39 protein-coding genes and 3 pseudogenes (1 of these 42 running past the window's edge) are annotated in these 57,671 nt (G+C 41.4%); 8 read left to right on the forward strand and 34 right to left on the reverse strand.

Annotated elements, in window-relative coordinates; genetic code table 11:
- Positions 1 to 213 precede the first annotated feature (213 nt).
- From gntK to AX762_RS11150, 19 genes and pseudogenes are all read right to left on the reverse strand, one after another.
- A complete protein-coding gene (gntK, locus tag AX762_RS11060) occupies positions 214 to 1,752 on the reverse strand; it encodes a gluconokinase (RefSeq protein ID WP_177244097.1) in 1,539 nt (512 codons plus the stop codon).
- 259 nt (positions 1,753 to 2,011) lie between these two features.
- Positions 2,012 to 2,755 (reverse strand): amino acid ABC transporter ATP-binding protein, encoded by a 744-nt coding sequence (locus tag AX762_RS11065; protein WP_071849192.1) that lies wholly within the window; start codon positions 2,753 to 2,755, stop codon positions 2,012 to 2,014.
- 12 nt (positions 2,756 to 2,767) lie between these two features.
- Complete coding sequence (locus AX762_RS11070; protein ID WP_071849193.1) at positions 2,768 to 3,466, reverse strand: amino acid ABC transporter permease; 699 nt, start codon at positions 3,464 to 3,466, stop codon at positions 2,768 to 2,770.
- An 83-nt stretch (positions 3,467 to 3,549) separates the two neighbouring features.
- Positions 3,550 to 4,443, reverse strand: coding sequence for a transporter substrate-binding domain-containing protein (locus AX762_RS11075; RefSeq protein ID WP_218162509.1), 894 nt, complete (start codon positions 4,441 to 4,443; stop codon positions 3,550 to 3,552).
- A 140-nt stretch (positions 4,444 to 4,583) separates the two neighbouring features.
- Complete coding sequence (locus AX762_RS11080; protein WP_071849195.1) at positions 4,584 to 5,423, reverse strand: endonuclease/exonuclease/phosphatase family protein; 840 nt, start codon at positions 5,421 to 5,423, stop codon at positions 4,584 to 4,586.
- Between the two features lie 22 nt (positions 5,424 to 5,445).
- Positions 5,446 to 7,623 carry a PTS transporter subunit IIBC gene (locus tag AX762_RS11085; protein ID WP_071849196.1) on the reverse strand — a complete coding sequence of 726 codons (2,178 nt, stop codon included), beginning with the start codon at positions 7,621 to 7,623 and terminating at the stop codon, positions 5,446 to 5,448.
- A gap of 28 nt (positions 7,624 to 7,651) precedes the next feature.
- Positions 7,652 to 9,355, reverse strand: coding sequence for an alpha-glucosidase (locus AX762_RS11090; RefSeq protein ID WP_071849197.1), 1,704 nt, complete (start codon positions 9,353 to 9,355; stop codon positions 7,652 to 7,654).
- Between the two features lie 584 nt (positions 9,356 to 9,939).
- Positions 9,940 to 12,348: a pullulanase gene (locus tag AX762_RS11095; RefSeq protein ID WP_083432947.1), complete on the reverse strand. Its 2,409-nt coding sequence runs from the start codon at positions 12,346 to 12,348 to the stop codon at positions 9,940 to 9,942.
- A gap of 348 nt (positions 12,349 to 12,696) precedes the next feature.
- On the reverse strand, positions 12,697 to 18,732 hold the full coding sequence (locus tag AX762_RS11100; protein ID WP_071849199.1) for a pullulanase: 6,036 nt from the start codon (positions 18,730 to 18,732) through the stop codon (positions 12,697 to 12,699).
- A gap of 100 nt (positions 18,733 to 18,832) precedes the next feature.
- Positions 18,833 to 19,711, reverse strand: a complete 879-nt coding sequence (locus AX762_RS11105; RefSeq protein ID WP_071849200.1) for a sugar ABC transporter permease — start codon at positions 19,709 to 19,711, stop codon at positions 18,833 to 18,835.
- A complete protein-coding gene (locus tag AX762_RS11110) occupies positions 19,711 to 21,027 on the reverse strand; it encodes a sugar ABC transporter permease (protein WP_071849201.1) in 1,317 nt (438 codons plus the stop codon). Before AX762_RS11110 ends, AX762_RS11105 begins: the two co-directional genes overlap by 1 nt.
- A gap of 160 nt (positions 21,028 to 21,187) precedes the next feature.
- The gene (locus tag AX762_RS11115; protein ID WP_071849202.1) at positions 21,188 to 22,504 is read right to left on the reverse strand and encodes an extracellular solute-binding protein; all 1,317 of its coding nucleotides are present in this window, start codon (positions 22,502 to 22,504) and stop codon (positions 21,188 to 21,190) included.
- Between the two features lie 206 nt (positions 22,505 to 22,710).
- Entirely contained in the window at positions 22,711 to 24,336 is a 1,626-nt protein-coding gene (locus AX762_RS11120) for an alpha-glucosidase (RefSeq protein ID WP_071849203.1), read from the reverse strand.
- A gap of 28 nt (positions 24,337 to 24,364) precedes the next feature.
- On the reverse strand, positions 24,365 to 25,024 hold the full coding sequence (gene pgmB / locus AX762_RS11125) for a beta-phosphoglucomutase (RefSeq protein WP_071849204.1): 660 nt from the start codon (positions 25,022 to 25,024) through the stop codon (positions 24,365 to 24,367).
- Between the two features lie 299 nt (positions 25,025 to 25,323).
- Positions 25,324 to 27,594: a glycoside hydrolase family 65 protein gene (locus AX762_RS11130; RefSeq protein WP_071849205.1), complete on the reverse strand. Its 2,271-nt coding sequence runs from the start codon at positions 27,592 to 27,594 to the stop codon at positions 25,324 to 25,326.
- Between the two features lie 33 nt (positions 27,595 to 27,627).
- A complete protein-coding gene (locus tag AX762_RS11135) occupies positions 27,628 to 29,505 on the reverse strand; it encodes a glycoside hydrolase family 13 protein (RefSeq protein WP_071849206.1) in 1,878 nt (625 codons plus the stop codon).
- Positions 29,506 to 30,097: 592 nt separating this feature from the next.
- Positions 30,098 to 31,045, reverse strand: coding sequence for a LacI family DNA-binding transcriptional regulator (locus AX762_RS11140; protein ID WP_071849207.1), 948 nt, complete (start codon positions 31,043 to 31,045; stop codon positions 30,098 to 30,100).
- 88 nt (positions 31,046 to 31,133) lie between these two features.
- Positions 31,134 to 33,195 (reverse strand): annotated as a pseudogene (locus AX762_RS11145) (beta-galactosidase); the annotation flags it as partial.
- A gap of 44 nt (positions 33,196 to 33,239) precedes the next feature.
- Positions 33,240 to 34,211, reverse strand: coding sequence for a TIGR02679 domain-containing protein (locus tag AX762_RS11150; protein ID WP_071849208.1), 972 nt, complete (start codon positions 34,209 to 34,211; stop codon positions 33,240 to 33,242).
- A 272-nt stretch (positions 34,212 to 34,483) separates the two neighbouring features.
- Here AX762_RS11150 and AX762_RS11155 point away from each other — a divergent pair, with 272 nt between their 5' ends.
- Positions 34,484 to 36,751, forward strand: a complete 2,268-nt coding sequence (locus AX762_RS11155) for a S8 family peptidase (protein WP_071849209.1) — start codon at positions 34,484 to 34,486, stop codon at positions 36,749 to 36,751.
- Positions 36,752 to 36,896: 145 nt separating this feature from the next.
- Here AX762_RS11155 and AX762_RS13475 read toward each other — a convergent pair.
- The 8 genes and pseudogenes from AX762_RS13475 to AX762_RS11180 all read right to left on the reverse strand — a co-directional run.
- A pseudogene (locus tag AX762_RS13475) lies at positions 36,897 to 36,989 on the reverse strand (hypothetical protein); the annotation flags it as partial.
- Positions 36,990 to 37,250: 261 nt separating this feature from the next.
- Positions 37,251 to 37,577 (reverse strand): hypothetical protein, encoded by a 327-nt coding sequence (locus AX762_RS11160; RefSeq protein WP_071849210.1) that lies wholly within the window; start codon positions 37,575 to 37,577, stop codon positions 37,251 to 37,253.
- 93 nt (positions 37,578 to 37,670) lie between these two features.
- Positions 37,671 to 38,366: a hypothetical protein gene (locus AX762_RS11165; protein WP_071849211.1), complete on the reverse strand. Its 696-nt coding sequence runs from the start codon at positions 38,364 to 38,366 to the stop codon at positions 37,671 to 37,673.
- Positions 38,367 to 38,376: 10 nt separating this feature from the next.
- Positions 38,377 to 38,529, reverse strand: coding sequence for a hypothetical protein (locus tag AX762_RS12860; protein WP_177244099.1), 153 nt, complete (start codon positions 38,527 to 38,529; stop codon positions 38,377 to 38,379).
- A gap of 305 nt (positions 38,530 to 38,834) precedes the next feature.
- Positions 38,835 to 40,374: pseudogene (locus AX762_RS11170) on the reverse strand (ArsA-related P-loop ATPase).
- Between the two features lie 20 nt (positions 40,375 to 40,394).
- The gene (gene arsD, locus AX762_RS11175) at positions 40,395 to 40,787 is read right to left on the reverse strand and encodes an arsenite efflux transporter metallochaperone ArsD (RefSeq protein WP_071849212.1); all 393 of its coding nucleotides are present in this window, start codon (positions 40,785 to 40,787) and stop codon (positions 40,395 to 40,397) included.
- 132 nt (positions 40,788 to 40,919) lie between these two features.
- Positions 40,920 to 41,090: a hypothetical protein gene (locus AX762_RS12865; RefSeq protein WP_177244100.1), complete on the reverse strand. Its 171-nt coding sequence runs from the start codon at positions 41,088 to 41,090 to the stop codon at positions 40,920 to 40,922.
- 130 nt (positions 41,091 to 41,220) lie between these two features.
- Positions 41,221 to 41,694, reverse strand: coding sequence for a GNAT family N-acetyltransferase (locus tag AX762_RS11180; protein WP_071849213.1), 474 nt, complete (start codon positions 41,692 to 41,694; stop codon positions 41,221 to 41,223).
- 135 nt (positions 41,695 to 41,829) lie between these two features.
- Here AX762_RS11180 and AX762_RS11185 point away from each other — a divergent pair, with 135 nt between their 5' ends.
- The 4 genes from AX762_RS11185 (at position 41,830) to guaA (ending at position 48,135) form a co-directional block, all read left to right on the forward strand.
- Positions 41,830 to 42,795, forward strand: a complete 966-nt coding sequence (locus AX762_RS11185) for an ABC transporter ATP-binding protein (protein WP_071849214.1) — start codon at positions 41,830 to 41,832, stop codon at positions 42,793 to 42,795.
- Entirely contained in the window at positions 42,792 to 44,312 is a 1,521-nt protein-coding gene (locus AX762_RS11190; protein ID WP_071849215.1) for an ABC transporter permease/substrate-binding protein, read from the forward strand. The genes AX762_RS11185 and AX762_RS11190 overlap by 4 nt, the downstream gene beginning before the upstream one ends.
- A gap of 750 nt (positions 44,313 to 45,062) precedes the next feature.
- A complete protein-coding gene (gene guaB / locus AX762_RS11195; protein WP_071849216.1) occupies positions 45,063 to 46,544 on the forward strand; it encodes an IMP dehydrogenase in 1,482 nt (493 codons plus the stop codon).
- 34 nt (positions 46,545 to 46,578) lie between these two features.
- On the forward strand, positions 46,579 to 48,135 hold the full coding sequence (gene guaA / locus AX762_RS11200; protein WP_071849217.1) for a glutamine-hydrolyzing GMP synthase: 1,557 nt from the start codon (positions 46,579 to 46,581) through the stop codon (positions 48,133 to 48,135).
- A 346-nt stretch (positions 48,136 to 48,481) separates the two neighbouring features.
- Here guaA and AX762_RS11205 read toward each other — a convergent pair whose 3' ends face one another.
- The 4 genes from AX762_RS11205 to AX762_RS11220 all read right to left on the reverse strand — a co-directional run bounded on the left by AX762_RS11205 (position 48,482) and on the right by AX762_RS11220 (position 52,646).
- Positions 48,482 to 49,435, reverse strand: a complete 954-nt coding sequence (locus tag AX762_RS11205) for a DNA/RNA non-specific endonuclease (protein WP_071849218.1) — start codon at positions 49,433 to 49,435, stop codon at positions 48,482 to 48,484.
- A 327-nt stretch (positions 49,436 to 49,762) separates the two neighbouring features.
- Positions 49,763 to 50,041, reverse strand: coding sequence for a cupin domain-containing protein (locus AX762_RS11210; protein WP_218162510.1), 279 nt, complete (start codon positions 50,039 to 50,041; stop codon positions 49,763 to 49,765).
- Positions 50,042 to 50,312: 271 nt separating this feature from the next.
- Positions 50,313 to 51,014, reverse strand: a complete 702-nt coding sequence (locus tag AX762_RS11215; protein WP_177244101.1) for a glycerophosphodiester phosphodiesterase family protein — start codon at positions 51,012 to 51,014, stop codon at positions 50,313 to 50,315.
- Between the two features lie 168 nt (positions 51,015 to 51,182).
- Positions 51,183 to 52,646, reverse strand: coding sequence for a catalase (locus tag AX762_RS11220; protein WP_071849221.1), 1,464 nt, complete (start codon positions 52,644 to 52,646; stop codon positions 51,183 to 51,185).
- A gap of 189 nt (positions 52,647 to 52,835) precedes the next feature.
- Between AX762_RS11220 and AX762_RS11225 the strand changes: the two genes are divergently transcribed.
- Positions 52,836 to 53,399, forward strand: a complete 564-nt coding sequence (locus tag AX762_RS11225) for a hypothetical protein (RefSeq protein ID WP_071849222.1) — start codon at positions 52,836 to 52,838, stop codon at positions 53,397 to 53,399.
- A gap of 98 nt (positions 53,400 to 53,497) precedes the next feature.
- On the opposite strand, the gene AX762_RS11230 is transcribed toward AX762_RS11225, so the two are convergent.
- On the reverse strand, positions 53,498 to 53,989 hold the full coding sequence (locus tag AX762_RS11230; RefSeq protein WP_071849223.1) for a GyrI-like domain-containing protein: 492 nt from the start codon (positions 53,987 to 53,989) through the stop codon (positions 53,498 to 53,500).
- 263 nt (positions 53,990 to 54,252) lie between these two features.
- Here AX762_RS11230 and AX762_RS12870 point away from each other — a divergent pair, with 263 nt between their 5' ends.
- Positions 54,253 to 54,429 carry a hypothetical protein gene (locus AX762_RS12870; RefSeq protein ID WP_177244102.1) on the forward strand — a complete coding sequence of 59 codons (177 nt, stop codon included), beginning with the start codon at positions 54,253 to 54,255 and terminating at the stop codon, positions 54,427 to 54,429.
- A gap of 92 nt (positions 54,430 to 54,521) precedes the next feature.
- Here the strand turns inward: AX762_RS12870 and AX762_RS11235 are convergent, their stop codons facing one another.
- Positions 54,522 to 54,950, reverse strand: coding sequence for a GNAT family N-acetyltransferase (locus AX762_RS11235; RefSeq protein ID WP_071849224.1), 429 nt, complete (start codon positions 54,948 to 54,950; stop codon positions 54,522 to 54,524).
- 282 nt (positions 54,951 to 55,232) lie between these two features.
- Here AX762_RS11235 and truA point away from each other — a divergent pair, with 282 nt between their 5' ends.
- Positions 55,233 to 55,973, forward strand: a complete 741-nt coding sequence (gene truA, locus AX762_RS11240) for a tRNA pseudouridine(38-40) synthase TruA (protein ID WP_071849225.1) — start codon at positions 55,233 to 55,235, stop codon at positions 55,971 to 55,973.
- A gap of 902 nt (positions 55,974 to 56,875) precedes the next feature.
- Here the strand turns inward: truA and AX762_RS11250 are convergent.
- Positions 56,876 to 57,671, reverse strand: the 3' portion of a protein-coding gene (locus AX762_RS11250; protein WP_071849227.1) for a flotillin family protein. The gene runs 677 nt beyond the window's last position; the window shows 796 of its 1,473 coding nt (coding positions 678–1,473); its start codon lies beyond the right edge, outside the window; its stop codon occupies positions 56,876 to 56,878.

Below are 57,671 nucleotides of genomic sequence, written 5' to 3' on the forward strand. Positions count from 1 at the left end.
GTATATTTAAGAACAATCATTCAAAAACGCGAAAGAGGCTGGGACTTAAGTCCCAGCCTCTTTCCACATATAATAGTTCGCTTCAGTATCTTGCCAACCTTAAAATAATAAGTCAAGCAGTCGCCTTTTAGCTCATAAATGTTCTGTCCATTTGCTTACTTTTTTCTTCAGCATCCTAGTCGAAGGATTCATTCCTTATTCTCTGCTTTTCGCTCATTTATATTTTTTCTGAAAAGCAATGAGACTGTCATATTCTTTTTCAAACAGGTGACTTAACCGATGACATATTGGCATGAGTTCTTTGTAGATGGTCACGACATCCGGATTCGGTTCAGTGATTTCTTTCATTTCCACCATGTTTTTCACTTCACTTAAATCGTCGATATCTCCCAGGGCAAAGCGTCCCAGGACAACAGCGCCCAAGCAGGCACTTTCTCCGGTTTGCGGAATATGTATTTCCTGATCAAAGACATCGGCCAACATCTGGACCCAAACTTCTGATCTCACAAAGCCGCCGGTGGCATGTACTTTCTTTGGTCGTCCGATCAGTTCTTCCAAGGCTGAGAATACGGTACACAGATTCATATTTATACCTTCCAACACGGCCCGCATCATGTGGGCTTTTTTGTGATGCATCGCTAAGCCGTAAAAAGAACCTCGAGCGTTGGCATTCCAGGAAGGCGCACGTTCACCTGATAAATACGGATGGAATATGAGCCCGTTCGATCCCGCTTGAACGGTCGCCATTTTTTCCGTCATGACGTCATACGGTTCCATGCCGCGCACTTTTGCTTCTTTTATTTCTTCCTGGCATAACTCATCTCTCAACCAGCACAATATCATGCCGCCACTGTTGACAGGTCCGCCTATGACCCAGTGATCTTCAGTTAACGCGTAACAGAAGATTCTGCCTTTTGCATCCGTCACCGGTTTATCCGTCACTGTTCGAATCGCACCGCTGGTTCCGATGGTGATGGCGACAACACCCTTGTCGATCGCATTTACGCCTAAGTTGGCCAGACACCCATCATTGGCTCCAATGACAACAGGCGTGTCGATATTTATCCTCATTGCTTGAGCATGTGTTTTATTCATTCCGGTAAACACTGCTGTTGTCGGGACCAGTTCAGATAATTCCTCACTGGTTATTTGAGCCGTTTCCAGCGCTTCTTCATCCCAATCCAAGGTATACATATTAAAGAGACCTGTCGCAGATGCAACGGAATGATCGATGACATACTTATCGAAGAGATGATAAAAGACGTATTCTTTGATACCGATAAAACGGTGAGCATGCTCAAAAATATCGGGTTTTTCTGCTTTTAACCACATGAGTTTCGTGAGCGGTGACATAGAATGAATGGGTGTCCCTGTTTTTTCATAGATCGACTGGCCGTTCATTTCCTTTAACTGAACAGCGTAAGGCTCGCTTCGCTGGTCCGCCCATATGATAGAGGCCGTTAAGGGTTTCCCGCTGTCATCCACCGCTATAAAACTGTGCATGGCTGCACTGAAAGAAATCAGCTGGATGTCGTCTTTGGATACTTTTGATTTTCCCATCAACGTTTTGATCGAAGTCATGACAGCTTTTACTATTTCATCAGGGTCTTGTTCCGAGGCCTGTGGTTCTGGATGGTACATCGGATAGTCGACTGATGCCTGACTTATATTTTCACCTTTTTTGGAAAAAAGAACAGCTTTCGTACTCGTGGTTCCAATATCTACGCCAATGGCATATTTCTTCATACTCATCCTACTTTCTCACACTTATCTTATAAATGTAGTATACCATTGTCTTCTAAAGAGCCGCAAAGAAGTCCATCTTTTACAGACAAAAAACTAGCTGCCAAAACAGCTAGTTTTATTGGTTATATTTAATTGTGGTACAGTCCAGATTATCGACTAATTTATAAAACGAGATCAATTATTGCTCTTTCTCCGAAATCTATTATCGTCTCGTTGAAGCTTTAAAGATCGCCGTCTTGAATCAGTCATTATCCCGAACCATTTATTATTCATCTTGAAGTAAAGCTAAGAATTCTCTTGTACGTTCCTCTTTCGGATCAGTTAAGATTTCCTCGGCCGGTCCTTCTTCAACGATATAGCCGTCATCCATAAAGAACGCTTTGTCAGCAATACGGCGCGCAAAGTTCATTTCATGGGTCACGATGACCATCGTCTGCCCTTCTTTCGCCAGACTTTCAATAACTTTCAATACTTCTCTAACAAGTTGAGGATCCAGGGCGGAAGTCGGTTCGTCAAACAACATGACCTCAGGATGCATCATCAAAGCACGGGCAATGGCCGCTCTCTGTTGCTGACCACCAGACAGTGCATCCGGAAACTTATCCTGATGTTCTGTCAGTCCCACTTTTTCAAGCAGGACCCTGGCTTCTTCCAAGATAACTTCCTTATCCTGTTGTTTGGCAGTCAGCGGTGCCTGAATGATATTTTCCAGTAGCGTCATATGAGGAAATAAGTGGAAGCCCTGAAAAACCATTCCAGAATACTGACGGATTTCTTTGATATCCTTTTTCGTAATTTTTTTTTCGCCAAACGACACTACTTTTTCACCAATTTTTATCGTTCCTTCATCTGGAATCTCCAGCAGATTGAGGCAGCGAAGCAGTGTTGTTTTCCCCGAACCGGAAGCTCCGACTAAACAAACGACTTCTCCTTTATGGACTTGCAGATTAATGGATTTCAATACAGGTGTATTATCAAAACTTTTTTTAAGACTTTCGATTGTAATCACACGTTTTCCTCCTTAATTAGACAAATAACGATTATATCTTATTTCTAATCGATTCTGGAAGTAGCCAATCACGATACAGACCATCCAGTAGATGAGCGCTGCCGATATATACATCGTCATGCTGTCGTAGGTTCTCCCTGCCACCAGTCGTGCGCTGTAAAGTAACTCCTGTACCGTAATGACTGATGCTAGAGACGTCCCTTTTACCACATCCATAAAAATATTAAAGGTTGGAGGTAATGCGATTCGAGTAGCTTGAGGAATAATTATTTTTCTTAACGTCTGAAAATAGTCCATCTGCAATGTCGCAGCGGCTTCCCACTGCCCTCTAGGTACGGACATTATTGCCGAGCGAACAACTTCAGCATTATAAGCCGCAAAGTTTAAACTGACCCCAACGATAGCCGCCACGATTGCATTGTTAAAATCGATTCCTATTACTGGTAATCCGTAGTAAAGGATAAAAACAAAAACCAGCAAAGGCGTTCCTCTCATAAAAGAAATGTATAATCGAGCGGGTAAGCTTAAAAGAGCATATTTTGACATACGGGCAATACCTAATACAATCCCCAGCATTAATGCAATAAACATACTGAATAAGGCAATGATCATCGTATTCTGCAGACCCTGAAGTAAAAATGGTAATGAATCTATCGCCAGTTCAAAATCAAACAAGTGCTCCCATCGAATGTCTCTAAATGTATCAAACATTGTTATATCCTTTCTAGTCATTTACTTTTTTAATAAAAAAACATACAAGAACGAGTTGATTCTTGTATGTTTCTCTTTACTATTTATTCTCCTTCAAGATTCACGATTTCTGACTCATCGACAGGTTCTGTAACGTCTGCCCCTAAGAATTCCACTGATAGCTCAGATACGACACCTTCATCATTTAATTCTTGAAGTGCTTCGCTTAAACGATCTCGTAATGATTCATTCCCTTTTAAGACGGTCATTGCACTTTCAGTCGCGTGAAATTTCACGTCTTCTGCAATTGCCAGGCGATCATCATCAAATTCGTTCAATGTATTGATTAGAACAAGGTAATCATTCAGGTAAGCATCCTGGTTTCCGTTGATGACATCTCTAAGCATGGCTTCAACCCCGCCATCATATGCTGTGCCATTTGCCCCGATATTATCTGCAAAAATCGCATAATTACTTGTCAGCGATCCAACTGCAACGTCGACACCTTCTAAATCACGAGCAGATTCAAATTTGTCCTGATCTTCTTCTCTGACAATGATTGAACCGTAAGAGAATTTATGAGGATCGACAAAGTCGAAAATTTCCAAACGTTCTTCAGTAATGGCAAAATCATGCGCTGCGACATCGATTTGTCCGTTTCTGAGTGCCGGAAGAATACCATCAAAGTCCATTGTCTCGAATTCGACTTCAAGATCCAGCTTTTCTCCGATTTCTCTCACTAATTCTACTTCAAATCCTGTGAGTTCGTTGTTCTCATCAAAGAATGTGATCGGAGCATAAGTCCCGGAAGTTCCCACAGTCAGGACGCCTTCTTCTTCTATCGTTGCCCAAGAGGTTTCTTCTTCAACGGTTTCTTCGGTTGTCTCTTCTGCTGCATCATCATTCATCTCAACGTCAGATTCTGCGTCATTTCCACAAGCGAATAATAATCCCCCCATTGAAACTAAACTAGTTAATAATAATTTTTTCTTCATCATTAAATCCCCTTTTCACTCTATATCATCTCAAATTTAACATTTTTTTAACATAAAAAAACACTGGACGCTAAAAAGGTCCGGTGTTTAATATAGCATGTTTTTAAATGATTGTCACGTAACACCCTGACTTTAAGTAAGCATTATCCAAAAATGGCTTCAACACCAAAATGGTCACTGACCACCGGGCCATTTTGACCGTCAAAGACTACGCGGTAAGAAGCGATTTCTTTTTCGCTGTCAGCAAAGATATAATCTATGCGCTTTTCTTCCGCATGATCATCCCAGCCATCGATGGCACTCGATACCGTGGCCTCTCCAATTTTTTCTGTGGCTTTCGTGAAAGCATCAGCCAGATACGGTGCTGTTTCTTTGATGTAGTCATAACCTTCCTGAGACACAGAGGCTTCATTGTTGAAGTCCCCCATGACTAAGAGCGGTGAACTTTTCGCATCCTCAACTGATTTGAGCGTCTGATCCCACTCGTGTTTAAACAATTCATCGCCTGATGCATCTTGCCACCAGGAGTAATGGCAGGAAACAATGGTCCAGTTCTCTTGTTCACCCAAGGTTGTAGCTCTCAAAAGGCGTCTCGTATAATGATGGGCATAGTCCTTACATTTTGACACGCGTAGACTCTGCGCTGCGATTGGATATTCAGAAAGAATCGCTACCCCTTCATCATAGGTATCATACCCAATATGGTTGGCTGTCCAGCTCCAGAAATAAGGCAGTCCTTTAGCCCGTAGCCCTTCAACGATAAGTAGGGCAAAGTTATCTGCTTTTATCTCCACGTCAGGATGGTCTCCAGTTGGTCTGACAAAGGTCGGATCGTTTACTGCTAGAGCATCCATCGATTGATTGATCTCCTGTAGCGCTATAAAGCTATATTCATTCACAACGATCCAGTCAATGAGTTGCTCGATTTTTTCTAAAGGATCTTCTTCCATCCACGCATGCGTGTTAAGTGTTAAGACTTTCATCTGTTAGTCTCCTTAAGATCTATTATTTAACGTTCCCAATGCTGTCTGCTGCTTTTACGTCATCAACAGCTGTTAACTCAAAGGCTTGATTCTCTTTCAAATTGGTAAAGACCACCATGATCGAGGTATCTTTATGGGCTTGTTCCACCTTGCTTCGGTACATATTGGCAAGAGGCTGTCCTGCTTTGATGATTTGGTCTTCTTCGACCAGTACGTCAAAGGCTGCGCCTTTCAAGTCTACCGTATCAATGCCCATATGAACCAGCACTTCTATGCCTTCAGCCGTTTCCAGACCGATTGCATGCTTCGTAGGGAAGATACTTCTGACCGTTCCGGAAACAGGTGAAACGACTTCATTATCTGAAGGGACGACCGCAAAGCCATCGCCCATCATTTTTTGAGAAAAGACCTTGTCATTGACTTCCGTGATAGGTAACACTTGACCATCAGCTACAGAATAAATGGTTTGACTAGTTGCTTTATTTGTTTCAGTTAAGTTGGTCGCAGTCGTATTTGTTTTTGAAGGTCCTTGATCAGTGAGTGACGATGCGGGAATGGGTGCACCGGAATCCAGCACATCTATAATATCCGATTTCAAGACATCAGCTTTTGGTCCGTAAATCGCTTGAACGCCTGTATCTTTATGAACGAGTCCCATAGCTCCCGCTTTTTTCCAGTTCGCTTCGCTGCCCACTTTATTGGTGTCTTTAACCGTCACACGCAGTCGTGTCATGCACGCATCCACGTCCGAAATGTTGTCTTTTCCACCAAGTAAATGAATGACATCATACACTTGCTGAGAGGCGTCCACTTTATCACCTGAAGGTTCGTCCTGACCGTTGCCTTCATAATTTCCTTTTCGACCAGGTGTCGCATATTTGAAGCGTTTGATCAAGTAGTCGGCGATGAAATACATCACTACAGCGAACAAAATGGTGACCCAAATGTAGTTAAACAAGTCCCAACCTAATCCGGCGCTAAATGCTAAAGGTGTCCGTGATAAGAGTTCGATATTACCAAAGGCATGGATACGTAGCGGCAAAATATCTGCCATCGCAAAAGCTAACCCCTGAACGATTGCATACACACCATAAAGCGGCATCGCTGCAAACATAAACATGAATTCCAGAGGTTCCGTTACCCCGGTTAAGAAGACTGCCAATGCAGCAGAAATGTACATGGATTTGTAGGATTTACGTTTATCTTCGTCTACATTTTTATACATCGCATAAGCCAGACCCATCAACGTTCCGGATGAACCGATCATTTGTCCGACTTTAAATCGTGCAGGGACAAAGTTTTCCATAGCGAATTGATATGTGCTCGTGTCACCGGCATGATCCAGATTCACTAAGTCTCTTGCCCATGCCAGCCATAAAGGATCCTGACCAAAGACAAATGAGCCTTGTTGAGCCCCACTTAGGATCTCATAGGTCCCACCCAACGGTGTGTAATTAATTGGAATAGTTAACATGTGATGCAGACCAAACGGCAGGAGCAAACGCTCGAGTGTTCCGAATAAAAACGGAGCTAATATTGGTGCTGTATCTTGTGATTCAGCAATCCAGACACCAAAACTGTTGATTCCGCCTTGAATGACCGGCCAGACGAAAGCTAAAACAATTGCAGCGATCAGTGACCATAAAATGACCACAAAGGGCACAAATCGTTTCCCGTTAAAGAAAGACAGGGCGTCCGGTAACTTTCTAAATTTATAGTATTTATTGAAAGCCATGGCTCCCATAAATCCGGCAATGATACCGACGAAGACACCCATATTTAAAGCAGGCGCTTCCAAGACACTAATAAAGTAACCATTTACAGGGATTTCTGTTCCAAGCAACGTCTGCGTAACAGCCGCTTCATCACCCAGCATATCTTGGGTGACTCCGAAAATAGCCCCGGAGATACGGTTGATTAGAATGAAACTGATTCCGGCTGCAAAGGCACCGCCCGCTCTATCTTTCGCCCAGCTTCCACCAATGGCTAGAGCAAACAGGATGTGAAGATTTCCGATGATCGCCCAACCAATGCTTTCAATGACGCTTCCCACAGCGATTAAAGCCTGCAGATCAGGATTGATCAGCGGAATAGACCCACCGATACTGATCATCAAACCTGCAGCAGGCATAACTGCGATAACCCCCATCAAGGATTTACCAAATTTCTGCCAGAATTCAAAATTCATTATTTTTTTCATCATTATTCTCCTCTAATCAACAATTATTTTATTCATTCAATATATAATAATTCGGATCGCGCCATACTTTTTGTTTCGCCACTCTATAGACGCGCGCTTCGTATGGTCGCAGTGTCATGGTCGCGTTTGATTCATCTCTGACACTGTAATTACTCAGTTTCATTTCTCCCAGTTCCAATTCTTCTGACAAATCAAATTCTGTTGTCTGATTGAAGAGATTGACCATAACCGCATATTTAACGTTATCGTAGGATCTCATATAGGCATAAACGTGTTCATGCTCTTTTGCAATGAGTTCATAACGACCATAAATCAGCGTTGGTGTCGTCTGACGCATCTTAATCATTTTTTTATAGTGATAATAAATGGAATCCGGATCATTTAAAGACTGTTCAACATTGATATCCGGATAGTTCGGATTGACACCAAACCAGGGGGTTCCCGTTGTGAAACCAGCTTCGGGTTCGTTGGACCACTGCATCGGTGTACGTGAATTGTCACGTCCGTTTTTCCATATATAAGCCATGATCTCCTCATGCGATTTTCCGTTATCGGTTTCAATTTCATACATATTCTTCATGCCCACGTCATCATAGTCTTCAATAGCCTCGAACTGAACATTGGTCATACCGATTTCCTGACCTTGGTAGATAAACGGCGTGCCCTGCATGAAGAAGTAGAAGGTTGCCAGTGCTTTAGCTGATGTCTTTCTTAAGTCCCCATCATTTCCCCAGGTTGAAACGGAACGAGCCTGATCATGATTTTCAATAAACAGCGCATTCCATCCACGACCGTCCAAGCCTTTCTGCCAGCGGGTCATGACCGCTTTGAGTTCGTGAATATCCAAGCCATCGCCGTTCGCTCCCCATAGACTTAAATGCTCGAATTGGAAAATCATATTGAAATAACCATTATCTTCGCCTACCCATTTATCCGCATCTCGAATCGTCACACCGTTCGCTTCGCCTACAGTCATCACGTCGTACTTGTTCAGTGTGCGCTCAGCGAATTCAGAGAGAAACAAATCGATTCCTGACTGATTCATATGACCATCAAAAGACGGAACATATTTTTTGTTCAAGGGGTTCGGCATATTAGGAAAACCGCTTTTCTTTTTGATATGTGAAATCGCATCTACACGAAAGCCATCGATTCCTTTGTCCAGCCACCAGTTCACCATTTCATATAACTTCTCGCGGACATCTGGATTATCCCAGTTCAAGTCCGGTTGTTTTTTAGAGAAAACGTGCATATAGTACTCATTCGATTGTTCATCATATTCCCAAACAGAACCTCCAAAAATCGATTCCCAGTTATTGATCTCTGAACCATCCGGCATACCTGGATGCCAGATATAATAATCTCTATACGGATTATCTTTAGAAGAACGCGCTTCAATGAACCATTCATGTTCATCCGACGTATGGTTGATAACGAGATCCATAATAATCCGCATGCCACGTTTATGGGTTTCTTCCAGTAACTCGTCAAAATCATTCATCGTACCGAATTCCTGCATGATCACGTGATAATCACTGATATCGTATCCGTTATCATCATTCGGCGACTGATAAATGGGGCTGACCCAAATGACATCAATACCCAGCTCTTTGAGATAATCGAGTTTTTGAATGATACCTCTTAGATCACCAATACCGTCTCCGTCGGAATCATTAAAACTGCGCGGATAAATTTGATATGCGACAGCTTTTTTCCACCATTGTTTTTTCATTTTGTCTGTATACACTCCTATGTAACCGTTAATATTTTTCTCGAACTAAATCGCACTTGTCTAGACAATCTTTATTCTTTAGCAACATCCTTTATCTTATAGTCTCACTTCAATTGTTTCAATACTTATCGAATTGTTATCGGTATCATTATTTTGGAGGTGAAGAAAACATAGAAAAAGCTTCTGCTGTATCAGCAAGAGCTTTCCATGTTAAATTTTCTTGAAATCTATTAATATTCTTAAAAAATAGGTAAAAAAACGACCAGGTATCATAGTTCGAACCCAATCGCTTATCGGCCCCGAGTAGCTGATATTACGTACTATAACCTTTACTCAGGATCTGAATCACTCGTATGTTGTTGTCAGCCGTCATAACTCATACTCAGACATTGAATACCTCGCGAGCTGTCAACCTGACCTTTTACAGTCGTCACTCCGGCTTATAATTTTCGGGATGTAGATTCTATCAATATACAAAATCATACTATTTATAAGAGATTACTTTGGAGATTCAGCTCACTTTTTTGTTTGTTTATAAAAAAAGCTCCTGCTGAAATAGCAGAAGCTTTTCTTTATTATACCCATTACCTTGAATGTGTTTCTTCTTCATCGTTAGATTCTTCTGTCATATCTCTGTCAGTCAGTACGACCACTGAAGCAGTCAATGGTGCCAGCGTAATACTGTCTACAGTAATTGAAACGCCTTTTGGACTTGCAATTACTTGTGTTCCGGCAGACTGACCGTCCACTATAACGAAACCTTCAGTCAAATCAGTTTCTAAAGTCAAAATACGTTCGCTGTCATCTGCGTTGACAAAGACATGATAGATATCTCCGTTTGAATCTTCTGCACGGTACCCGATGATCAAATCATGTTCATCGATTTCTGGTGCCTCTATCCGGGAAACCATTTCTGCAATTTCTTCCATTGTTCCTTTACGAAAAGCATCGGTACTTTTTCTCAACTTAACCAAGCCTGTTGTGTATGACTGGGTCAAGGTATTGATAGGATAGTCTTTTTTATTCGTGGCTTTATTCCAATCGAACTGATTGACAGCATCCGTTGAATACACTGAATCATGTATAAAGTAAGGGTACACGAATGGTTTTCCTTCTTTATCTGTTATAAAAATTGAACGGTCAGGTGTTTTTGAATCCGGAACACGTTCAGTAAAACGAGCATCTCTGAATTGCTTTGTGCGTCCAAACTCCTGCCCGGCATGAAGGAATGGAATCCCTTGAGCGGTCAGCACCATCAGATTTCCCAAGCGAATCCGCCTGTGTATTTCTTCCTGGTGGTATTCAGGATCTTTCTGGATAGACTGTGCGATAACATCATGCAGGGTAAGGTTGTCATGAGCCCCAATGTAAGGGACCACATCACCTGGATCCGTTGCTGTGAAGTTATGCGGGTTGGCTGTCAGATTATCATAAATACGCTGAATAGAACGTGGGCCTCCAGTGATGAAGCACGGTTCTCCTTCATTTTGAAATCCAGATTTAAGCTCATTGCGGAAGTCATCAGAAAACGACGCCACCCCGTCAGTATGCTGCATCCAGTCTTGATCGGCAGGCATGACGTCTTCAGAGTCTTCATCCCCTATAAATGTGCGCCATCCTTCACCAATCATTAAAATGTTGGGATTCAATTTTTGAGCTTCGTCTAAAGCGGTTTGAATGCTTTCAGCGTCATGGTCGCCCATCATGTCGAACCGGAAGCCATCCACTTTATATTCTTTCGTCCAGTTAACGATCGAGTCTACAAGTATACGACGCGACATAGCATGAGTCGTACCCAATCGCCCTCCGCCAAAACTTTCTCTAGCTTTACCGTCTTTATCCATAAAGTGGTAATAATTCGGTTCCAGATCCTCGAATATATGCAGACGGGCAGTATGATTGTAAACAACATCTAAGATGACGCCCATTCCAGATTGATGGATGGCATCGACTAAGTGTTTGAATTCTTCAATACGTTTTTCAGGATCTTGTGGATCTTCAGAGTACATTCCGGTCAATGCAAAGTAGCTCTGCGGATCGTAACCCCAATTATAATTCGTATCATTAGAAGCATAGTGCAGCATGCGCTCATCGTTTTTAAATTCATTGATAAAGTAAAAACTCATGACCGGCAGCAGCTGAACGTGGGTTACGCCTAAACTTTTGATATAGTCCAGTTTTTCGATAAAGGCACTGAATGTCCCGAACCGGCTTGCCAGTTGATCGTCGATTGACGGATCAGAAGTAAAATCTCTGACATGAATTTCATAAATAACCGCATCTTCACGTTTTTCGTATCCCTCGATCTCGGCATAATCCAGCTCTGGTCCGATTGTTTCCGGACTCACGATAGCAGCTTTGGCTATCTGATTATCCGGATCGGTACTGTCCCAGGCAGCCAATGAACGCGCGTACGGGTCGAGTGCCAACACTGCTTTGCCTTCCCTTTCGATTTCATAATGATAAAAATACCCTCTCGTATCGACTAGTCCACTGTTTTCTTTATTTAAGAGAACTTCCCATACACCAGAACCAATCGCCCTCATTCTTATGTCATCTTTGACTACACACGTTTGATCAGCTTTATCGTACAAGATGACACGAACAGCCTCTGCGCTGGGTGACCAGACTCTCAGCGTAGCGGTTCCGTCTTCATGGACATCTGCTCCTAATTCTCCCTCATAAGCATAATGGCTGTCCTTCAGCCTCCAACCCATGTAGGCTAAAACTTCATTGTCTTCTAAACGAACGGTAAATGGCGCATTATCCATATTGAAGGTGCTCTTTAAGATCACGCTTTTTTTATCATTGTTTATCGATATGGATTCAATGACCAATACTTCTCCATGACCACTTCTTACTTCCAAACTGGTTCTTATATCTTCTTTTTTTAAAAGTTTAGCAGAGTTGAAGAAGACTTTTATCTGATTTTCCGAAATGATTTCTGCACCTATTATGCTGTTGTTCGTTTGATGTGGGTAAGTATAAATAATATCGTCTCCTTTAAGCTCAGTATCTGAGTGTCCTTGGTCAAAATGACAGCCTCAAGAACTATACCTTTTACTGGTCAGTTTTTTTCAGCTATAAACAACGCACTCTCCTTGCGTGCATTATGCACAGACAAAGAGAGTGCCAGTTGCTTATTATCCTTTCATTGCACCTGAACTCAAGTCTGAGATAAGGTGTTTCTGAAGTTTCAAGCATACCGGTTTGCAAGAAGGATCGCTATTAGAACAGCGCCTATTGCAAATCGATTGGAATCATTTAAGAACTGTGCATTTACAAAGTTTATAATGCAAAAGTAACGTTCTCAGGACTTATACATATGATCCTTATTTATTCTATTTTCTATTTTTAAATATTTTTACTCCAATACCCGTTAGCGCACTGACTAATCCGATTGTTCCAACAGTCCACAAAGCAGTTGCTGTAGAAGGAAGTCTTTCTCCTAGTGGAGTGTCTGACTCCTCATCCGTTTCTGCTATATCTTCATCCGGATCAACAATTGGGTCTTCGTCATCTTCATCCGGATCAACAATTGGGTCTTCGTCATCTTCATCCGGATCAACAATTGGGTCTTCGTCATCTTCATCCGGATCAACAATTGGGTCTTCGTCATCTTCATCCGGATCAACAATTGGGTCTTCGTCATCTTCATCCGGATCAACAATTGGGTCTTCGTCATCTTCATCCGGATCAACAATTGGGTCTTCGTCATCTTCATCCGGATCAACAATTGGGTCTTCGTCATCTAATTCTAACTCTCTGTCAGTTAATACGACGACAGATGCAGTAAGAGGCGCTATTGTGATACTGTCTCCAGTTATTGAAACACCTTTTGGACTTGTGATTGCTCGTGTTCCAGCGGACTCTGCGTCGACTAAAACATAACCTTCAGTTAAGTCAGTGCCAAGCGTCACTGTACGTTCAGTATCGTCAGCATTGACAAAGACGTAATAGATATCTCCATTTGAATCTTCTGCACGGTAACCAATAATTAAATCTTGTTCATTGATTTCCGGTGCGTCGACTAAAGAAACCATTTCTGCAATTTCTTCCATCGTTCCTTTACGGAAGGCATCTGTACTTCTTCTCAATTCGATTAATCCAGTTGTGTACGCCTGAGTTAATGTGTTGATTGGATAAGCATCTGCATTAGTTGCTTTGTCCCATTCAAACATATTGATAGCGTCAGTTGAATCATATGAATCGTGAATAAAGTACGGATACTTGAATGGTTTACCGTCTTCATCAGTCATGAAGGTTGATTTGTAAGGAACCAGATCATTAGCAACGGGTTCTATAAAGTCCGGATCACGGAACTGTTTAGTACGTCCGAATTCCTGACCTGCATGAATGAATGGTGTGCCTTGAGAAGTTAGCACCATCAAGTTTCCTAAACGAATACGCTGATGAATCTCTTGCTGATGATACTCAGGGTCTTTTTGAATACTTTGAGCGATAACATCATGCAAGGTCAAATTATCATGTGCCGCAATGTAAGGTACAACATCGCCAGGGTTTGTTGCTGTAAAGTTATGCGGATTAGCTGTCAGGTTATCAAAAATTTGTTGGATAGAACGTGCGCCGCCTGTGATAAAGCGTGGTTCTCCTTCGCTGCCGAATCCAGATTTCAACTCGTTTCTGAACTCATCTGAGAATGAACCGACTGCTTCAGTGTGCTGCATCCAGTCCTGATCTGCAGGCATGACGTTTTCGTAACCTTCATCTCCTACAAATGTGCGCCAGCCTTCACCGATCATTAAAATATTTGGATTCAATTTTTTAGCTTCATCGAAAGCTATTTGAATACTTTCTGCATCATGGTCGCCCATCATGTCGAAACGGAATCCATCAACTTTATATTCTTCGACCCAATGTGTGATGGAGTCCACGAGAATACGGCGTGCCATTGCGTGCGTCGTACCTAATCGTCCACCACCAAAGCTTGTTCGTGATGTACCATCTGCATCCATGAAGTGGTAGTAGTTTGGTTCAAGGTCTTCGAAAATGTGTTCTCTAGCTGTATGGTTATAAACGACATCTAGAATGACACCCATTCCACGGCTATGAATCTCATCGACCAATTTTTTAAATTCTTCAATACGTTTTGCAGGATCTTCAGGGTTTTCTGAATACATTCCAGTTAGCGAGAAGTAACTGTGTGGATCATAGCCCCAGTTAAAGTTTGTATTTGTTGAAGAATACTCTGACATTCTTTCGCTATTTTCAAACTCGTTTGCAAAGAAGTAGCTCATGACTGGAAGCATTTGAACATGCGTTACACCCATGCTCTCAATGTAATCCAGCTTTTCGATAAAGGCACTAAATGTCCCAAATTGACTAGCTAATTCGTCTTCGATTGAAGGATCCGATGTGAAATCTCTCACGTGAATTTCATAGATGATTGCATCTTCGCGTTTTTCATAGCCTTCAATATCTGCATAATCAAGTTCTGGTCCAATATGACTTGGATTGACGATAGCTGCTTTCCCAATATAATTATCCGGGTCGCTGCTATTCCAAGCTGCCATTGAACGGGCGTATGGATCTAAAGCCATAACGGTTTCTCCATCGCGTTCGATTTCAAAGTGATAGAAGTAGCCCGTTACGTCGCTTAAACCAGTTGAGTCTTCGTTAAGAACGATTTCCCATACTCCGGAATCTTTAGCTTCCATTTCAATATCATCTCTAACAACTTCTGACTGATCGTCTTTGTCGTATAAAACAACACGGACTGCATCGGCACTTGGAGACCATACTTTCAAGTTAGCTGTTCCGTCTTCGTATAAGTCTAAACCTAGCTCTCCATCATATGCATAAAGGGCATCTTTCAGGCGCCATCCCATACGAGCACTGACTTCATTTTCATCGAATATAACTGTATATGGTCCGTTTTCGATTGCAAAATCTCCTTCAAGAATAACTGCATTGCGATCATGATCGATCGTTGCAGAAAATTCTATTATGTTTCCTTCAGCGTCTTTCAGTTGAATAACATCGCTGAGGTCTTCTTCGGTTAATGCTTCAGTTGAATGGAAGAACACTTCTATTTGTGTTTCTGAAACCAACTCAGCTCTGATCATGCCATCTTCTCTGGCATAATAAGGGTTAGTATAAACAGTGTTATCTCCATCTTTTATAAAGATCTGACTGTGTTCAGATAAACCAGAAAAGTTATAATCGGTCGTTTGAGCTGACCCGTCTTTCAAGACGAACAAGAAGCCGATTTCACTAGCATCTGGAGTTAATGTTAAATCAAAGAATGTACCGTATTTACCAATACCGTCACTATTTTCAGCACCTGCAGCCCAGTCTTGGGTCCCTTCAGCGACATCTCCCCAAGTCCATAGACCCCAGTTGTCATAATCTTCATTATCTCTTCTATAATTGATACGAATCGTATCTTCTCCAAATAATGGTTCGTAAGGATAAATCGTGTAGTCTTCATCTAACCAGGCTTCGTTCATTTCTGGCGTAAGCAAGCGCAGATTGAAATCACCGGATAAATTAGTTCCGGCGGTATTATTGATCAAAAAACCTATTTTTTCTGGACTTTCTGCTAGTTCAACATCCATATAGTAACCATAATCAGTTTCTACTGACTGATTAAAAGATAAGGCTTCATTAGGCCAATTTTCTGATGGTGCTTTTACATCATCCCAGATCCAAAGTCCAAGATTTTCGCGATCATCTGACGGAAGCGTCGCAAAATGGATACGAAAGAACCCTTCTTCTATGTCAGTTTCTTCTATTGGTGTTTCTGTTTCGTCAGGTGTTTCTAATTCCTGAGATAAAAACGAGCCGTTTTGAATTGAAAGTAAAGCCGTTCCTCCGTCAGCCATTGCCGGCAAGACGAACGTGATCACGTGACTCTCATCCACTTCAGCAGCTGAGTACTCCACATCTGAGTAATGATCCATCACAACAACATTTTCATTATCGACTTCTACAGAAATCGTCTGTTCTTCTTCCGATACGTTGAAAGCCATGTATACTGATTCGTCATTCAATGCACGTTCGACCAACATCCAGTCTTCATCTTCAGAAGTTAAAAATTCGTCTCTTGTTCCTCTGGATAACAGTTCACTGAAATCATTTCTGAATCCAATGACTTTTTGATAATGGTCCAAGATGTCATTGTCTTCGATCATATCCCAGCCAAAATCATAACGGTTATCATATTCTGGCCAATTGTCATTACCCGATTGTCCCAATTCTTCACCGTAATAAATGACAGGCTGACCCTTAGCTGTCATTTGCAGAGAGGCAGCTAATTTAAGTTTCCCTTCATCGTTTCCTTGGGCGAATAAGAAGCCTTCTTCATCGTGACTGCCTAGGAACTGTCCAAGTGTTGCATCGCTGGAAAGAACCTGGTTACGGTTCACCAGATGGTCATTAGCTCTGCTTATTCTGCCATTGACAAAGTCTGACGCATAACCTTTAAAACTAAAATCTACCAAACTGTCCATCATGCCTGAATTTAAATAACCATGATCGTTTTGGTAATTTGCGCCCCATGATTCACCGATCAATTTGAACGCAGGATCCTTTTCAACTAATTCGTTTTTAAAATGCTGCCAAGTTGTATCATCCACGTGCTTCACTGTATCGACACGGTAGCTGGCTATCGCATTTCCACTTGGAGTAGTCGATTTTCCAATCCAGTCTGACTGCCACTGGACTAGTTTTTCTCTAACATCTTGACGTTCTGTAATAAAGTCAGGTAAGCCGGCAAGTTCCATTTCTAAATCTCCGCTCCCTGATGCTTCTCTGATCATGTCGTCAAAGCGTGCACGGTCCTCATCAGTCGGATAACCTTCAGGTGGATCAGCTATTCCATTATCAGGATGCATGCCATACCCTGGATGATTTAATACGACATCGACCATGATATTGATTCCACGTGCCGCTGCTGAATCGATGAGTTCATGAAATTCAGCTAAGGTTCCCAAGTGTGGGTTCAATTCTTCAAAATCTTTTGCCCAGTAGCCATGATAAGCGTAGTAAGAGCCATTCGCGCTTTTAGCTTCAACGTCATGACCGACATTTTCAACTATCGGTGTGATCCAAATGGTTGAGACACCTAATTCATCAAGGTAGTCAAGATTCTGAGTGACACCTTTAAAGTCTCCACCTTGGTAAGTCCCGCGTGGGTTGTCGGCATTCTCATAATCAAGTCCATATGGGTTGTTATTTGTTTCGTCCCCATCAGCAAAACGGTCTGTCAGCATGAAATAAATGATCTCTTCATCCCAATCACGTTCGCCTTCGACTTTACTTCTAGCGTCAATCGTTACTTGAGTTTGAGTCGTATAACGTCCGTTGGTTTCATCCCAAACGGTGACAGGGATAGTGTAAGTACCCGGTTGAACGGTATGATCAACTGATAAAGTGACTCTATTTAATTCTGGTGAAATAGCTAAGTTGGATAGTCCGCCAATAGCTGAGACATCAGCAGAAATACGGTCGATAGCTAATTCAGAATTGTTTTCGATCGTCACATCTAAAATTCCATGCTCATTGTAATTAAATGAACGGTTAACTTCAGCTGAGATAGAGATATCCCCTTGACCGTCTGTTTCTTCCGGTCCTTCCTCTTGTGTCTCTGCGATATAAAATGGGTTTGTAAATGCCTGAGTGGGATCCTCAGCCGTCACAAACACTTGATTCATTTCATCAAATGATGTGAATTCTAAGTCATCAGTTTTTTTATCTTCTCCATCTGTTGTGTTAACGATAAGGAAGCCAAATGTTGCGGCATTTTCATTTACCGGAATGTCCACATAAGAGCCATGTTTGCCTACTTGATCATTTGAAAAAGAGGCTGCTGCTGTGGGCCAGCCTTGTGGGTGATTCGGAGCGTCTCCCCAGAACCAGACGCCATAGTCATCATAGTTTACTGTGTCATTTAAATAATGCACGCGAAGGGTCGGTGTATCAAAATCAACGGGTTCGTAATAGAAGACGGATCCGTCTGCTCTCACCCATATTTCATCAACCTCTGCGTGAATATCAACATTAATGTCTTCATCAATGTATTTTGATTCATCACCATAAACAGCAACAAAACCTATTGTACTGGCATCATCTTTGATTTCAATGTCCTGATAATAACCGAAGTCTGTTGTTTGTTCTTCGCTGAAAAGTGACCCATTCGGCCATCCTTCACCCTTAGCATCTGAAGGGGTCATAACGTCTCCCCAGAGCCATAAAGATAAATCATTGTCAATTGAATCAGTCTCCAGGTGAACACGCACGGTCCGTGCTTCTTCAGCCTGGACAAGTGTTACAAATGGAAAGACGTTAGCTAATGTTTGAAAAAGTAAGACAACCGCAAAAAATGCGGAAAAAAATGTTTTTGTTTTTCTGTTCATGAGATACTCTCCTTTTCAGTTGTGTTAGCGCTGTCAATTAGGGCGAAAAATAACTCTCCCAACAAAAAATGTAAGGAGAGTATTTAGTTTAAGATGATAATTAACCTTTTGTCGCACCAGATGCCAACCCTGAAATAAGGTATTTTTGCAGCATCAAGTATACTGTTGCTATTGGTACGGCAATAAGTACCGCACCCGCAGCAAAACGACTGAAGTTATTTGAAAACTGCGCATTAACGAAGTTATAAAGACCTAACGCTAAGGTGAAGTTCTCGGGACTTCTTAAAACAATACGCGGTAAGATAAAGTCCATGAATGGTCCCATGAAGTTGAACAAGGCAACCACGGATAAAATAGGTTTCGCCAGCGGCAATAGAATCTGGAAGAAAATTCTAAAGTGACCCGCCCCATCCATTTTAGCTGATTCATCCAGCGATCTCGGTAAGGTGTCCAAGTATCCCTTAACCAGGAATGCATTCATAGGAATTCCTCCACCGATATAGATCAATATCAATCCCCATAGATTATCTAACAATCCAACAGTGTTGAGCAAGATGTACAGAGCCACCATTGCCATCAATACCGGAAACATTTGTAGGAGTAAGAAAGCATACAATCCATTCGTACGTCCTTTGAAACGATAACGTGAGAATGCGTAGGCGGTAAAACTTACGACTGTCGTTGTGACGACTGTTACGACCGTCGAAACAAACAACGTGTTTCTGTACCAAAGTAGATAGTCACTTCTAGGACTCGTAAACAGCCATACAAAGTTATCCAACGACCAATTTTCTGGAGATAAAGACGCACTATATAAATTGGTTGAGGTATTCATTGAGATCGCAAACGCCCATAAGAGCGGATAAAAGATAACGACAAACACAAGCCCAAGAATCAAATAGATGAGAGCAACTTCTAAACTGCTTTTTTGTTTGCGACTAAGTTTACTGCCGCTTTTTTTAGTGGAATTCTTTTTCATTAGTTGTTACCCTCCTCTTTGAATGAACTTGAACGTCGGAATTGGAAAAACGCAAAAGTTGCAACGATAATTCCTAAGATCAACGAAATAGCCGCAGCCATACTGAATTGCGAGTTGGTAAAGGTCAAGTTATAGACCCAGGAAATCAGGATATCCGTTCCGCCGGCATTTTGTCCACGAACGGCAGGGCCACCTTCATTAAACAGGTAAATAATATTAAAGTTATTGAAGTTAAACGTGTATTGCGTTATGAGTAACGGCCCCGTCGCAAACATCAGATGCGGGAACGTAATGTTTGTAAATTTCTGCCAGCGCGAAGCACCATCCATATCTGCCGCTTCATACCAGTCAGATGATATCCCCTGCAGCACGCCTGAAAACAGTGCATAGACAAAAGGAAAACCGAGCCAGACCTGAATCATTATGATCGCGATTCGACTCCACATGACATTAGTCATCCAAGGTATCGTGGTATTAAATAACGGTTGTAGAATATCGTTATTGATTGCACCGAAGTTATCATTGAATAACGCTGAAAAGATAATAATTGTGACAAAACCCGGTACAGCCCAAGGTAAGATCAATACTGTTCGGATAAGTTTCTTCCCTTTTAGACGTTTATCATTGGTTAAGATAGCCAGGAACATTGCCAGAGAAATCGACAATGTGGTTGCGACGAATGTCCAGGTAAGTGTCCAGGAAAGAACACTGACAAACGTGTCACGCCATTCAGATAAGGTCACTAAGCGGATAAAGTTTTCAAAGCCAACCCACTGAAGCAAGTTACGCGGGGGAGCATTGTATAAGTTGTAGTTGGTAAAGGCTAAGAAGCCCATAAATAGTAGTGGTAAAATAACCACAAAAATCAAGAGTGCAAATCCGGGACCGATCATGACATACGGAAAAGCCGTATCCCAAGAGTTATGGAAGTTTTCCATTACACTACCGGGCTTCCATCCGTTTCTGATTTTCTGCGCCTCAACTTTAGCATCTTGGATGTTAAACCAATAAAAGGCAGCATAGAAAATCGTGAACAACAGAGCCAGGATCCCTTCAATCAAGAATACACGTGAATCATCAACACGCGCTTCATTACCGAGGGTGATAAGTCCTTGTAAGCCGGCAGCAGCAAATTCAAACATAACGAATGCAAAAGCTGCAAACAGGATGAATATTGCGATACCTTTTATTTTTCTTTTATTGTAAATCTGTCCCATACCAGGAATGATCGATAAAAGCATAGCTTTTTTGGGACTATGATTCATATCTTTTATTCGTGTTTGCGACGGTTGGTTTTGGTTTTCGTTAGTAGCCATAATTTCTCTCCTTCTACTAGCCTTAAAACAGTCACTTATGTCTATAGAAGTGACGTTAAACAGCTCTAAACACATAAATAACTAATATGAAGAAGGAGATTGAGTTTTTAGTTGCTCAATCTCCTTCTCAAATTAGCTTGACTTTACAACGATATTATAATTATTGACCCATCATTGAAATTTCAGATTCGATTGTTTGAGTGGCTTCGTCTAATACTTCTTGTACGTCGTCACCTTGTTGTACGAATGTTAATGCGTCACCCATAGGTTCCCAAACTTGTGACATTTCCGGAACATTAGGCATTGGATGTGCATTTAAAGTTTGAGCAAAGATTGGTTCCATTAGTTCATCATTGATTTCGACAGCTGCATGAGCAGGTAATTCGCCAGCTATGTCAAAGTAAGTTGTTGAGCTTTCTTCGTTTGTCATGAATAATGCTAATTCAGTTGCCCAGTATTCATTTTCTGTATAATAGTTCACTAAAAATCCTTTGTTTCCTGAGAATGAGTTCAAAGGCTCGCCATCTTTAGATGGTAATTCAGTAACCATCAAGCTGTCGCCAATAGCACCCTGGTAATCAGGAATTGCCCATGGTCCGTTAACAATCATACCCACTTTTCCATCCATGAATAAGCTGTTAGCTACTTCTAAGTCTGTTCCTGCAGGCATAAGTCCTTCTTCAAACCATGATTGAATCATTTCAACTGATTTCACAGCTTCTGGTGTGTTTAATCCAACGTCTGAAGTGTCGTATGTGCCGTCTTCGTTTTGTGCAAAGATATAGCCACCATCAGCTGTCAGGAAAGGGTAGGTGAAGTATAAATTAGCTGCATCCATCATGAATCCGTATTGATCGCCTTCTGTTAAGTCGCGTGCAATTTCCATCAATTCGTCCATTGTTTCTGGTGCTTCAGGTACTAGGTCTGTATTGATGAATAGTCCGTAAGTTTCTACAACTGCGGGAATACCGTATTGTTGACCTTCATAACTAAATGCATTTACAGCTTCTTTGTTGTATTCACCTAAACGGTTTAACTGATCTTCAGTCAAGTCTAATTCAGCAGCTAAACCTTGTAAGTGAATATCACCCATGCGGTCATGTGGCTGGAAGAATAGATCCGGACCTTGTCCAGAAGGTCCATCTAAGCTCATGCCCTCTGTTTGTTCCAGCATGCTATAAGGTGTGATATCAACATCAATGCCGTGTTCTTCAGTAAAGTTGGCAGTGATTTGTTCGTAAGCATCTAATTGCACTTCTTCGTCATTGACCCAAATATGTAACGATTCAGGTTTTTCAGGAGCATCTTCGCTTGCTGTTTCTTCAGAAGTTTCGCCTTCTGTATCTTCAGCTGCTTCTTCCGTTGTGTCCTCAGATGTATCAGCTGAATCTCCGTTGTCATCTGTTCCACATGCTGCAAGTAGTCCTACTGTTGAAAGCAGTAACATTCCTTTGTACCAAAATTTCTTATCAATCATTGTGTTGCCTCCTATTTTTCATTTTTCTATATTTGCTTACTTTATTTTCCAAGCTCCAAGAGAAGGCTTTCTTTAAATCTTGTTTGCCTAGAAAACAATGTTGTAAGTGATTACATTTAAACTATATAAGTTTTTTACAATTGTTTCAATTGTTTTTTCTATGTTACCGGTATCAGGATGGACCGATGGTCTTATCCTATTTTTAACTAATCCAGCAATTCGACAACAATCGCCTCATATGGTTCTAACACAGCCTCTTTTGGATCAAAGGATTCTTTATTGTAATTTGAAACTATCACATCTCCGACACTATTTGTAACATTTGAAACTAAGTATTCCACTTTTCCACTCACATTCGCGACGATCAACCATGTTTTGCCTTTATAAGATCGTTTGTAGGCATAAACAGATGGGTGATCGGGTAAGAGCAACTCGTAATCGCCCCAAACGACTAGCGGATTATCTTTTCTTAATTTAATCAATTGTCTGTACGTATTTAAAATTGAATCCGAGGAGTCACGTGATTCATCCACATTGATTTCTTTGTAATTCGGCTGGACCGGTAACCAGGGTTCTCCCATAGTGAAGCCTGCCTGCCTAGAGTCATCCCATTGCATCGGCGTTCTGGCATTATCGCGTCCTTTAATGTTGATTACATGAATAAGCTCATCGTGTGTATAGCCTTCATCCAATCGTTCGTTATACATATTGATACTTTCGATATCATCCACTTCATCAATGGATTCAATCGTTCTGTTGGTCATCCCGATCTCTTCACCCTGAAAAATATAGGGTGTACCTTTCATTAGATGGAGCAGGATTGCAAAAAGTTTGGCACTTTCTATTCGGTATTCACTGTCATTGCCATAACGAGAAACAACGCGGGGCAAATCATGGTTATTCCAGAATAAACTGTTCCAGCCATTATCTTTTAATTCGACCTGCCACTTGGTCAGTACTTCTTTCCACTCAATAAAATCGATCTCTTTTATATCCCATTTCGACTGATTCGGTTGTTCATCCAGTTGTACGTGCTCGAATTGAAAAACCATGGATAATTCATGACGCTCCGTATCAGAATAAAGTTTAGCATTTTCCGGTGTTACTCCCCACGTTTCCCCGACTGTCATGACATCTCTGCCTTTCAAGGTTGCTTCGTGCAATTCCTGCAGGTAGTCATGCAACTTGGGACCATTGGAAGTGATTTTTTCATCCGGAAGTTTTCCAATCAAGTCGATCACATCCATACGGAATCCCCCGATGCCTTTATCGAGCCAATAATTCATCATGGTATATACAGATTGACGGACGAGTTCATTTTCCCAGTTTAAATCCGGCTGTTTCTTACTGAACATATGGAAGTAGTACTGCTCTGTTTCTTCATCGTACTCCCAAGCTGATCCGCCAAACGCAGCTTTAAGATCATTGGGCGGGCCACCATTGACCGGGTCACGCCAAATATAGAAATCGCGGTATTCATTGGTTTTACTTCTTCTCGATTCAACGAACCACTGGTGCTCATCACTTGTATGATTGACGACTAAATCCATCACGATGCGGATATTGCGTTTATTTGCTTCAACAATAAGTCGATCCATATCTTCCATTGTGCCAAAATCAGGATGGATCGCCTGGTAATCACTGATATCGTAGCCATTATCATCGTTGGGTGAATCGTAAACTGGACTTAGCCAGATAGCATCGACCCCTAGGTGTTCCAAATAGTCGAGACGGCTGATGATTCCCGGAATATCCCCGATACCATCGCCATTACTGTCCTGAAAACTGCGCGGATAAACTTGATAAATGACCGCATTTTGCCACCACTTCATAGAAAGCTCCTCTCGGTAACCAATTTTTTTATTTACTTGCACGCTCAAGAATGACATCCAATGTCAGATCTTTTGTATCTTCGACGATAAAGTCTGCTTTATGCATGGCGTCTTTTGACCCTACACCCACAGAAAACATACCGGCACCATTGATTGCTTCCACACCTGCTTCAGCATCCTCTAGTCCCACACATTCAGACACATCTAGTCCGAGCATTTCTGCTCCTTTGACAAATATTTCCGGATCAGGCTTACCGGCACTCAATGACGCAGGATCAACTACCCCGTCAAACAGGTCTTCAATTTCAAGTCTTTTCATAATTTCAGGCCCATTCTTACTTGCAGAAGCGAGCGCCATGCCTAAGCCTTTTTCTTTAGCATCTTTGAGCAATTGTTCAATACCTGGAAGTAAATCGTTTGGTGTGATTTGCTTGATAGACTCTTTGTACTCTTCATTTTTTTGCGTCGCTAATTCGATTTTTTCTTCTTCAGAATAGTCATTCTCTTTGTTGCCATGTTTCAAGATGAGGTCCAAGGATTCCATCCGGCTGATCCCTTTAAGTTGCTCGTTGAATTCTCTGTCCATCTCAATACCCATCTTCTTAGCTAAACTTTTCCATGCCAGGTAGTGATATTCTGCTGTATCTGTGATTACACCATCTAAATCGAAAATTAGTCCTTTTATCATAACTGCCTCCTTGTAGTGTCTTACTTTTTTTAATAAAAAGAGAGATGTCCATCTCTCTTCCTTATTTATCATTGTCTTTTTACGTTTCTGGTTGAAAGAAGTACAAACCCGCTTGGTTTTATACCGTGAGTTCGTCATTTGTGCCGTGAAATGACAGGCTCGGTTTTTTCTTCGCCCTGAGCTGGTCATTTGTGCTGCGAAATGACCAGCTCAGATTTTTTTTCGCCCCGAGCTGTCTACAGTGACTCCTATAATCAAGAGATAATCAGACATCTGATTATCTCTTGATTATTTCGTCTTTACTTTTTAATAGCTTGTTTGACGCTACTGTTTACCGTTACGGTTTCACCGTATAGAGTAATATCCAATGCATCGCCTTCTTGTAATGTAAATTCTACATTTTCTTTATCTACATTGACTTTAATGAGTCGGCCACGGTACTTCAATTTGAATTCATACCCGTCCCATTTTTCAGGACAATATGGGTCAAAGGATAATTCGCCGGTCAGTGTACGCATGCCTGCAAATCCTTGAACGATGGATAACCAGCCGCCACTCATTGACGTAATGTGCAGACCGTCTTCGGTATCATTGTTGTAATTGTCTAGATCTAAGCGAGCGGTACGTTCGTACATTTCAAAAGCTTTTTCCTTTTTCCCTAATTCTGAAGCTAAAATGGAATGGACCAAAGGTGATAGCGATGATTCATGCACCGTCATTGGTTCATAGAAATCAAAGTTGCGTTCTTTTTCTTCCTGACTGAATTCATGATTCAGGAAATACAAGCCTTGCAGCACATCCGCTTGTTTGATAAACGGTGAACGTAAAATCATGTCCCAAGACCAGTTCTGGTTGATCGGCCGTTCTTCTGGTTTAAGCGAATCGACCGGACGCAAGTCTTTATCCAAGAACGTATCGTGTTGAACAAAAACATCCAGCGCTTCATCTTTAGGGAAGTACATGTTTTCAACAATATCTTTCCATTGATCTAATTCTTCAGACTCTATGTTCAGACTTGCTTTTTTCTCGTCTGACACTTTTTCAAGTGACTCGAGCGTATAGCGAAGGGTCCAAGCGGCCATCGTGTTTGTATACCAGTTGTTATTGACGTTGTTTTCGTATTCGTTTGGACCTGTGACACCATGAATCATATATTTTTCATTCCGTTTTGAGTAATGCACGCGGTCCGCCCAGAAACGGGAAATGCCCGTAAGGACCTCGATGCCTTGATCAAGTAAGTAAGATTCGTCTCCAGAGTAAGTCGCGTGATTGTAAATTGCATGTGCAATCGCACCGTTACGGTGAATTTCTTCAAACGTGATTTCCCATTCATTGTGACATTCGATCCCTGTAAAGGTAACCATTGGATATAAGGCACCATCCAGCCCTTGTTTGGAAGCATTCACGTGCGCTTCTTCCAGCTGATTGTGACGGTAAACAAGGAGCTGTCTGGAAACTTCTTCATCAGTGGTCGACAGATACATAGGTAAAATACACGATTCCGTATCCCAGTAAGTTGCGCCACCATATTTCTCGCCAGTAAAGCCTTTAGGCCCAACGTTCAGACGAGGATCTTCTCCGTAGTAAGTCGAGAAGAGTTGGAATATGTTGAAGCGGACACCCTGCTGGCTTGCGGCGTCACCTTGGATAACCACATCAGCATTGTTCCAGCGCTTGGCCCATTCACTGACATGTGCTTCTTTTAATTGAACAAAAGCAGCTTGGCTGGCGTCACTTAAGATTGCTTCGGCAGCCTTTACCTGGTCGTTTTCTTCAACATCACGGCTGGTGATCACAGATACTAATTTAGTCAGCTTGACTGTTTCGCCTGCTGAAACCGTTCCTTTATAGGTTTCTGAGACAGTCATGTCAGACTCACTGCTGTCTTCTTGCTTCAATCCTTCTACCGTGTTGCTCATCATCGTTGTGACAGCGAAACGGTCGGTACCATAATTATTTTCAATTGTTTTTGTTGTCAAATAAGGATCAGGCGTTAACCCGCGGTCTCGTTCGATCCAGAACTGCTCGTCATAGTTGCTGTCTTCATTGACGACATCGCCATCTAAATGGGGCATCATTTCAATAACAGGATGGCCTTTCAGCACGTTTGCCTCGACATGCATGACCGCTAATTCTTTCTTTGCGACACTGACAAAACGGGTAAATGTGAAAGCAATTTCTGTCTCAGCATTTGTCCAGACGTAAGAACGGTTCAGTACGCCCTCTTTCATATCCAACTCTAGATGAAAGTCTCTCACCTCGTCTTTTGCCAGGTCCACTTGATGACCATTGACACGAATCGTTATGGGAAGAAAATTCGTTGCATTGATCACTTTTCCAAAATATTCGGGGTAACCAATTTTCCACCAGCCGACTCTCGTTTTATCCGGGTACCAAACGCCTGCTATATACGTGCCGAGATGGGTGTCGCCTGAGTAGCCTTCTTCAAAGTTTCCACGCAAGCCCATATAGCCATTACCTATGGACGTTAAACTTTCCTGCACACGCTTGTCTTTCTTGACATCATTGGTGATGACTTTCCACGGGTCTATCTTTGCTATTCTTTTCATCCGTCACACATCCTAATTTATAAATTCTGTTATTTAACTTTTTTTGATTGCTTCCATTAAAACATTCCGTTTTTTTGCACGATTACGTTTATTCATTAAACGCTGTTTCTTCTCTTCTTCATTATCTACATAATAAAAGACTGAGCAACCGTTCTGTTGCAATATCTCATCATCTTCATAAGAATCATCATTGAAACCAAAGACTTTTATCGCATCATGTGGTAACAGCGGTAAAAAGGCTTCGTCTTCGTCCTGATTAAAGAAGAAATACAGTTCCTGGTTGCCTAATTTACGTTTGAATCCTAAAAATTGTTCGTCATCTCTTATATCATGCCACTCTGTTTCACCATAACTTAAAATTGACTGATATTTTTTTCGGAAACGAATCAGTTCTTTTGAAAAATGAAGCATATCATGGTCTTGTTTATTCTCATCCCAAATCATACACTTACGGCAATCAGGATCTCCTTCTCCGTCCAGTCCAATTTCAGTTCCATAATACATACACGGTGTACCGGGTTGAGAATATAGGAATGCCATCGCAGATTTCACAAGATTTCTATCACCGCCGGCTTTGTTTAAAATACGCGGCGTATCATGAGAATCCAGTAAATTAAACATAACTTCTGTCGTTTGTCTGCGGTAGAGCATTAGCTGACTGTTCAAACTCGACACCAGACGCGTCGGAGACAAGATTTTCTTGAAGAAATAATTCTCAATATTATCTGTAAAGGCATAGTTCATGACGGCATGGAATTCGTCACCATTCAACCAATTTTGTGATGAATGCCAGATCTCTCCCAAGATATACAAATCTTCTTTGATTGCCGTGGTTTCTTTGAAAAACCTCTTCCAGAAGTAGTGATCCACTTCATTGGCTACATCAAGACGCCAGGCATCGATATCAAATTCTTTGATCCAATACGTCGAAATATCAAGCAAGTATTCTTGTACGTCCGGATTAGCCGTGTTGAGCTTAGGCATGTGACCGGTAAATGCAAAGGTATCGTAATTCACACGTCCCACATTTTCCAGTTCGTCCATGCTCAAACCACTGACATCTTCGACAGGGAAGGAATGAATATAGAACCAGTCTTTGTACTTAGATTCTTCCTGATTCTCTATAACGTCCTGCCACTGAGCCGAATGAATGCCCACATGATTAAAGACCGCATCGATCATGACACGCATGCCACGCTTATGTGCTTCCTCAACAACTTTTTTAAATAGTGCCTTGTCGCCGAAATCCGGATCGATTTCTTTGTAGTCAATAGTGTCATACTTGTGATTAGAATGGGCTTCAAAAACAGGCGTAAAGTAGATACCGTTAATACCCAGGTCCTCTAGATAATCCAGACCATCCAGCACCCCTTGCAAGTCACCGCCATAAAAGTCGTCACGGGTCGGATGTTCTTTACTGCCCCATGGGAGCGTTCCTTTAGGATTGTTGCTGCTATCGCCATTTTTAAACCGTTCCGGAAAAATCTGATACCAGATGGTTTCATTGACCCACTTCGGTGCACGGAACGCATCGATTTCGTGAATATACGGCACACGGAAATAAAAGTTCATCTGATCTAAAAAGGTTTCTTCAAATGGATAAACTCCCTGGTCCGAGTAAAATATTTCGATTCCGTCTTTTCCAATGATACGAAAACCGTAAGCCATTCGTTTCGTCGGTTCATGTGTATCGACCATCCAATAATCATGCATATTGGTAGTTGCTACCTTTTTCATTTCTTTCCCACTGGTGTACCATTTCTCTTGATCGAGCGCATACGGGTCGCCACTTATTAGTTCAACGCTGTCGATGTCTTTCGCTTTTGTCCGAATCCGAATATGATAATGTCCGCGCTCATATAAATACGCGTATTCACTTTCGGAACGGTGATAAATTGCTGCTGTATCCATAAAAATACCCCTTCTTGTGATACCAATTTTTAATTGTTTTATTCCTGATTATTATTTTTCGGCGCACTTATCTTAAAGCGGTTCCATTCTGATTCTAGCATTTGAAGAAAATTATACAAGCACATTTCAAGTGTTATCGGTAACAGAAAATGTAATAGGTAGAAACGCGTTCACACTCGTTTCCATCAAAATCCAGATATTTCCAATTAGAAAGACTGGCATTCGGTAAGTAGCTGACTGTTTAAGCTAGCTACTTACCGAAGTGAACCAAGTTCGGCAACTAGTGCACGCTTACCCCGTGCAACTTACCGAACTTGGCAACTGTTCGGTAAGTTGACACGTTTTTGACCATCCTACTTACCGAATGACGGCTCATTCGGTAAGTAGCCAGACCACCTTACTCCCTAATAACCGAATAGTCACGCTATTCGGTTATTACGGTGGTGCCTGCTTGTCCAAACGACCGAAGCGCGTGCCGTTCGGTCGTTTGGGCAGACGTTTGCGTTTCTAATCACCGAACACGTTTGTGTTGAAATAAAAACGTCCGCGCCTGACTATTTAAGTCGTCAGGCGTGGACGTTTTCGTGTTTTCTCAGCGCGTCGTGCCGCCTAATTTCAGTTCGGTTTCAAATAACTGGTTTCCTTGAGACTTACCCTCTTCTTTTACTTTCTTCAAGACCATTCTAGCACAGGCTGCACCCATTTCTGTAATAGACTGTTTGAGGGTCGTCAAGTTGGGATAGGCGATCTGGTCCAGAAAAACACCGTCGTGACCGATAATACCGTAGTCATTAGGAATATCGCCACCATGCTCTTTGATTTCACGGATAACTCCAAGACCTAAACGATCTGAAGCGCATAAGAACAATGTGTTTTTAGGGAACGCATCCCAATTCTCTCTGATAAACGCCGCCGAGTAGCGTGACCGGTTTTCCAAGTTATAAATATGTGTCTCTTTGCCGTGGTTTCTCATTACGGACGTATAGCCTTTTTCTCTTGAATGAGCGAAGGGTTCATCCACATCAATGCCGATATACACAACCGTTTCATACCCTTTTTCTATCGCATATTCAGTGGCTCTGGCCATGCTTTCTTCGTTATCGCTATCAATGTAGTCGACACCCATATCATTTTGACCGAATAATACAGTTGGTTTATCTAAGCCGTGAATAAAGTCTTCATCTTCTTTACGTGTTCCGCATACAATAAAGCCATCCGAATCCCCGATTTGAATGTTATTGTGGGTTAAAAGCTGCAGACTGTAAGCATATTTATCCAATTCATTCGCAATCCCGGTCAGTAAAAACATATAGTAAGGTTCAGTAGTGTCCATCTCTTCTAAGATCAATAATTTAATGATTTGTGTGCGATTATTCGCTAACGCTATAGCTGCCGCATTAGGTCGATAACTTAATTCTCTCATAGCTTCGTAAACGAGTTCTTTCAACTCATCTGTCACTTGTTCGGGATGGTTGATTACTCGTGAAACAGTCATCTTAGAGACGTTCGCTCTTTTTGCAACATCGTTTAATGTAGCCAAACGGTTACTCCTTTCATCTATCTTTCTTGCGGTTTTTTTCGATTTCCTCATTTAATTATATCATGAATCCGAACCGTTTTTGCTTGAATTATAGAAATAGTTGGTCACTCGAACCAATGAATCCGTCTTCTTTTTCTACGATTCTTACTTCATACGGGTCTAAAGCCAGTCGTCCTTTCAACGTTTCGTCTGTTTGAATATCTCTGACTTCTTCATTGATTTCAATCACTTGCAAGTCTTCCGTTAAATTCATAATGAAGACGGTTTTTAGCCCATCCGCTTCTCTGGCTTGAACGGATATGCCACGTTCATGTGTGATATCAAGTGGGGGTATCAGCCCTACGTCGGCGATCAACTCCCCATAAAAATCAGTGAGGAACGACTCTTCCAGCCGCGCGCCCATGTAATAAGCTGTCCCCTGCCGGTAATGATTTACTGTTATCGCCGGCGTTTTTTGGTAGAAGTCGTATCGATATGCTGCCATTTCTTCCGCTGATTCACATTCAATGATCGTGGCGTAGTCCTTGATGTCGTAGATTTTTCCGTTAAATTCCAGACTGTTTTTATCAGTTGGATAATAGGTGTCTGTTTCCATCGGTTCCATGCCGAAGGTTTCTTTAAGGGGAGCCAACCAGCCGCCCATGTGGGCCAGATCCGCTTCGTCCACTAAGCCGGTCATATAGGACGACACGAGTGTTCCGCCTCTTTCAACATACGCCTGCAGCTGCTTGGCAGTTTTTTCGGACATCATGTATAACATCGGTGCCAGCACTAAGTCATACTGCTTAAAATCAACGTCTTTTGAAATGATATCAACGGCGATGTTTTTGTCCCAGAATGCCTGATAGTGTTTTTGTAAGGTTTCACCGTATTTTTTCGTTTTCAGTCCGAACCCCTGAGCGTCGTTTAAGGCCCATTCGTTTTCGACATCATATATGATAGCTACTTTCGCTTTGCGCTTATAACCGACCACTTTTTCGGAAATAGCTTCCATTGCCTGACCTAAACGGGCCACCTCTTTAAAGACGCGGTTTTCTGGTGACCGGTCATGGTCGACGACCGCCCCGTGAAACTTCTCTGAAGAACCACGCGATTTACGCCACTGAAAATATAGAATACTGTCTGAGCCATGGGCAAGCATCTGCATCGAAGATAAATAATGCATACCTAATCGTTTCGCTTTGTTGACGTCGTGCCAGTTCACGCCACTTGGAGTCGATTCCATCAGCAAGAACGGCTGGTTTTTCATCGCATAAAAATGGTCATTCAAAAAGCCGACTTTCGCTGCCAGTGTCGCCGTGTCTTCTTTATCATTGTGCCAGGCTGGATAAGCGTCCCAGCTCACGACATCCACCTCTTTTGCGAACGCCTGGTAATCCAAACCTGTAAAGGGTGTGAATTCAGGATTATCCGACATGAAGTTTGTGGTTATCGGGATATCAGGTGTTTTTTCTCTCAGCGGCTTGATTTCATTTTTATAAAAATCGATCGTCTGATGAGAAACAAACCGGCGCCAATCCAAATTCATCCCGTGAACAGCTGTTTAACCGATCGAAGACGGTGAAACAGCTGTTCCCAGTCGGTAATCGTGTGGCTCCAGAATGGTCCCCACCACGAGTCGTTTAATCGATCCAAATCGTTCGTATATTTTTCTTTCAACCACTTTCTGAAGTTCGCCTGGCATAAGTCACAGTGACATTAGCCACCGAATTCATTTGAAACGTGCCACATCAGGAGCGCCGGATGGTTTCCGTAACGTTCGGCTAATTTTGCATTCACCTTTGCGTTTTTTCACGGTAATAAGGAAACGAAAAACAATGGTTGTGACGAGCCCCATGCAGAAGTTTTCTACGGTTTGCATCAACGCGCAGCACTTGCGAATACTTCTTTGACATCCAGGCCGGTCGTGCACCACTAGGTGTTGCCAAAATAAAGCGTCCGCCTATAGCATGGATGCGTTCGACCACGTCGTCCAGCCACTAAAAATCAAAGATTCCTTCTGCTGGTTCTAAAGCTGCCCATGCAAAAATACCAATCGAAAACGTGTTGGTGTGCGCTTTTTGCATCAGTACAACATCTTCTTTCAGTATTTCCGGATACGCTAACCACTGGTCAGGATTTTAATCTCCTCCATGGAGTAAACGTTGCTCATCTGTTACGCGTTTTTTTCCAAGTTGATCGTCCTTCCGTTACTTTATTTACGGTAATAATGATTCAATTGTTTTATCAGTTCATCGATTACAGTGATGAGATATCCAGGATGCCCCTGATCTCTCAATTCATCTTTTAAACAGGCTAAATAATCGACATGATGTTTATCGAGTAACGCATAGTCTTCTTCCGTTAGATCGGTGGTGTCATCTTTGGCTTTTAAATATGTCTCGACATCCATTTGCCATGTGCGGGTTCTATCAGGATAGCGAAGCAGTAATTCTTCTGCCCGAACGATCCCTTTAGGCGTTAAATCCCCAACAAAACGTAACTCTGCCCCATTGGATATCAGTCGGTCAAAGATCTCCCCTGCTGAACAGGACCACTCTTCCTGCGTACATATCATCGGTAATGCCGGAACCCGGTCGACAATGCGACTGAAGACTTCTGCATTATCCACGACCCAAACGATCGGTTGTTCGTGAGCGGGGTATACGGCGCTTAATTTTACGCACTCTCTCAATGGAACGGTCATAACACTTTGACTGTGTACTGCCGCTTCCCACATAGGATGGTAACCGGATGAAATCTCCGCAAATAAATTCACGACGGTGACCGAATCTGTAATATCTTCTCTATGCAAATTATAATCCTTGAGTAATGTATTGATTTCTTCTCTCGTTTTCGGAAGCTCGATCGGTTGATTGTTGTGTACGCGTTTCGTTTCGGCTAAAACATGCAGCCATAATTTACCTAAAGAAGTGGTCGGAAGGAAAGCATTCGCATCCAAGGTTATGATTTGACTGAATACCGAAAGTCTGACAGGTCGCGTGGGGAGTAAGCGAATTCCTTCTGATAAATAAAGCACCCATTGTTCAAACGTCTTGGGCGAGTCTTCTATCAGTTGCTGCACCCATTGCGTGTCCTCACTGTTATCTCTTATATATAGGAGCCAGTCTTTCACTAGTGGAAACTCTTCTTGTAATTCATTTAATAGGTGTTCTCGGCTAAACATTAATCTTTGCACTTCCTTCTCTAAACTATCTCCCTTATTCTACCATTTTTTTATAAATAACTCCTTTTATTTAACGAAATGTGTCATTCTCGACAATTCTTTCTGTTTTACGAGGCTTTTGACAACAGTAGTCCATTCATCTTGTGATAATATGTTATTAATGTTGCTAAATATTTATACAAAATTACTGAATTAAATTAAATTAAATTAAATCAAATCAGATGAATGCTTAAAACCCATCATTCTTAAGAAAGACAAAGGAGAAGAATTGATTGAATAAGAAGCAAATAAAAAGAGGGGTAGTAGGAATCATTTTTATGTTCCTCTTATCTATCATCTTACCGGTTGGTCAAGTCATTGCTCAAGACAGCGACTATGGTGATGAGTATGTCGATATCATCATCCGCTACAAAGAGAGTGTCCCTGAGGAAAAATCCTTGGACTCACGCTTTAAAAACGTACATACAATGGATATCTTGCCCATTCAAACCATGTCTGTACCTGCTTCGGCCATAAGAGGATTAAGTTTAGAAGAAAACACCCGACGGATAACGTATGATCAGGAAGTCTCAACATCACAGTCCCCTTACGAAGTCTCCGATGATGACTGGAATCAAACGATGATCGGCACTTTCGACGCTTGGGAACAAGGTTATACGGGGGAAAATGTTAATATCGCTATTTTGGATACCGGTTTTCACCAGCACCCTGACATCACCTATGCAGGTGGACATAGCATATTTGCTGAAGATGATGAACTGGGTCCAGACGTCTGGACGAACGATCATTCTGGACACGGCACCCATGTTGCAGGCATCTTAGGTGCCCACCAAGGTACGCGCGCACAAGGAATAGCAACCGATGCAGATATATACGGAGTTAAAATTTACCACGAATCTAATGGCGATAAAACACGAGTAGGAAACTTGCTTACCGGTCTCAATTGGGCCATTCAAAATGATAGTGATATTATCGTTATCAGTTCTGGCTATCCGGATCATAATCAGGAGGTACACGATACGATTCAAGCGGCATATGATCAGGGTATCTTGATTTTCGCTGCCAGTGGCAACATAACCGACGATAACGGCGCCATTGATTATCCAGCAGTACACGAAGAAGTAATTGCAGTATCAGGAGTGAACCAACGACAAGCACGTGTCAGTGATTCCATGGTTGGTCCTGAAAATGAATTGGCCGCCCCCGGTCAAAACATACTAAGTTTAAGTCCCGACGGCGCTTATTCGACTATGTCAGGGACATCTCAGGCTGCCCCTCATGTCGCGGGCATTGCGGCACTTCTGATGGAGAAACACCCTTCAGAAAGCCCTGATGCTATTCGTCAGCGTCTGATCGAACAAGCGCTCGATTTGGGCGATCCTGGCCATGACGTCTTATACGGCCACGGACTGGTTCAATTTGGAGAAAACCAACCAGAAGAAACGGATCCTGAAGACGATACTGTTGAAGAACCCGAAGAGGATGAAGAAGAAACGGAAAACGTCAGCGATGATGATGAAACCTCAGCAGATACCGATTCAGAGGCCGAGAACACCGAAACTGATTCTGAAGAAACGGCAGACGGAGAAACAGATCCTGAACAAACAAATGAACCGCAGGACGAAACTGAAGATGCTGAAACCGAAGATGACGATAGTTCTTCCGAAAACACCAACGAAAACGTTGATAACAATGATGAAGAAACACTTTCTGAAGAAGAATTTTATTCTAATAACGAAAATGAGATAGAAGAAAATGACGATCCTGCACAACACAGTACGATATGGATTCGTCCTTCCGAAACCAATGGCGTGGCCACAGTAGCTCAAGAAGATATTGAAGCCGTTCCTAACAATGGGGTGCTGGCTATATCTTTCGATTCCTCACTTGGTCACATTGAACGTATCAGTTTATCTCGCGAACAAGTCAAAATTTTGAAAGATAAAAACGTCACACTCTTGGTTGCTCGAGTCGATTTGGAATGGGTTATTCCCATCGACAATTTATCTGAAGGTAATGCTTTGATCACCTTTGAGTCGACTGCTCAAGAACTGAAAGCTAGAGCGATAACTAAAGGAAAAATTCTATCCTTTGGCATTGAACAAGAAGGCGAACGCCTGACCACCTTCCCGTCTGAAATGACTTACCGCTTCTTCACACCTGATGTCGAATATAACCAAGATGCTTTATATCAGTGGAATGAAAGCAACGAAGCTTGGGAACTTTTAGGAGATGCCTATACAAAAGGTGGCGTCGTTGGCGTAACTTCTGAAGTAGGGACACTGGCTGTGTTTAATCCAGAGGAATTGGAAACGGCCATTGCAACAGCCAAAGAAGAAAAAGTCGCAGAAGAAGAAGAAGTTCAAGAAAATGAAGAGAAGGAAGCAGAAGAATCTGAACCAGATGTCGTAGAAGAAATTGAAACTGAATTTTCTGAAGAAGAATCATCAGGATTACCCGTTGTATTGAGCAGCGTCGTCGTTGTTTTGATGTCTGTTACTGGCGGTTTATATTTCTTCAGTGGCAAGTCTAAAGATTAGTCTCAACGTCTCAATAAATAATCACAACTAAAACAGATTTAAATGAAGCCTTAGACGCAACTTGAACTGCCCCCTGTCAAGTAGACAGGTAAATAAACAAAATAGTTTGTGCCATGTATGATTACTTTCATGCATGGCTTTTTTCTTATGCTGGAATTTTTAATCCCATCTTGAGTGTGACGCGTTTCGTATTATAGAACGCCACATAGCGTTCTATATCCGTTTCTAATGCTTCAAACGTGTCATAGTTGAGGTAGTCTTAATAGTGGAACGTCAATCATTTGGTGGACACTAAAAAACCATCAAACACCAACTCGGCATATAAAATCACTGAGTTGGCAACAAAAAGCCTGATTATTCATTATATTGCTTCACCTTTTTTCAGTTGATAAACGTAACTTTCCATATAAATTTAACGGCTATCAAAGCCTATACAAAAAAGGAGCTTAACTCATATGTTTTCACATGAGTTAAGCTCCTTTCAAGCTGATACTGCTTGCTATCTAAATGAGTAAGATCCTCTTCGTTTCGGTTTGTTTCTCATTTTATATACGATCGGATTGATAACTGCGAGAGCTAAAATAGCCAAAAACATGTAAAAGGTGATGGAATCACCTTCCATAGAAAAATCTTCCAGGAACATATTTTCAGTCACAATCAAAGCTACCGCAATGAGCGCATGAGTGACAGATACGGCTATGACTGAAAAGAAAGTCACTATGGCATCATGTCCTTTTGGTAGAACAGATAAAATCAAAAACAAACCTAGAAAAACAAGAATAAGTCCAAAGACTAAGCGGAATTGTGTAAATACTTCTATATTCATAATAATCTCCTTTAAAGTAAGCTATCTTATTATTTTACAAGGCTTCCAGCTAAAATACAATGTTAAATCGCATTAATTACTTCTGTTAACTGTTTAATAAAACTGCCTCCCGAAATTCCATCCACTGATCATTTCAGTAATCGGAACGGCATCGTGAATATCTATATCCGTCAATTCTCTTTGTTCAGACTCAGGCAGTGACAGTGAATCAAAGATAGTGTCTGGTTCATTATAAAAACCGATTTCTTCAAACCGTTCGTCGGTTAAACTAAACGCAAAGCCGACTAATTCTCGTTCCTCTTCTGTCCAGTTTATTTCGCCCTGCATTTTGAAAACGAACTGATCCTCGTCACCGTATGTGAAGTAGTGATTTGCTTCTTGTGAACCTGCGTAAGCGTATGAAAATGGGATGCTTACTTTTTCAGCCTCATACATATCCAGTTCCAGTAAATTATCCTTCAGCGAATTGGAGCGTCTATAGGCTTTGACGATTGCTGGGTCTTCAGAAGTCTCAATCCCAAGAATTGACGAATGCGACCGGATCCCCGGCGTGATATATTCATTTTGTTCCACCCAGTGATTGTAAGTGGACTGTCCCCAAGCAAAATAAAGGATGCTGGCCAGAATGAGTCCCAGGTATCCCCTCGTCACATATTTGCGCATTGGCTTGTTTGGATCTGCATACGAATAAACAAAAACGTAAGCAATAATGAGAAAGAGCAAAATAATAATGATTAAAGGCATTGTAAAGGTGTAAAACCGTTCTGCTTTCATCCAAAATGAGTACATTTTTTTCTCCTTAATATTTTCCTGAATCGAGCCGTTCAACCATAGGCAGATAGCGTTTATCACCTGCTTTGAGTTCAATGACGGGCCGATCCGGTCTGTTGTTAAATAATTCTAGGTTCTGTTCGTATTCTTTTCTAATACTCCAAACGGTTGCCCACGTCATAGTGACCGGCTATTAACTTGAAGGTTTCATTCATCACTTATCTTGTCGTGTTATCGTCTTTCTATGTATATATCATTTATCTGTTCAACTAGTTTATCATAGAAAAGCAATAAAAAAAGGCGCTTTTGTCATTTTAAATTAGTTTTATACTCATATTTAGCTTCACCTTTATTGTTCACATGGAAATAATAAAAATAGCCGCACCAGACGACTCAGTACACAACGACTGATCGATCTGATACGGTTATTTGTTAAGTTTCACTTTAAAAAATTCACATCAAGATTTCTTTTTATCAAGAATCATCTTAGTTCAAGATGGTTGTCAGTGCTTTGCCTTTTAATTCCTCTGAGCTCCATTCCACTACCGCAAAATGATTGTTGGATACTTCTGCCACTTTGTCGATCCAACCTTTTTCACTTTGGGCGCGGGCAAGCAGGATTTCATTTGTTGTCCCGCTGGAGAGCATGCTTTGATTGACGACCCACCATGTATGAGCAATGCCGGCACGGTCCAAATCATCCTGCAACCTTAGCGATTCATAAACAGGTGTGTTTTCCGGTAATGTCACCATAATCACTTCTGTCTGCTCTCTGTCTTGAAGCATAGGCAATAATTTTCTTATTGATTCAGGTACTTCGCCCGAGCTACGCTCTACCTCTTTCGCATAACTCTGAGAGGATTCGGGTAACAAGAGCGTATGTCCTGTTGGGGCCGTATCGATCACGACAACGTCACAATCGTCATCCATCACGATTTCTGCAAATCTTCTGAACACGGCTATTTCCTGGGTACAAGGAGAACGCAAGTCTTCTTCAACATAGGCCAAGTCGTCACCTGACATCGTTTTGCGTGCGTTTGTAAGAACTTCTTCCTGATAGTCTGCCAGTTCTTTCTTTTCATCGATTCGACTCATTTTGATTTGACTGGATTCTTCAAAAACATGTTCCAGATGTGCAGCAGGATCCGTCGTAGCTAAATGCACTTTTTTCCCTTTGGAAGCTAAGCCCAGCGCTAACGTTGCTGCTATCGTGGTTTTACCAACACCACCTTTACCCATCGTGAATACGACACGTTTGTTGGATTTGACCAGATCATCGACCACTTTATTTAAACGCGGAAACTCTGTTTTTTCCACTGTCGAAAGATTAGGAGCTTCTTGATTTTCTTCCAAAAGCTTACGCAATTTCTCAATTCCAGTAATGTCATACGGACGTAAGGGAATACTCCAAGTTGGAAATCCTTTCAAGTTTTCCGGCATTTGACGCAAGGCTTTCTGTTGCTCATCAACTAACTTTTGAGAAGCCGAATCTGTTGGATAGTTTAATAAACCATTTACGATAAGCTTCTGATTTTGAACACCTAGTATGTTCAGTTCTTCCGATGCACGACCGGCTTCAAGCAGCGGACCTTCTTGAGGACGAGTGACCAACATAAGCGTTGTTTTTGTGCTGTCTCCCAACGTTTCAATTGCCTGTTTATAGCTTTGTTTTTTTTCGCCGAGTCCCGACAGTTGACCCATGCAGGAAACACCTGTGGTATTCTCATCTAAAAAGTCGTTCCAGGCAGAAGGCAATTGCAGCATACGCAGTGTGTGACCTGTCGGTGCCGTATCAAATAGTATAAAATCATAATTTTCAGAAACCTCTTTATCAGTTAAGAAACCCGCGAACTCATTGAAAGAAGCAATTTCAACGGTACACGACCCCATCAACTGTTCTTCCATATTCGCTATCGGCCAATAAAACTGCCGTAGCACAAGCGATGGATGTCTTTCCGACACCGCCTTTTCCTGTAAAGAATAAATACTTGGTTAATTTATCTGCATTTGGTAAATATGTTTCCATTTATTATAAGTCCTTTCTAATTAACAGCAACCTGAATCCGAACCGCCGCAACAGTCTTCATTGGATCCTCCACAGCATTCTTTGTCTGATGATCCTGCCATGACAAATTTCACTTCCATATAATCCGAAATTTCTTCTAAGGTAGGATATTCGCCTGTCTTCTTCACTTCACCATTGACCAGTGTAATCGGTAATGCTTCAGACTGCTTTTCTTGAAGGATGGCCGTTACGTTTTCATTATTTACGAACGCTTGTGTATCACCGGACAAGTTGTACCTCACTGCTTCATAGCCGTCAATTGTGTTCACTGTAGTTACTAATGAAGTGATCATCATCAAGTCGTCATTCGCGGATGGACCGCAAACCCCCGTACTGCAGCATAATGCCGGTTCAAATATTTCTAATTTAATCATCTGATTTTCTCCTTTTATCTTTGTGTTTTTTGTATATAGAAAGTTGTCTATGTTTAGTGTAGAACCTTATTTACACTTAATCAAGTGATTTCAAGAGAATCTTGTATGGATTCTCTTTTTTAGGTACGTCGATTATTTATCCATGTCAGACACTCTTTTTAAAGTTATTTCTATTTCTCTTAACGACTCGGCCTGTGACTGGCTTGATTTAACTATAGATATCAGAGCATACACTAATAGAACAATAATCGAAATCGCAAAAATGAAACTAAGTAACGGTAGTAAATAAAATAGGGGACTCATATTTCCCCTCCTCTCAAACTTAATGACATTTAAAGTAGTCATACTCGTCTTTGGACGAGTATGTTCTGAAACGAAGCACTCATTCGGTATACTCAAAAAAAAACCTGTTTGAACGAGGCCACTTTACCTACTAAAACTCTTTATAAAACCAGGTGTCACAGGCGTTATGTTCCGAGCCCTTAATCGGAGCATTCAACTTTTTGAAGCCATATTTTTCGTAAAGCTTGTTCGCTTCTTTTAAAGAGGCAAAGGTGTCGATGTAACACGATTTATAATGCTCTTCTGCAAAATCGAGAGCTTTTCCCATCAATAAATGAGCATAGCCGCTTCCTTGTTCTTCATCACGAATGTAGAGTTTCTGCAGCTCCCCAACTGTTTCACTTTCTCCAAACGGACCGATCCCACACCCACCGATCACTCGTCCATCTTTTTCCAGTACCCAGTAAGATCGCTTAAGTTCTTGATAGTAGTCGTACAAAGAAAATAAATACGGATCAAAATAAGCGGTCCCCGGTAAATTCAATCCTCGGCTTTTTAAAGAAGCTTGTACAATTTCTCCCACCACTTGATTATCTTTTTCTTCAATCGATCGCATTTTAACCATAGACTCTCTCCCCCTTTTCTTATATGCGAGTATACCTTTTCTAAATGAACTCTGCAATAATTCCTGAGCGTATTATTATAGAAATATACATACAGTTTGTTATACTCAATGGATGAAAAATGAGGAGGGTTTGCAATGATACGCTTTGAAAATATAACCAAACGTTATAATGATACAGCAGTGGTTTCTGATTTCAATTTAGTAATCAATAAAGGCGAATTTTTTGTCTTGATTGGTCCAAGTGGGAGCGGTAAAACAACCACTTTAAAAATGATCAATAAATTAATCAAATTATCAGAAGGCACTTTATTTATAGAAGAGAAAAAAATAAGCGAATACGATATCCAGGAATTGAGATGGAATATCGGTTATGTCTTACAGCAGATTGCTCTATTCCCAAACATGACGGTGGAAGAAAACATCACGATTGTTCCAGAGATGAAGAAGTGGTCTAAAGAAGACATGCACAACCGTGTGACTGAATTACTTGAGAGTGTCGATTTAGATCCGGAGAAGTATCGAGGCAGAAAAACGTCCGAACTATCTGGTGGTGAGCAACAGCGTATCGGCGTACTTAGAGCCCTTGCGGCTGATCCAGATATTATATTGATGGATGAACCCTTTAGCGCGTTGGACCCTATAACCCGCAACAGTCTTCAACAAGATGTCATGAAACTACAGCGAAAATTCAAAAAAACAGTGGTTTTCGTCACTCATGATATGCAGGAAGCCATTCAGTTAGGCGACCGCATTTGTGTAATGAATCAAGGGAGAATAGAACAAGTGGGGACGGCCGATGAAATTTTGAAAAAACCAGCCAACGACTTCGTTGAAGAGTTTCTTCGCACCGGCTTGCCTTATTATGATGGAGAAAAAACGGTTAAGACTTTTATTGAAAAAGGCTTCTATACCAAAGACGAATCATTTTTTGAAGAGACCCTTAACCTGAGCGATTCACTCGATGATTTAATTCTTGCATTAGCTCGCGTGAATACATTGAAAGTGATTACTGATAAAGAGCCTTTATATATATCCAGAGAGCAACTGATTCATTACTTTGCAGACGATATAGATGCTAAAGAGCAGGAGGAGAAAGCATGAGTGCACTTATAGAAACATTCCAGCAGCGCCAGCAAGATGTATGGACAGCACTTATTGAACATATGCAATTGTCTTTCATTTCTCTGTTGGTCGCAGTGTTAATCGCTGTGCCTTTGGGTATCTTTTTAATGAATCACAAAAAAATCGCTGAACCAATCATTCAAGTTACCGCTATTTTCCAGACGATTCCTTCCCTGGCTATTTTAGGACTGCTCATTCCCTTTGTAGGTATCGGCTCAGTACCGGCAATCATTGCTTTAACGATTTATGCCTTACTGCCTATCTTACGAAATACGTATACCGGTTTAACAGGCATCGACCCCTCACTCAACGAAGCTGCCGATGCCATGGGGATGGATCGTTCCAGAAAATTGAGAAAAGTTCAATTACCTCTGGCGTTACCCGTCATTATGGCCGGTATTCGGACCGCGACCGTTTTAATTATCGGAACAGCCACCGTTGCCGCTCTGATTGGTGCAGGTGGTTTGGGAAGTCTGATTCTGTTGGGTATTGATAGAGGCAACAACTACTTAATTATTTTGGGTGCTGTCCCAGCAGCCTTACTGGCCATCCTTTTTGACCGATTGCTGAGCTATTTACAGCATACTTCGTTCAGAAAAACGGTTATCGTTCTTAGTTCAGCCATAGTCATTATCGGTGGATTACTCATTCTTCCACTGTTCACCGCGGATGATGATGATCTAGTCATTGCCGGTAAATTAGGCTCCGAACCGGAGATTTTGATGAACGTCTATAAACTCTTGATCGAACAGGAAACAGATTTAACCGCCGTAGTGGAACCGAACTTTGGTAAAACGACCTTTATCTTCAACGCCTTACGCTCAGGAGAAATTGATATTTACACTGAGTTTACAGGTACCGTTCTAACCAACTTTTTTGATGAAATACCTGAACCGGGAACTTCTAAAGAGGCCGTCTATGAAGACGCTAGAGACCGGCTCCAGGAAACACACGACATGTCGTTGCTTGAACCGATGGCATTCAATAACACGTATGCCCTAGCAACAACGTCAGAATTTGCGGAAGAACACGGTATTGAAACAATTTCTGATTTGGCTCCGGTATCCAACTTAGTCAATGCCGGATTTACTATCGAATTTAGTGACCGGCAAGATGGCTATCCAGGCATCCAGAACATGTACGGCTTCTCATTCGGAAATTTTATTACAATGGAAGCACCACTGAGGTATGACGCAATTGAAAGTGAAGACGTCAACCTTATTGATGTATACAGTACAGACAGTCAAATCGCCGAGTATGACTTGGTCGTGCTGGAAGATGATCAGGAATTGTTCCCGCCTTATCAGGGTGCACCTTTGATGATGACGGAATTGACAGAAGAATATCCTGAAATTGAAGAGGTGTTATCTGTTTTGAGCGGACGAATCGATGATGATCAGATGCGTGAAATGAATTACCAAGTCGATTTCGAAGACCGTCCAGCAGAAGATGTGGCACGAGACTTTTTAATTGAAGAAGGACTGCTCGAAGATTAAAGATAATATGAGAAAAGAAACCAACTATAAATCGGTTAATTAAGTGAATAGTTTGTGTTAAGTGAAAGCAGTTCAGCCTGTACTTCAGGTCTTGGACTGCTTTTTATTATAGAAATGTTTTCTACTGACATTTAATTATAGTACAGCCTCCACCGAAAGGCTCGAACTGTAATTAACGGTCTCGTAGTTCCAGTTCAGCTAATACAAATAAAACCCAACTACACTCATAGGGTCTTTACTTACAGTTCAGCTTTGACAAATAGACTCAAACTCCATCATAAGGCATTTATTTTAAAGTTCCGGCGGTGTAGGAATGAACAAACTACAAATAGAGAGACAAAAAAAGTCTTTTAAATAGTTCTATATTAACATCCTTGATTTCCAATTCACACCTTTTCCTTGCCAGTAACGTTCGTGTTTAGACCGATATATCCGGCTGTTACAGGTGAACATTCGTCTTTTCATTATTAAAACTGAACATTAAACGTAAATAACTTTGAAACAATCATTAAAATTTGATTAGATTTTATTCCCTGTCAATAATCCAGACATTTCACTGTTCCATTTTACAGACTGACTTGAATGCATTTGCGCGATCTTGACAAATCAATTGCCCCTCGCCTCATTATTATAATCGTCTCATAATGAAAAAAAACAAAAATACCGTTTGATTCTCAGACTTAGCTTTGATACACTAATCCTTAAAATTATTAGCCCTAAACACCTACATTCTAAGGAGGATATTAAATCATGACACAATGGGAAACAAAATTTGCTAAAAAAGGATTAACTTTCGACGATGTTTTATTAATGCCACAAGAAAGTCATGTCCTGCCTAATGATGTGGACTTAAGTATCCAACTGACAGATAAAGTTCGCTTGTCAATCCCAGTTTTGAGTGCCAGCATGGATACCGTTACCGATTCACGTATGGCTATCGCGATGGCTCGTCAGGGCGGATTGGGTATTATCCATAAAAACATGTCTATCGAAAATCAGGCAATGGAAGTACGTAAAGTGAAGCGTTCCGAAAATGGCGTCATCATTGATCCCTTTTATTTAACACCCGATCATTTGATCTCCGATGCCGAAGAGTTGATGTCCCGTTACCGTATCAGCGGCGTCCCTCTGGTCAATACAATGGAAGACCGCATACTCGTCGGTATCTTAACCAACCGCGACCTGCGTTTTTTAACCGATTATGCTCAAAAAATCAGCACAGAGATGACCAAAGACGAACTGGTCACCGCTCCAGTTGGTACTTCATTGGAAGAAGCCGAAAAAATTCTTCAAAAACATAAAATAGAAAAATTACCGCTCGTCGATAAGGATGGCCGATTGAGTGGTTTGATCACCATTAAAGATATTGAAAAAGTCGTGCAATTCCCGCATGCGGCAAAAGATAGCCACGGTCGTTTACTGGTTGGTGCCGCAATCGGTGTCACCAGTGATTCATTCGAACGCGCTCAAGCTTTGATCGATGCTGGCGTAGATGCGATCGTCATCGACACCGCTCACGGACACAGTGCCGGCGTTATCCGCAAAGTCAAAGAATTACGTGAGGCCTTTCCTGACGTTGCCCTGATCGCTGGAAACGTCGCAACCGGTGAAGGCACAAGAGCTTTATTTGAAACAGGTGTGGACGTCGTCAAAGTCGGTATTGGTCCCGGATCCATTTGTACAACACGTGTGGTCGCCGGTGTCGGCGTTCCTCAAATCACGGCCATTTACGATGCCGCAACCGTCGCAAAAGAATTCAATAAACCCATTATCGCAGATGGTGGCATCAAATACTCCGGAGACGTCGTTAAAGCATTAGCTGCAGGCGGACATGCCGTCATGCTGGGAAGCTTGCTCGCCGGAACCGATGAATCACCTGGTGAATTCGAACTGTTCCAAGGACGACGCTTTAAAACCTACCGTGGTATGGGCAGCTTAGCCGCAATGAAACAAGGCTCGAGTGATCGTTACTTCCAGGGCTCAGTCAATGAAGCGAATAAACTGGTTCCAGAAGGCATTGAAGGCCGCATCGAGTACAAAGGAAGCCTGGAAGAAGTCATGTTCCAAATGGTTGGTGGCTTGCGTTCTGGCATGGGTTATGTCGGCGCAAAAAACATCCACGCCTTGCGTGAAGAAACACAATTTGTCCAAATGAGCGGTGCAGGTTTACGTGAATCTCACCCGCATGATGTTCAAATTACCAAAGAAGCACCAAACTATTCAATCCGTTAATGACTATAAATCTATCGAGATAGGTGTGAACCGAGTGAGTTCAATAATTGATACAACAACATTAGAAAAATTAGTCGTATTAGATTTTGGGAGCCAGTACAACCAGTTGATTACACGCCGTATAAGAGAGTTTGGCGTGTATTCCGAGCTGCTTCCTCACACGACGACCGCAGAAGAACTGAAAAACATGAACGTCAAAGGTATCATCTTTTCCGGTGGACCGATGAGCGTGTACGACGAGAATGCTTTCTCCGTTGACCCTAAAATCTTTGAGCTGGGTATCCCGATTTTAGGTATTTGTTACGGCATGCAACTGATGTCGTATCTGCTTGGCGGTGAAGTCCGTCCAAGTCAAAATCGTGAATACGGAAAAGCTGAAATCAGTATAAAAGACCGAACGGCTGACCTCTTCACTTCACTGGAAGAAACTGAGAACGTCTGGATGAGTCACGGCGATTACGTGACCTCTCCCCCAGAAGGTTTCACAGTAACCGCAGCGAATGAACATTGTCCCATCAGTGCCATCCAGCACGCCGGCAAGAACTTCCATGGTGTTCAGTTCCATCCTGAAGTCGGTCATACTGAACACGGCAATGAACTCTTGCGCAACTTTGCGTTCAATGTCTGTGAATGTACAGGCAACTGGACCATGCAGAACTTTATTGATATGGAAGTTGAAAAAATCAGAGAACTAGTCGGCGATAGCAAAGTACTGCTCGGCCTGTCCGGCGGCGTCGATTCAAGTGTCGTAGCTGTTTTATTAAATAAAGCCATCGGTGACCAGCTGACCTGTATCTTTGTTGATCACGGTCTACTCCGCAAAAACGAAGGTGATCAGGTCATGGATAGTTTGGAAGGCAAATTTGGCTTGAAGATCATTCGCGTCGATGCCAAAGAACGGTTCTTAAGTAAACTGGAAGGCGTATCCGATCCGGAACAAAAACGTAAAGTCATCGGGAATGAATTCATTTATGTTTTCAATGATGAAGCGACCAAACTGGACGGCATCGACTTCCTGGCACAAGGAACGCTTTACACCGATGTCATCGAAAGTGGGACAGCCACGGCTGAAACCATCAAATCCCACCATAACGTTGGCGGATTGCCTGATGACATGGCCTTTAAACTGATCGAACCCTTGAACACCTTATTTAAAGATGAAGTCCGCAAACTGGGACTGGAACTCGACATGCCTGGATCACTCGTGTGGCGCCAGCCTTTCCCGGGACCCGGTTTAGGTATTCGTGTGATTGGAGAAATCACAGAAGAAAAACTGGAAATCGTCAGAGAAAGTGACGCCATTTTACGCGACGAAATTAAAAAAGCCGGCTTGGACCGCGACATCTGGCAATACTTCACGGTCTTACCTGGCTTCAAGAGTGTCGGTGTCATGGGTGACAGTCGTACTTATGACTATACAGTCGGCGTTCGAGCCATCACCTCTGTTGACGGCATGACCGCAGATTTCGCCCGCATCCCATGGGACGTTCTGCAGAAGATATCCGTTCGAATCGTAAACGAAGTGAAACACGTCAACCGTATCGTGTATGACATAACGAGCAAGCCACCTTCCACAGTTGAGTGGGAATAAAACAAATAAGAGCTAGAAATCCTTTTTAATCAAAGGGTTTCTAGCTCTTTTTTTTATTCCATAAGTAATACCTTACAATAAGATTATTAACAGGAATAATCGAATTTTTGTTTTCTTAAAAGAAATTATTCCATTTATATCCTATGTAAACGTTCTACTTTAGTATATACAAAAAATAACTAAAATGGCAGTCTGATAATATCTTCATAATTATGCTGCACTATAAATATATATCAATATGTTGTTATACTTATTTATATTCAAGGAGGTACAGAAATAAAGGCTGACTCGTTTAAATTAACGAAGATAAACGAAAACTCTACACTTTGCTTTTTTGAGTATCAAATTATTCAACTAATTCATGGTCTCCTGTTTCATAGTCCAGTTCGATGCCGTCCTGCTGGTTCGGGACGAACACATTAAAGGTCAGCGTTTCGCCATTATCATCAACGGAAAAGCCTTCCATCAAAATACCGTGCGAGAGCAGATTGTCTTCTTCAAAAAGCGGTGTGATACGGTAACGAACTTGCATTTCGCTATCCTCTACGACACCAGCGACGAAGTTCTCAAAAGGCAACATGCCTTCGACGTTGAATTGACGTGTCCCGGTCATAAGATTGTCACGCCCGTCGTACCCAGTCATTTGATGTCCAATAAGATGGCTGCGATTATATAGCCAATTCCCTGAGACGATGTCATAATTCCCCTGGTTCCACCCAGTAGGCTCAATGTGACCGATCGATCCACGTTGTTCTGCTGGCATTAATTCAACATCCAGTAATGCTTCCGCAACACCGACGCGCCCTAGATCATCCTTGGCTTCATAGGATTCAAACGGTTCGCTGACTTCCAATTCTTCATTTGTGAACAACGGAATATTATCATTCACTTCGATATACACCTTATCCAATGGTAAATCTTCCGGATTAGGCAGCTCTAACGCATCGATATCGTAGACCAGTTCAGCGTCTTCGTAAACTGTTTCCGCTTCCGTTTCTTCTATATCTGCTGTCTTTTCCTGTACTTCATAGACCGCATCCTCTTCAGCCACTAAGTCAGTCGACTCATCGCTGGAAACCTCTTCATCCGAGTTTACCTCGTTTATGACTACTTCTTCTTTCGGTGCGATTTCGTCTGATTCTACTTCTTCTGTTTGACTGTCATCTGTGGTTAAGGCTCCATTCGTTTCTTTTTCTTCTGTGCCTGTCTCATCTGTTTCTATGGCCTCATCCACCGGCTCACATGCAGCCAACAGTAAGGTGGTACTTATCATACCTACCACTAGTTGTTTATGTAACATCAAAACACCTTCCCTTTTTTCTATCTCATTGTACTTTTGCTAGTGCGCTATGATAAGTTTCTTCCTTGTTCATCATAACAGGTTAATAATATATTTCAAAAACGCTAAGTGGCATGTGTCTACTTAATTAAAAACCCATCTGTATTTCATCAGTATTTTTGAAAAATTGATTGATTATTTAAAGGTCCAAGGATGAAACGGCTTGGTTAAAATAAAAACGACCACTTCTTAAATGAGAAGTGGTCGTGTCATTGTTTAAAATATCGACTATGATAAATGAGTATCCGTCAGACGATATCATCGAGTGATGAATGCTCATCTGCTCTCTTAACCTTCCAGAAGGTCTTCTCTAATGGGATTAAACACATCAAGTAATTTACCATCTTCTAAGCAAAGAACCCCGTGTTCAACTCCGGATTCGAAATACAGTGTATCTCCTTTTGAGACAACTATTTTTTCTTTATTTTTAACAAACTCAAATTTACCTTCCAAAACATATGTGAACTGTACGGGTTCATGGGAATGCATTTCCCCCACTTCATCTTTTTTTAACTCGATTTCTACTAGCATTATATTGCTATCATAATCCAATACTTTACGGTTCATATCTTTTCCCCATTTCATATACAAAAATATTTAAATCTGGATCGTGTTCATTCTAGGTACCTTTTTCACTTTAGTGCAAGACGTTAATGTAGCCCCCATTATAGCTTGACCAGATAGTATTTGTCGAATCAAAATAGATTTACTATCTATTTTGAAAAGTTCTTCTATACGTGTATTTTTTAGTACGCATAAAAGACACCATTCTTAAAAGTAAGAATGATGCCTTTTTTGATACTTGATACTTTTACCGATTAAACTGAATTGTTTTCAATCAATCAGGATAATCTGTAATGATACCTTCTATGTCTAGGTTATTTATCTTTTTTAAATCTTCACTTTCATTTACAGTCCAAACGTTGATACCCATTCCGTACTCGTTTGCTAACTGAATAATTTGGGCATTCAGACTGCTCGCTTTTAAATGAATAAACTCTGCATCCAGATCTTTTGCCATTTGTATTGTCGGTTCATCACACTCAGAAAGGATCAGCCCTATTTTCACCTTGGGCATGAGTTGTTTGATGCGCGCGATACTTTTTTTATGAAAAGAAGAGATGATTATAGTTCTTTCTGTATTAAATCTTCGAAGGACTTCTGCCACTTTCCGTTCTAGTTCGTTATCTTCTTCTCCTTCACTTTTCAATTCTATATTCGTTATAATGGGTTTGTCTGCAGCCCAAATCAGATAGTCTGAGAGTGTCGGAATGAATTGCTGTTTTAGGTTTTCTTGCAATGGATGCGTAATGGGGTATGATTCGAGATCAATTAACGTGTAGTCGTTTAACTTTCCCGTTCCACCTGTCATCCTGTCGATTGTGTCATCATGAAAGATGACTACTTCTTTGTCTTTAGTCAACTGAACATCCAGCTCTACACCATCAGCACCTGCCTCATACGCTCGCTCGAAAGCAAGCAGTGTGTTCTCCGGATACTGTCCACTAAACCCTCTGTGCGCGATATTCAACCGTCTCAAGACACACACGTCCTCTCCGCTTTCATTAAATCGATTGTCCCGTTCATGTTCCTCTTTTTTATTTTATCTTTTTTTCTCGTTCGGTGCTATATAATCAACTTCTCATTTGCTCGCAAAAAAAAACGAGAGCTCCCTTCATAATCGAAGAGAGATTCTCGGTTTAATTAATTATTTCGCAGTAGCTGGGTTTTTCACTTCTAAATGCTTCGCTACAACTTCAGCCAGTTCCGGCGTGACTTGATGGAACAATCTCAGCTGACGTTCAACGATGCGTTCGTCTCTCACGCCGCTTAAATGATCGGCAAAGTTTTTGTATAGTCGTTGACGCTCGTCGACACTCATCACTTCTTCTATCAATTGACGCGGTTGAGAGAAATGGTCGTCATTGTCATATGAGACACTATCCGCTTCACCCGAGACTTTGAAAGGTTTAGTCTTATCTTCTTTCGATTCTTTCAAATCGTCATAGCTGTTCGGTTCATAGTTGACGGCACTTCCACCATTACTGTAAGACATCGTTCCACCGCGCTGATGGTTTTTCACTTCAACTTTAGGTGAATTGATCGGCAACTGGTTATAGTTGGCACCAATACGGTAACGATGCGCATCTGAGTAGGCAAACAAACGGCCTTGTAGCATTTTATCCGGTGAAGCTTCCACGCCCGGCACAAAGTTCCCAGGTGAGAAGGCCGACTGTTCAACTTCCGCAAAGTAATTTTCAGAGTTGCGATTCAAGACCATTTTCCCTACTTCAATAAGTGGGTAATCTTTGTGAGACCAGACTTTGGTAATATCAAACGGGTCATACGCATACTGCAACGCATCTTCTTCCGGCATGATCTGTACTTTCAGCGTCCACGATGGGAAGTCGCCTTCCTCAATCGCATTAAACAAATCTTCTGCATGGTAATCAGGGTGTTCACCGGCAATTTTTCCAGCGACCTCAGGATCCATATTTTTAACCCCCTGATCCGTTCTGAAGTGATATTTCACCCAGCATGAGTCGCCGTCTTTGTTTACCCATTTAAAGGTATGACTACCGTATCCCTGCATGTGGCGAAGCGTTGCAGGAATCCCGCGGTCAGAATGCAGAATAGTGATCTGGTGCAAGGATTCAGGTGATAAAGACCAGAAATCCCAGACCATGTTGGCATCTTTCAAATTGGTTTGAGGGTTACGTTTTTGAGTGTGAATGAAATCTGGAAACTTGATCGCATCACGGATAAAGAAAACAGGTGTATTATTTCCAACAAGATCATAATTGCCTTCATCGGTATAAAATTTGACAGAAAAGCCTCTGGGATCTCTGACCGTATCAGCTGAGCCTAATTCGCCTGCGACAGTAGAAAGTCGGATAAACATGGGCGTTTCCTTACCTTCTGCTGATAAGAAATCGGCCTTTGTATAGTTGGCAATATCGGGATTCGTGACAGTGAAATGCCCGTGAGCCCCGGCGCCTTTCGCATGGACAACACGTTCGGGTACACGTTCACGGTTAAAATGCGCAAGCTTTTCAATTAAATGGACGTCCTGAAGCAGTGTCGGTCCATGTTGTCCTGCAGTAATGGAATTCTGATTATCTCCGACAGGCGCTCCTGTAGACGTCGTCAATTTACTGTTATGTTCAATCATCTATGTATCTCTCCTTACTTCTTAGTAACATTCATATTATAATAGATATAATCTAAAAAATGCAACAGCAATGCGCAAAGCTCACAACATTATTATTTTTAAACCTTTTTCAGTTGATAAAGTCCCGGGCATATGGTAACTTTATCCTTATAAGTAATTACATAAAAATACATAAGGAGATTAATAACAATGAAAAAATCACAATCCATCCTTGCTTCACTTGCTTTCGTTTCACTTGCAATTATCATGTTCATAGCTTTATCATCAGCCGTTCTACCTGCTTATTCTGATCACGGACGCTCGATGGTCATCGGTACACTTGCTTACATATTCATGAGTGGCATCGTTATATTCGCCTCACTAAAAAGTAAACAGTTAGGCATAGCAGGCGTGTTAGCCAGTCTAACGTTTATTGGCGCACACATTCTCATTGAAGCCAGTCTGTTCTCAACTATTGGACTAGCATCCGTAACAAATCCGTTTGGGTATGCCGCTCTCACCGCATTCATTTTAGCCGGCGTGAGTTATGTCATGAGTAAACTACATGTCTTGTCTCAATTAACTCTTTATATTAATGGGTTTATGACTACAGGCGTCACGCTCGTCTATTATCACGTGGCTTCTTTAGCTCCTGTCAGAGGATCGTTATTGTTCTTCATTCCCTTTACACTATTCTTGGTTTGGACAATTGCTCAATACGGTGTTCACGTTTCCGAAGCCGTTAAAACGCGTAGACAAATACAAGCAGCTTAATAAATACTAAACAAAACGCCCTCTTCCTGAAAATGGAAAAGGGCATTTTTTTGCTTTAATTGATCGATATGCTATTTTTATTGACTCTCAGAATTTTTTTACGCCAGTTTCTTCATAACCGGTATCCATATTTCACAAAACAGATCATCCTCTTTTTGTGCGGGATACAATTCAAAATCCGTATCATCCAGCATCTGATAATTGGATCCCGGCAGGAATTCTTTGAATATTCTTTCCCATGTCTCTCCGATACAGTCAGGACTGTCCCCAATACTAGGGAAGACGGCCCAAAACGTCGGCTTCACTTCCCAAATCTGATAGCCTGCTGGAATTTGGCTGCCATCATGCAGCATGCCGATTCCGTAATCAAAATAGTCCCTGTCTTTTGAAATCGGTGCACACACACCATAAAGATCTTCCGTCAGCGCATGCTCCTTCAGCGTATCAAAATCAGCTGTTTTCCCACTTCTTTCCCAAAAACCGGGTATTTCATTTTTCACTTTACTCGAATCATCGATCGATTCATTCAGAAACTGTTCGACCTTGGCTATCAATCTGATCGGGTCTTTTTCTACAATTCTATAGTCCATACTTGTTCCTCCATTCTTTAACCATTTTATGTAAAAGCCAACAAACGAGCTTGAGAGTATAATCAAGCTTATCGTTTCAATGAATGCGCTATCATTGTTATCATATATATATAATATTTAATCGAGGAGAGTGATTATGAATCTTGTTTTTTCCTTTTAAGTATACATCTTCACAGATCAATGATGTGAAATACTGTTTTACGCATGTATTTTTCATTAAAATACATGCGTAAAGATGATTCTCACGGAAAGGACTGATCACCTTGAAATATAAAATATTGCGTTATGTCATACTTGCCTTTTTTATACTATTCGGACTATTTTTCGTCTGGCAATTGATTGCTTTGAACGGACGTTTGACATTGTTCTCCATTCTTTTATTTATCGCAACACTATTCAGTTACTATACGTCTAAATACATGTTAAAGGATGAGGACTGAGCGTTCATTACTCAATGAATATTTTTGCCTCAAACCACTCTATTTTTATAGAACTTAATACAACACAAAATCAACCTTGCTGGTTCCTCTATTCACAGTGTTTTTTTCAAAGTGACACACGGTACATCGTCTTCATAATAGATATCAGACACTTTGGTGTAACCCAGCTTTTCGTAAAAACCAGCGGCACTTAGCTCACCATGTATGACTGATGTCGTACACCCCTGCTTTTTACCCAAAGCTTCCAGTTCTTTCACGACTAATTCTCCCAGTCCTTTTTTTCGATACTCTTTCAAAACTGCAACTCTTCCGGGCCGGATGGTATCCGAGTCGATTTGTTTATGACGTCCCGTTGCCACAGGTTTCTCTCCATCATAAATGACCACATAAATCGTTTCGTCATGATCCTCCGAATCAAATTCTACCTTGAGTGGAATATCTCGTTCCATGACAAACACCTGCATGCGAACATATAAAGCAGCGGCTCGATTCCATTTTTCTTTTCCAGTGTGTGTTTTCATTGTCAGTCCCTCTTTTCTTAATAATATTTTTCAGAATTGATTATATGTACTCCAAAATTTTTTCGGTTTTTTTAGTTGAGTCTTTAAATTTAGTATATCATAGAGATACATGCGATATTGCTTTAAAAGATAACATGATCGTACACAAAAACAAACGACTTGTTCGTTATGTTGATTAGGTTTTTCGGCTGATTTATGAGATTATAAGAGAGCACTTTATGATCGTATTAATAATAAACCAAATCAGTAGATAGACAAAATAAAATGATGAAGAGGGATACAATGAGAAACATAAAAATGACGATTGAATATGATGGCGGACGCTATTTAGGATGGCAGAGGCTTGGTGATTCGGATAAGACGATTCAAGGAAAAATCGAAAGCGTTCTTTCACAACTGACAAAGACTGAGGTTGAGATCGTAGGCTCAGGACGCACAGACGCCGGAACACACGCCAGAGCACAAATCGCCAATTTCAAAACAGAGTCTTCAATGGACCTGGGGGAAATGCAGAAGATTCTGATACACAATCTTCCTCAAGATATTATCGTCAAAAAACTGGAAGAAGTGCCAGAACGGTTCCACTCCCGCTATCATACCAGCGGAAAGCAATACAGCTACTACGTCTTGAACCACATGATTCCTTCCGCGTTCGACCGTGACTATAGCTTCTATTTTCCTGAGCCACTGGATATCGATAAAATGCAAGAAGCTTGTTCTAAATTCATTGGTAGACACGACTTTATCGGTTATTCAGCACTCAAGAAATCGAAAAAAACGACCGTCAGAACCCTGGAAAATATAACAATCGAAAAAGAAGGAAACATGCTGCACTTTACCTTTACAGGAGAAGGGTTTTTGCATAAAATGGTTCGGATTATTATGGGAACCATCCTTGATATTGGTGCCGGAACGATGGACCTTGACGTTATAGATGACGTGTTCCAGAGCGGCGTAAGAAGTGACGGTGGAAGAACCGTTCCCTCGCAAGGCTTGTTTTTGGATGAAGTGTATTACGACTGATAAGCCTAACAATATAACTTAAGAGCCCTTACTATTCCTGTTGTGTTAACTTTACCAATGGAAAATGACTCTATTAAAAGGGATACACTTATATGACTGTGTCCATTTTTTATTTTTAAATGTCCACACAGGTGTGTCCGTTCTTTTTATTTTTTCTCGAGCATATTTTTGACTGACTATTGCACTCTTTTAACTCAAACCTAAAAAGGATGATAAGATGCAAAAAATTACTTTCAAAATTAAAGTCTACATACTTTATGCAATCATAGGCATGTTATTCCTTATAGTAGATATTTTTAATATCATTGAACTCAATCGCTATAATGGGCTAATGGCTATATTAGTGCTGACTATACTTTTTTCTGGGATACAGTATCGCGCAGCTCTGAAAGGCTTAGATACAATGCTGAGTATCAACAGAGACTATAAAGTGCGTAAATTGTGGAATATCGAGAATCAATTTGACTGGAAAACTGTGAGAAAAAAGCAGATGACATGGGCTCCCATTTTAATGGGGATATCTTTGATACAATTATTGATACTCTATCTTACTTATGATACATATTCTGTAGTGCTTATAATTCTCTGGGCAATAAACACACTGTCATACGTTATTTTCACACGGCCAATAAAATCTAAGTCGATCTAATTAAGTACAGAAGGTGCACTACAAAATTATATTCGGAATGATTTATGAAATATAATTTTGTAGTGCACCCGTTATTTTGTGGTTTACTCCCATGAGTGATCCTCCCCCTGACCGGATCTGGGATAAATATCTCCAACAAAAAATGCATCCCTCCTACTTTCCTTATTAAAGGAATGCAGCGGGGAATGCATTTTTCTTCGTACTTAATGATTATGAGTAGTGTCCTAAACTCATGAGGCTGTTTCCTAAACTATTAGTCGTTTTCAGTTTCTACTGAAACAGACTCTTTTTTTCCTAAATCTTTCAGTGTACTGTTTAACTCTCGTACTTGTCCGCCAACATTTTTTGTGCCGGCATATGATTTGATCAAACCGGTGAGGTCTAAACCAACAGCATCTTTAAAGGCTTCTTGTGATGAAGCTAATGTATTTAAAGCTGTATTGGTTAAAGATGATGCCCCTTGACCGTTGCCACTGTCGACGATGGTTATTTTATCGATATTACCTAGTGGTTCAGACACGGCACGGATCATTTCAGGATACGCTTCGATCATCAAGGTAGCGATGGCTTCTTGTCCGTATTCTTTTAAGGCTTTAGCCAGAGCCGTTTTGCTTTCAGCTTCAGCTTTACCGATTTCACGGATACTTTCAGCTTTCGCCTTACCGTTCAGTTCTATTTCTTTCGCACGCGCTTCAGATTCAGCGATGGCTTTAGATTTATTCGCTTCAGATTCTTGTTCTACGGCATAACGCTCAGCATCAGCTTTCTTACGAACAGAGGCGTCGTACTCACGTTCTTTCCTGATGGTTTCTTTCTCTTGTAATTCAATTTGTTTTTCACGTTCGATGATTTGAGAGTTCCCTTGTTCGATGATGACTTGCTTTTTGAGTTTGGCTTTCTCTAACTCATAGGCACTTTCAGCTTGTGCTGTGGCGACATTTTCTTGTCGTTTGTATTCTGCAACACGCAAGCTCTTTTCTTTCTCGGCTTCAGCTGTTTCTGTTTGACGTTGCAATTCAGCTTTTTTCGATTGTTGTTCAGCTAAGGCA

The sequence above is a fragment of the Alkalibacterium sp. 20 genome (assembly GCF_001885615.1).
GTDB lineage: Bacteria > Bacillota > Bacilli > Lactobacillales > Carnobacteriaceae_A > Alkalibacterium.

What these genes read in the sequence shown, in the direction of transcription:
- gntK (WP_177244097.1), bottom strand. Translation starts at nt 1,752, where the DNA reads ATGAGTATGAAGAAATATGCCATTGGCGTAGATATTGGAACCACGAGT.
- AX762_RS11070 (WP_071849193.1), bottom strand. Translation starts at nt 3,466, where the DNA reads ATGTTTGATACATTTAGAGACATTCGATGGGAGCACTTGTTTGATTTT.
- AX762_RS11075 (WP_218162509.1), bottom strand. Translation starts at nt 4,443, where the DNA reads ATGATGAAGAAAAAATTATTATTAACTAGTTTAGTTTCAATGGGGGGA.
- AX762_RS11080 (WP_071849195.1), bottom strand. Translation starts at nt 5,423, where the DNA reads ATGAAAGTCTTAACACTTAACACGCATGCGTGGATGGAAGAAGATCCT.
- AX762_RS11085 (WP_071849196.1), bottom strand. Translation starts at nt 7,623, where the DNA reads ATGAAAAAAATAATGAATTTTGAATTCTGGCAGAAATTTGGTAAATCC.
- AX762_RS11090 (WP_071849197.1), bottom strand. Translation starts at nt 9,355, where the DNA reads ATGAAAAAACAATGGTGGAAAAAAGCTGTCGCATATCAAATTTATCCG.
- AX762_RS11100 (WP_071849199.1), bottom strand. Translation starts at nt 18,732, where the DNA reads ATGAACAGAAAAACAAAAACATTTTTTTCCGCATTTTTTGCGGTTGTC.
- AX762_RS11105 (WP_071849200.1), bottom strand. Translation starts at nt 19,711, where the DNA reads ATGAAAAAGAATTCCACTAAAAAAAGCGGCAGTAAACTTAGTCGCAAA.
- AX762_RS11110 (WP_071849201.1), bottom strand. Translation starts at nt 21,027, where the DNA reads ATGGCTACTAACGAAAACCAAAACCAACCGTCGCAAACACGAATAAAA.
- AX762_RS11115 (WP_071849202.1), bottom strand. Translation starts at nt 22,504, where the DNA reads ATGATTGATAAGAAATTTTGGTACAAAGGAATGTTACTGCTTTCAACA.
- AX762_RS11120 (WP_071849203.1), bottom strand. Translation starts at nt 24,336, where the DNA reads ATGAAGTGGTGGCAAAATGCGGTCATTTATCAAGTTTATCCGCGCAGT.
- pgmB (WP_071849204.1), bottom strand. Translation starts at nt 25,024, where the DNA reads ATGATAAAAGGACTAATTTTCGATTTAGATGGTGTAATCACAGATACA.
- AX762_RS11130 (WP_071849205.1), bottom strand. Translation starts at nt 27,594, where the DNA reads ATGAAAAGAATAGCAAAGATAGACCCGTGGAAAGTCATCACCAATGAT.
- AX762_RS11135 (WP_071849206.1), bottom strand. Translation starts at nt 29,505, where the DNA reads ATGGATACAGCAGCAATTTATCACCGTTCCGAAAGTGAATACGCGTAT.
- AX762_RS11150 (WP_071849208.1), bottom strand. Translation starts at nt 34,211, where the DNA reads ATGTTTAGCCGAGAACACCTATTAAATGAATTACAAGAAGAGTTTCCA.
- AX762_RS11160 (WP_071849210.1), bottom strand. Translation starts at nt 37,577, where the DNA reads ATGAATATAGAAGTATTTACACAATTCCGCTTAGTCTTTGGACTTATT.
- AX762_RS11165 (WP_071849211.1), bottom strand. Translation starts at nt 38,366, where the DNA reads ATGTACTCATTTTGGATGAAAGCAGAACGGTTTTACACCTTTACAATG.
- AX762_RS12860 (WP_177244099.1), bottom strand. Translation starts at nt 38,529, where the DNA reads ATGACGTGGGCAACCGTTTGGAGTATTAGAAAAGAATACGAACAGAAC.
- arsD (WP_071849212.1), bottom strand. Translation starts at nt 40,787, where the DNA reads ATGATTAAATTAGAAATATTTGAACCGGCATTATGCTGCAGTACGGGG.
- AX762_RS12865 (WP_177244100.1), bottom strand. Translation starts at nt 41,090, where the DNA reads ATGAGTCCCCTATTTTATTTACTACCGTTACTTAGTTTCATTTTTGCG.
- AX762_RS11180 (WP_071849213.1), bottom strand. Translation starts at nt 41,694, where the DNA reads ATGGTTAAAATGCGATCGATTGAAGAAAAAGATAATCAAGTGGTGGGA.
- AX762_RS11185 (WP_071849214.1), top strand. Translation starts at nt 41,830, where the DNA reads ATGATACGCTTTGAAAATATAACCAAACGTTATAATGATACAGCAGTG.
- AX762_RS11190 (WP_071849215.1), top strand. Translation starts at nt 42,792, where the DNA reads ATGAGTGCACTTATAGAAACATTCCAGCAGCGCCAGCAAGATGTATGG.
- guaB (WP_071849216.1), top strand. Translation starts at nt 45,063, where the DNA reads ATGACACAATGGGAAACAAAATTTGCTAAAAAAGGATTAACTTTCGAC.
- AX762_RS11205 (WP_071849218.1), bottom strand. Translation starts at nt 49,435, where the DNA reads ATGTTACATAAACAACTAGTGGTAGGTATGATAAGTACCACCTTACTG.
- AX762_RS11210 (WP_218162510.1), bottom strand. Translation starts at nt 50,041, where the DNA reads ATGAACCGTAAAGTATTGGATTATGATAGCAATATAATGCTAGTAGAA.
- AX762_RS11220 (WP_071849221.1), bottom strand. Translation starts at nt 52,646, where the DNA reads ATGATTGAACATAACAGTAAATTGACGACGTCTACAGGAGCGCCTGTC.
- AX762_RS11225 (WP_071849222.1), top strand. Translation starts at nt 52,836, where the DNA reads ATGAAAAAATCACAATCCATCCTTGCTTCACTTGCTTTCGTTTCACTT.
- AX762_RS11230 (WP_071849223.1), bottom strand. Translation starts at nt 53,989, where the DNA reads ATGGACTATAGAATTGTAGAAAAAGACCCGATCAGATTGATAGCCAAG.
- AX762_RS11235 (WP_071849224.1), bottom strand. Translation starts at nt 54,950, where the DNA reads ATGAAAACACACACTGGAAAAGAAAAATGGAATCGAGCCGCTGCTTTA.
- truA (WP_071849225.1), top strand. Translation starts at nt 55,233, where the DNA reads ATGAGAAACATAAAAATGACGATTGAATATGATGGCGGACGCTATTTA.